Raw genomic sequence first — 47,066 nt, 5'->3', positions numbered from 1 at the left:
TCATCGGAAGCCTGGGCCACCACTTCGGTCTCTTCGATCTCTTCCGCCTCAGAGGCCTCCACGGTCACTGAGGCCTCAGCGGGCACTGTGATCTCCTCGGCGGACGGTATGGCCGGCGCCGTCACGGTCACGGCCTCGGTGGTGGCGGCGTCGGCCGCGACCACCGGCGGTCCTGCCGGACGCGACGCGGCACGGCGGCGGCGACGCGGCGGCAGAGTGTCGCTGGGCGTGTTGTTCTCGGAACCCTCGGTGGGTTCGATCGGTTCGAGCATGCGGGCGTATCTCCCGTCAGGCTCCCGGGCGCCGCGCCTGGCCCGGCATGGGTGCCGGTGACGTCCGCGGCTCGCGCGATGCGCGGTGCCGCCGTCCTGGGCGCGGGCGCCGCACGGGAGCTCTCTGTGTCCTGTCTCGCCGGTTCCGTACGCCATGTCGCGCACGGCCTGGCGAAAGTCTTCTGGTCGGTGCGCTGCCCGACCCAGGTGGCTCCCGAGTACGAGGGCGGCGCTACGACGTCCGTCCCTACGCGGAACCTTCCCTAGTCCGGCGCCGTCGCGGCGGCAGTCGCGGCGGCCGTGATCGGCTCGGTCGCTGCTGCCTCGCGGTCGGGCGCGAGCGGGTCGGTCACCGTGCCGGTCTCTTCATCGAACAGCCCCTGCGCCAGCCTGGTCACCGCTGCGGGGACCGGCGGCGCCAGGTCGGCCACGGCGCGGAGACCGGACAGGACGTCGTCGGGTCGTACGGCAGGCGTCACGTGCCGAACAACCAGCCGCAGTATCGCACAGGGCTGGTCGGTCGGCCCATTATGGTGCGCGGCGGAAGCCGCTCCGGTCGAGCCGATGCTCGAGTCGGGCTGCCTACGGCGCGTGTCGGTGCTCTGAAGGCTCGCGACGGCGGAACGGGCGTCGAAGGTGCGGATGCCGTTCTTGGTCATGCGCTGCACCTCGACGGTCTCGGCCGTGTTGAAGGCCTCGACCGCGCGCCGGGCGTCCGCCGGGTCCACTCCGTCCAGCCGCAGCTCCCACACGGAAGCCGTCAGCCGGTCGGCGAGACCCGACGTCCGAACCTCGACCGCGTCGACGATGTCGAGCCCGGTGGGCAACGACTCGTCGAGAAGTTCGCGCAGCTTGTCCGGGTCGCGCGCCTCGGTGAGCGCGATTTCCACGTACTCCGCCTCACTGCCCGTGCCGGTGGGTGCGGCATTGGCGTACGACACCTTCGGATGCGGCGTGAACCCCGCCGAGTACGCCATCGGCACCTCGGCACGGCGCAGCGCACGCTCGAAGGCGCGCTGGAAGTCACGGTGGCTGGTGAACCGGAGGCGGCCGCGCTTGGTGTAGCGCAGTCGAATGCGCTGCACCGCGGGTGCGGGCGGCGGGCCTTCGGGCTGTCGCTTGCCCAGTGTCGTTCAGTCCTTCGTGAGAGCGGTCGTACTGCTACCAAGAGTACGTGTCTCACGGGCCATGGGTTCCCGCCGGGAGACGGCCTGCGGCTCCCTCGCGTCCCCGAAGAGCATGCGCCGGAGGTCGGCGCGGGCCTGCCGTGCGGATGCGCGCGCGGCTGCCAGCGCCTGCCGCGTCTCCCGGCCCACGCTGCGGGCGGCCTCGGCGGCCGGGCGCAGAACCGTGTCGCGCAGGACGTGTCCGACCGGGGTCAGCACCGTCCGGTACACCCAGTGCACCGGTTCCACGAAGAACCACCGGAAGAGGGTGCCGAGGAATCGGCCGACGGCGAGCGAGAGATGTCCGGCGACGCGCCAGGCGTGGCCGATCGCGGCGCCGATCTCGCGGCCCACGACCGCGAGGACGCGACCGACCGGGGTGAGGACCCAGCGCCGGAGGGCGAGCCCGGGCAGCACGAACAGGACGCGCAGCACCCAGTACAGGGCGATTCCGACACCGTTGAAGATCACACGGACGAGCCGCGCGACACCGTCCGCGAGCCAGGCGATGCCGCGCCCCAGGGGCGTCAACACATACCGGTAGAACCACCCGGCCGGTACGACGACCAGATACCGTGCGAGCCAGGCCACCGCCGCGTACACACCGGCTCCGACGGCGGCGAGGGCGTGCCCGACGCCCTTGAGCAGCCACGCGAGGGCACGGCCCACCGGCGTCAGCACGCGCCCGTACACCCACGCGAACCCGGCGCCGATCCCACGCAGCACCCAGGCGGCACCGTGCCCGAGCGGCGTGAGGAGGTAGCGGTGCAACCACAGGGCGGGTGCGACGATCAGCGCACGGACCAGCCGGGCGATACCCCTGCCGAGCGGCACGAGGACGTACCGCCACAGCGTCACCCAGGGCCACACGAACACCGCCCACGCCACCCGTAGCAGGGCACGGCCCACCGGCCGCAGCACGGTGTCGCGCAGGAGCCGTCCGCCGACGACCAGTGCGTCCCACAGCATGCGCACCGGTACGACCAGCAAGAGCACAACGATCCGCACGGGCACACGGATCGCGACGGTGAGGCAGCCCTCGGCGGGCTGCTGCGGCGGGGGCTTCTCCAGGTCCATACCGGTGTAGACGCCTCGACCGCCCGGACGGATGCGGTCACGGAGTGCCGCGTCGCTCGTCCGGAATCCGCCGGGTGTCCACCGTGGTCGGACCGTCGGCGGCAGCAACTGCCTACGCGGGGAACCGATTCCGAACGCAGGATCGTCAACCGGTGGACCGGACCTGTGGAACACCGGAGGTTCCAGGCAGACTTGGCCTGTAGCAGCCCCGTCACCAAGAGGATGATCCACGCATGATTACGCTCACGAAGGAAGACGGCCCCGCTGATCTGAACGGAGTGACCCACCTCTCCATCGGAGTGTCCTGGGATCCCACCGCCGGTGCCAGCGGCGGGGTGATGGGCGTGCTCCGCCGCAAGTCCGGCACCGACCTCGACCTCATCGCCGTCGCCATGCAGGGCCAGGACCCGGTGCGCCTGGCGGGCCTCGACTCCCTCGACCCCATGGGCAACGGCTCCTTGGTGCACAGCGGCGACAACCAGACCGGGCGCGGGGACGGTGACGACGAGACCGTGACGGTCGAGTTCTCCCGCATTCCGTCCCAGATCACGTCGATCGTGTTCGTCGCCGCGGCCTTCAAGAAGGGCAGTTCCTTCCAGAAGGCGCGCAACATCAGCTTCAAGGTCTACGACGCGACCGGGGGCAGTTCCCAGCAGGTCGCCGACATCTGGCCGAGTCTGCTCACCCAGGACAACGGCTGCGCCGTGGCCAAAGCCGTGCGTGCCGGGGACGGTTGGAAGCTCGAGGTGATCAATGTGACGGGGAAGATCAAGCAGGGCGACGAGCACGCCCTGATGCGTTTCGCCGTCAGCAAGTAGTCCTCGTCGGCGGGTAGGACGAGATCCCCGCGGTCCGGCGCCCGCATCGGCCCGGGCCGCGGGTGTGTACCGCCCCGACGCACTTCGGATCTGCTCCCCGCGCCTCCCGGGGCCGCGTTCAGGAGGCCAGGATGCCGATGCCGTCGCCGAGCAGTTTGAGTCCGAGGACGAAGAAGAGGACGGCCATGACGGCGGCGTTGTGCTGTGCTGCCCAGTCCCGCCAGGTACCGAGGATGCTCTCGGCCCGCTCCCCCATGCGCTGGTAGACGGCCAGCGGTGCCAGGACGCCGAGCGATGCGATGAGGACGAAGACGACGAGCGCTCCGATCTGCTCCGGCACGGCGATGGCGGCGGAGCTGATCGAGGCGCCCGCGGCGAGAGTCAGGGAGCGTTCTTGGCGTTGACCGCCGACAACAGCAGCCCCAGACCGAGGACCTTGAGCGGTGTGAAGCGGTCGAGGGCGGTCATCCACGTGGGCAGGCGCGCCTGCAGCCATGGCGCACCCGCATCCGCCGACTCGGGGCCCCACGGCATGCGACCGCGGCCCGAGGCGGATCGGACAGCGCCGAAGCCCCCTCCCGGGCGAGGAGAGGGCTTCGGACGTGACCACGAGCCCGGTCGAGGATCAGGGAACCTTGCGAGCCGCCGCCCGCTGGTTCAGTAGCGCTGGGCCTTGGTGAGGCGAGGAGTCAGCTTCGGCTCGGCGGGTTGGCGGCTGAACGCGATCGGCTGCTCCTTGTGGCCGGGGGCGAGATCCTGTGCGCCGACGTATCGCGTCTCGACCACACGCCCCTCCGCGTCCTCGAAGTCGATCTGGACGGCGTAGGACGCCTTCTGATCCGTGTTGTTGGTGATGGTGACCAGGACGGCGAGCGCGGCCCGCATCGGCAGCACGCTCAATCCTCCGGCCAGTGCACGAGCCCGTCGACCGAGGGAGCGTAGAGCGTCGCGTCCTCCGGTGAGTCGTAGAACTCGTAGGCATCGTGGAGGCCGCTGATCTCGAAGACCTTGCGCGACCTGCCGGAGGGGCACGTGATACGGAGCGAGCCCCCCTGTTCACGCACGCGCTTGGTGCTCGCCACGACCGCCCCCAGACCCACGGAGTCCAGGAACGGCACGAAGCACAGGTCCAGGACGAGGTGGCGGTGCCCCTCATCGAGCAGCTTGATCACTGCCTCACGGATCCTGGGCGAGGTGTGGACGTCTATCTCGCCATCGACCTCGAGAACGGTCCAGCCGTTCACCACGTCGAAGCTGATGACCATGCGCTCGCTGCGGATGATGTTCGTTCGCATTGCCATCCCTCTTCACGTCTTGCGGACGGCACGAAGTCCCCGTTTGCAGATTGGCGTGCACATGCCCACGCCGTCTGACCGTCTGCACCTCTGTCGTTGATTCCACTACAAGTCCCTCGCGCCCAGGCCGCAAGCGGGACCGCAATCCGCGGCCGTCCGGAGAGGGGAGGCCATGGGAGTACAGGCATCTCCCTGGCCGTACCCGAGGGACGCTCGCCCGCCGCCAGAGCTCTGGCCGATGCCCTGGCCCGCCAGGCGGGTGAAGGCCAAGGTCGAACCCGCTCCACCGCTGAGTGAACGACGCAGGAGCCCGCCAGGTGCACGGTGCAGAGACAGGGCGTCGCCTCGCCTGCGACGACTCCCTCTTCGTCACGGGGCGGAGATCCTCAGGAGCGGTGGCCCCGGCAACCGGTCCACGGCAGCCCTCATCCGGACCGCCGCCTTCGACGCGTCCGGTCAGGCCGCCGACGTGAGCGGCTCCTCGGCCCAGATCGTCTTGCCCCGGTCTTCGTAACGGGTTCCCCAGCGCTGCGCGAACTGCGAGACCAGCAGCAGACCACGGCCGCCTTCGTCGGTCGTGCGGGCGTGCCGCAGGTGCGGGGCGGCGCTGCTGCCGTCGGAGACCTCGACGCTCAGCGTACGATCGCGGATCAGGCGCAACTGCACGGGCGGCTGGGCGTACCGGATGGCGTTGGTGACCAGCTCGCTGACGATGAGCTCGGTGGAGAACATCTCGTCGTCCATGGCCCAGATGCTCAATTGGCGGATGGTCAGGGAGCGGGCGGTGGCGACGGCCGCCGGGTCGGACGGCAACACCCACGTGGCGATGCGGCCCCGGTCGAGGGACTGAGTGCGGGCGACCAGGACCGCCGCGTCGTTCGGCGGATCGGGCGGAACCAGCGCCTCCGTGAGCCTCAGGCAGAGGTCCTGCGGGGACCGGTGAGCCTCGGACAGCAGGCACGCGAGCTCGCGGTGCCCGGCGTCGCCGGTGAAGGCCTGCAGCAGCCCCGGGGTGAACAGCACCAGCCGGCTTCCATCGGGCAGCCTCAAGGTGGTCTTGGCGAACGGCGGCCCGGGTCGGCCAAGGGGCGGACCGGCTGTGATGTCCGGGAAGGACACCGTGCCGTCCGCGTCCACCACCGCCAGCCCTCCGGGACCGGCCGCGGCTGCCGTGCCCTGGCAGGTGACGGGGTCGTAGACCAGGTAGAGGCAGGTGGCGCCGACGGGGCTGTGGGTCGTCGGGTCGGCGGTCTCGGCGTCCATCCGCCGGACCAGGTCCTCCAGGCGGGCCATGACCTCGTCGGCTGCCAGATCGAGGGCGGCCAGGGTGTGCACGGCGGTGCGCAGCCGCCCCATGGTGGCAGCGGTCCGTACACCGCGACCGGGAGTACTGCCCGCCACGAGGGCCACGCGAGCTCCGGGAAGGGCGATGACATCGGTCCAGTCGCCGCCCGCACCGGAGTGCACCCAGTGGTGTGCCACCTGTACCGCTTCGGCAGCCGGCAGGTTCTGGGGCAACAGGCCGCGCTGCAGCGAGAGCACGACGTTGCGTTCCCGCACATAGCGGCGCGCGTTGTCCAGGGCCACGGCGGCACGGGCGGCGAGATCCTGGGCCAGGGTGAGGTCGTCGTCCTGGAACGCGCCGCGGTCGGTCCACCGGTGCAGGGCGACGATTCCCAGCGCACGGTCTCGGACCAGCAGGGGGACGACCATCAGCGACTTCACCCGCTCCTCGTGCATCCGCCGGCCACGGACCACGTCGCCGCGCACCCACACACTGTCCTCGTCGACCACGGGCACCAGTCGCGGTCTGTGGTCGGCGAGGACCTGGGCGGCGGGCGCGGCGGCGGGACAGCTGCTGACCTCACCGACCCCGTACACGCCAGGGGTGGTGTCGGTACGGATCGATCGCGAGGCAGCGCGCCGCAGGTCCCAGTCGGCCTGGCACGGCCCCTCCGGCACCTCCTCTCCGGCCAGCACCGGCTCAAGAAGATCCACCGCCGCGCTGTCGGCCAGCCCGGGTACCACCACCTCGGTCAGTTCACCCGCGGTGTGCAAAACGTCCAGGGTGGTCCCGATCCGGGAACCGGCCTCGGCCACCAGAGCGAGGCGCTGCCGGGCACGGTGCCGATCGGTGACGTCGACCACCACGTCGACCACTCCGAGTACGCGGCCGTCGTCGTCCTCCAGCCGGAACGCCGACGCCGAATAGACGTGCTCATGATCAGGGTCACCGGGCGGACGCCCGCGCTTCTCGAAGGAAAGAACCGGTTGCCCGGTCTGCAGCACCTCGGTCATCACCCGCTCGGCCATCTCGGCACTGAAGTCGGGCCACGCCTCGGTGGGCCGAAGCCCGATCCCTTCGGTCACTCGGACGCCTTGCATGCCTTCTGCCGCGGCGTTGTACCGCATCAAGCGCAGATGAGGATCCAGGACGAACAGCCCGAGCGGGGAACGGCTGAACAACGCCTTCACAATCGCTCGGTCGACGGCGGCGGACTCCTCTTCCCTACCGGCCACCAGCTCGACCTTCCAGCGCAGCGCCGTCTCGGCATCGTGCTCGGCCTTCACGCGCACCCGGCAGTCGACATGGCGCCCGTCCCGGTGCCGGAGCACGACGTCGGCAGTCCCCCGATCCGCCGTGGCGTCCACGACCATCAGGTCTTTCACCGGTCGGCCGAGGATCTGGTGCGCGGGGTAGCCCAACAGGCATTCGGCCGCCGGGCTCCACGTCACGAGGATGCCCTCGTCGTCGACCACGAACGACGCCCTGCCCGCCTCGCCGGGTGAGGTGCCCGCCGCGCGGTGGCCGCTGCCTGTCGAACCAGTCATGATCGCCGACCGTTCTCCCGCTGGCCCAGGAACGCATTTCCAAGTCTGACCAAGGCGGCCTCGGTCGGCACCCCGTGCCGCCTGGTACCGGACGAGCTCTTTTCGGCAACCCCCCACCGACAACTCACATCTCAATGACAAATTTCTTTGTCGGCTGGGGAGCTGGGACCGTGCTGGACGTGGCTGTGATCGAAGACCCCGCCACCTCAGTTCACGTGATCCTGCCGCCTCGTCGGCCGGCGACCGATGAGTTCCGGAGCCCGGCGGAGTCCGCCTCTGCACAAGCGAAAGCTGCGCACGAGCTCTGTGAGGGAACCATGACCACTCACGCACTACCACCTGTCGTCGACGCCGCAACCTGGGAGCGCAGGCTCGAGGCACTGCGGGCCCGGGAAAAGGCCGCGACGCGTGAGCTTGACGCCATCGCCGCGGAGCGTCGTCGCCTGCCGATGGTCGAGATGCCCGACTGCACCCTCGAGGGCGAGGACGGCCTCGTGCGGCTGGCGGACGTCTTCGAAGGTAAGAGGCAACTGATCGTCTACAACCACATGTGGTTCGCCGGCAAGGAATGGCAGTGCCCGGGCTGCACGGAGTTCACCTCCCAGTACACCCGCCTGGAATTCCTGGACAACTACGATGCGCGATTCGTCATCGTCACCCAGGGCCCGATCAAGGAAGCACTCGTCTACAAGCAGCGGGTCGGCAACCGGATGACGTGGTACTCGACGGCCAACAGCTCGTTCGGGGCCGACGTCGGCGCACCGCCCGACGGGGGATTCGCGGTCAACGTGTTCCTGCGTGACGGCGACACCGTCTATCGCACCTGGCACACCGACGGTCGGGGCACCGAGCAGCTCAGTCACACCTTCGCGCTGATCGATGTCCTGCCGTACGGACGGCAGGAGGAGTGGCAGGACTCGCCCGAGGGCTGGCCTCGGTCGCCTACCTACAGCCGGTGGGCGACGCCCAAGGACATCGCCGCACTCTATGGCTCGGGCTCTGGCGACGGCTCGGCCGATCACGGCCGATGAGCGGGTGGACTCGGTGCTGCTGCCGAAGGTGCGCGACGTGGTGACCGTCGCCCCGCGTCTCCGACGTCAATCAATCCGTTCGCCTGAGGGGCGTAACCGGGACACGGCCAGGAACCGATCGGCTCCTGGAGCGCCGCAACTCAGCCGCGGTCGAGGGACGCCAAATGATCACTTCCGGTCACGGCACTGGCTAGGCTTGTTTCGTGGTCACAGCCTGGGAGCCCGCAGGCGCCGGCGTACTGCGCCTTCCCTCGGGTCGGCTCGTTCGCGGTCGAGGACTCAGCCGACCTCTTCCGGCAGGGCCGTTGCCCACCTTTGCGCTCTATCTACTGGGTCAGGAGCCGCCCTCCGTCGCCTGGGAGGCTCGCTGGCTTCGCTGGCCGGACTTCTGGCTGCCGTCCAACCGCACGGCTACCGCTGACGCGTTGCGCGAGGCATGGATGCGCGCCGAACACGAGCGTGTCGAGATCGCCTGTGCCGGTGGGCACGGACGCACCGGCACGGCCCTGGCCTGTATCGCCGTGCTGGATGGGGTGCCCAGCCACCAGGCGGTCGCCTACGTGCGCGAGCATTACGCGTCACGCGCCGTGGAGACACCCTGGCAACGCCGCTTCGTCTCCCACTTCGAGTAGCCGCCTCGTCAGCAACGGATACCAGCCGCCGCATCAACCCGGCGAACCTTCTCGGTCACAGCACCAGCCTCGGCGGCCCCGGAGAAGTGAGAAGCCTGGTACGCCTCCGGGGCCCGGCCGAGGAGGGAGTCGCACCGCGACCCACTCATCAGTCGCCCGTGAGCAGGTCTTTCTCCCGGTCGAGGCCAGTTGCCTCTCGTTGCCCTTGGGCCCGAGGCTCTGCCGCTGCTAACCACACCGCTCAGCCGCGCCCTGCGACGCCGTGCCGACGATGAGACGCCGAAGCTGGCATTGCCTTGGAGGGAAGGACTGTCGCGGAAGCTGAGCCGGGCGAGCTTCCCGATCACGAGGAAGTCCCCGTCGTCGGCCTCGATGGGGTCCGGACAGGACTGCCCCGTCGCACTGCCCCGCTCGACGGGCATCGATCCCATCCGGCGCGTGAGGGCTAATTGGTGACAGGATCGGTGCCATGGGCACCGAGAGGGTGTGGGCGTACCGAGTGGAGGAGCCACACGGCTCGCACGGCTGGCGCCCCCACGGCGGCCCCTCCCACCGGTGGCGGGGAAGGGTCACCACCGAGTCCCGGAACGAGGACGCCAAATACGTCGCCGCCCTCGTCGCCACCGACCTTGTGACCGAGTGGAAGGTGAACGGCGTCAGCGAGCAGCACGTGCGCGTGATCGTGTGGGCGGGCGAAGAAGGCACCGGCCCCGAGGACGCGGTCTTCACGCTGGAGATCCAGCCCCACGTCGACGGAAAGTGACCAATCGCGGCCGGATCCGCGCGCTGCCGGGATACCGGGTCGTCGAGTCGATCTCCTGGTGTCCGGCCAGTGCAGATCGACGCCCGACACCGCAGCGAGCTCAGACCCACCTCACCTCTGAACGGACGCGCGAGCAGCCTGCCGGCTCCGGCAGGGGCGTACGGAGGCTCCGCTTCGGGGCCGCCGGACGACGTCCAGAAACGCCGACAGCAGCCGGCGCAGCCGCCACCTCCTCCTCACTCGCCCCCCGCCAGGGCCTCCACCACCCGATCGAGCGCCTCGCTCACCTCAGTGCGCATGACCACTCGAAGCGGGTACCTCACCTGCGTTCTTGACCGTCAGCGGCAGCAACTTCTTGCCGGTCGGGCCGATTTGTATGGCCGTATCCATCTGCGGGCACACCCCGCAGTCGAAGCACGGCGTCCAGCGGCAGTCCTCGACCTCCGTCTCGTCGAGGGCGTCCTGCCAGTCCTCCCAGAGCCAGTCCTTGTCGAGGCCCGAGTCGAGATGGTCCCACGGGAGGACCTCCTCGTAGCCGCGCTCGCGGGTGGTGTACCAGTCGACGTCCACGCCGAAGTCCGCCAGGGCCTTGTCCGCGCAACTCATCCAACGGTCGTACGAGAAGTGCTCGCGCCAGCCGTCGAAGCGGCCGCCGTCGTCGTACACCGCGCGGATCACCGCCCCGATGCGGCGGTCGCCGCGGGAGAGGAGACCCTCGACGATGCCGGGCTTGCCGTCGTGGTAGCGGAAGCCGATCGAGCGGCCGTACTTCTTGTCGCCGCGGATCTTGTCGCGGAGCTTTTCGAGGCGCGCGTCGGTTTCCTCCGCCGACAGTTGCGGGGCCCATTGGAACGGCGTGTGCGGCTTGGGGACGAAGCCGCCGATCGAGACCGTGCAGCGGATGTCGTTCGAGCCGGAGACCTCGCGGCCCTTCTGGATCACATGCATGGCCATGTCGGCGATCTGGAGGACGTCGTCATCCGTCTCCGTCGGCAGGCCGCACATGAAGTACAGCTTCACCTGGCGCCAGCCGTTGCCGTAGGCGGTGGCGACGGTGCGGATCAGGTCCTCTTCCGAGACCATCTTGTTGATGATCTTGCGGATGCGCTCCGAGCCGCCCTCCGGGGCGAACGTCAGACCGGACCTGCGGCCGTTCCTCGTCAGCTCGTTCGCCAAGTCGATGTTGAAGGCGTCCACCCGGGTCGACGGGAGCGAGAGGCCGATCTTGTCGTCCTCGTAGCGGTCGGCCAGGCCCTTGGCGATGTCACCGATCTCGCTGTGGTCGGCCGAAGACAGGGACAGCAGTCCCACTTCCTCGAATCCGGTCGCCTTCAGGCCCTTGTCGACCATCTCGCCGATGCCGGTGATCGAGCGCTCCCGGACCGGGCGGGTGATCATGCCCGCCTGGCAGAAGCGGCAGCCACGTGTGCAGCCACGGAAGATCTCGACCGACATGCGCTCGTGGACCGTCTCCGCCAGGGGGACCAGGGGCTGCTTCGGGTAGGGCCACTCGTCCAGGTCCATCACCGTGTGCTTGGACACGCGCCAAGGGACGCCCGACTTGTTCGGGACGACGCGGGCGATACGGCCGTCCTGGAGGTACTCCACGTCATAGAACGCCGGGACGTACACCCCGCCCGTCTTCGCCAGGCGGAAGAGGAGTTCCTCGCGGCCGCCCGGGCGGCCCTCCGCCTTCCAGGCGCGGATGATCCCGGTGGCCTCGAGTACCGCCTGCTCGCCGTCGCCGATCACCGCGCAGTCGATGAAGTCGGCGATCGGCTCGGGATTGAAAGCCGCGTGGCCACCCGCCATCACGATGGGGTCGTCGAGCGTGCGGTCCTTGGATTCCAGGGGGATGCCGGCCAGGTCCAGGGCCGTCAGCATGTTCGTGTAGCCCAGCTCGGTGGAGAAGCTCAGGCCCAGGACGTCGAAGGCCTTCACAGGGCGGTGGCTGTCCACCGTGAACTGCGGGACGCCATGCTCCCGCATCAGGGCCTCCAGGTCCGGCCACACGCTGTAGGTGCGCTCGGCGAGGACGCCCTCCTGCTCGTTCAGGACCTCGTAGAGGATCATGACGCCCTGGTTGGGCAGGCCGACCTCGTAGGCGTCGGGGTACATGAGGGCCCAGCGGACGTCACAGGCGTCCCACGGCTTGATCGTGGAGTTGAGCTCTCCGCCGACGTACTGGATCGGCTTCTGCACATGCGGGAGCAGAGCTTCGAGCTGCGGGAAGACCGATTCGGCAGACATCTCGCGACTTTCGTGAGCTGGAGGTACTGACGGGGATGACCATCAAGCCTAACGCGGCCTCGGCCCCTCCTCGGACGCCCGAGCGTTTGCGGGCGACCCCGGGGGACGGCGCGCGGGCCCGGCACCGGCAGCCGGCCTCCCCGCGCCCGCTCAGACCCGCGCCGTCCCCTGCACCGACCGCCACAGCTCCGGCAGCTCGGCCTCCGCGGCCGCCGCGCGCTGTTCCTCGCGCCCGTACAGGACGCCGTAGGTGAAGGAGTTCTCCTTCGCCGCGTACGCCGTGGCCGACAGCTCCCGCAGTGCGTCCCGGGCCATCAGGCTGTCCTGGTGGTCGCCGAGCAGGGTCTGCAGCGACTTCATCGACTTGACCAGGGACTCGGCGGACTTGCCCAGGGCGGGCGCGGCGGCTTCCGCAGCGTACCGGGTGCGCTTGGCCTTCTTGCGGGCCTCGTGCATCGCCACGTCGCGATCGTGCCCAGGTGGCAGGTCCAGTGCCTGTCCGACCAGGTCGGCGACCTTGCCGAAGTCCTTCCGTACGGCCTTGGCGATCACCTCGGCCGGGTCCTTGGCGGCCGCCTTCAGCAGGGGCGGGGCGGTAACCACGGCGTCCAGGGCGTTCAGCAGCGTCAGGTAGCGGTCGCCGTCCAGGACGGTGATCAGCCGGTTGCGGGAGCCGCCGCGCCGTTCGTTCGACCAGGTCTTCAGGCGTCCCTGGACCGGGCCGGAGACCAGGGACCGCGGCAGTTCGGACAGGGCGGTCATCAGGTGCTCGGTGAGGACTTCCCGGTCGCGGTCGATGCCCAGCTCGCCGGCCAGCCATTTGAGATCGTCGGCGATCGGATCGGTGACGCCTCGGTCCAAGACCTTGGAGAACGAACGGAATGTGCTGCGCAGTCGGCGGGTGGCCACCCGCATGGAGTGCACGGAGTCGAAGACGTCCCGGCGTACCGCGGGGTCCAGTTCGACGATCGCGTCCCGCTGGGCGCGGACGTAGGCGAGGACGTGGTCGCCCGCGGTGACCGGCGACTCCTCTTCCCCGGCCGTGGCCTGCTCGGCCGCGCTGCCGGTCTCTTCCAGGGCCCTGGCCAGCTTGGACGGGGAGGAGGAGCGGCTCACGCCGGCCTTGCGGAGTGTCTTGTCGACCTTGTCGAGGAAGGCGGGGTCGCCGTCGTCGGCCAGTTCGACCTCGATCTCGGTCCACTCGACGGTGCCCGTGCCGCCGCTGAGCCGCTCGGCGCGGACCCGGTCCAGGCTGACTTCGGCGAGCAGGATGCCTTCGGCGTCGACGAGATGGCGGATGTCGCGGGCGGAGCGCAGGCGGACGAGCGGGACGAGTTCGGCGTCGCGGACGCGGGAGCGGGCGAGGCTCGACAGATACCCGGGGACGGTGTCGGAGAGCGGGGCGTGGACCTCGTCGCGCACGCCCTCGGAGACCGGCAGTTTGAGGTGCCAGCCGGCGTCTGCGCCGCCGGTGCGGCGGCGCAGGGTCAGGGAGGCGCCCGCGAGCCTCTGGTCGGCCGTGTCGTAGTAGGTGGCGTCGAGCTGGGCGAGGCCCTTGTCGACGACGGCCGAGACGCCGGCGACGCCGGTCAGGTCGGGCAGGTCGTCCCCGGCCGCGGCCTCGTACTTTCGCTCGATTTCGCGCTTCGTGTCCGCCATGCACCGAATCTAGTGCCAATCGGGCCGGGAAGGCAGGGTCGATCGGACTTCGTCCGGAACCCGTCACCCGCCCCGGCCCGGCCGCGGCCGCGCCCTACGCCGACAGCGGCCGCTGCACCCGGATCGACTGCAGCAGGCCCACCGCCATCCAGACGGCGAACATCGACGAGCCGCCGTACGAGACGAACGGCAGCGGAAGGCCGGCGACCGGCATGATGCCGAGGGTCATGCCGATGTTCTCGAAGGCCTGGAAGGCGAACCAGGCGATGATGCCGGCGGCGACGATCGTGCCGTAGAGCTCGGTCGTCTCCCGGGCGATCCGGCAGGCCCGCCACAGAACGATGCCGAGCAGCACGATGATCAGTCCCGCGCCGAGGAAGCCCAGCTCCTCCCCCGCGACCGTGAAGACGAAGTCGGTCTGCTGTTCGGGGACGAACTGACCCGTCGTCTGCGAGCCGTGGAAGAGTCCGGCGCCGGTCAGTCCGCCGGAACCGATCGCGATGCGCGCCTGGTTGGTGTTGTAGCCGACGCCCGCGGGGTCCAGGTCGGGGTTGGCGAAGGCGGCGAAGCGGTTGATCTGGTACTCGTCCAGGATGTGCAGCTGCCATATGGCGACCGCGCCCAGCGCGCCCGCACCGAGCAGGCCGAACACCCAGCGATTGGAGGCGCCGGAGGCGAGCAGCACACCGAGCACGATGATCACCATGACCATGACCGAACCCAGGTCGGGCATCAGCATGACGATCAGCATCGGGACGGCCGCAAGACCCAGGGCCTGAGCCACGGTCCAATGGTCGGGGTAGGGCTTGTCGCCCGCGTCGACCCGGGCGGCGAGCAGCATCGCCATGCCCAGAATGATTGTGATCTTGACGAATTCGGAGGGCTGGAGGGAGAAGCCGCCGCCGAACACGATCCACGCGTGCGCCCCGTTGACCGTCGCGCCGAGCGGGGTGAGCACCAGCAGGATCAGCAGCACCGAGATGCCGTACAGGATGGGCACGGCCATGCGCAGGGTGCGGTGGCCCAGCCAGATGATGCCGACCATCAGTGCCAACCCGATGCCGGTGTTCATCAAGTGCCGGATCAGGAAGTAGTACGGGTCGCCCTGATTGATCTCGGTGCGGTTGCGGGTCGCCGAGTAGACGAGGGCCGTACCGATCAGGGACAGGGCCAGAGCGGACAGCAGTATCGGCCAGTCCAGGCGGCGGGCCAGGCCGTCGCGGGCGAAGATCCGCGTCCAGGCGGACCGCTCGGGGCCGTATCCGGAGACGGAGAAGTTGTTCGCTCCGGTCACGTCAGGATCCTCCGCCTCTTCTTCGGGCGGGCCGTGCGCCTACGGGTGTCGCGGTTGCCTGTGGACGGCGTGGGGACGACGGCCGAGGGGTTGTCGGTGGGCATCCCCTGCTGGTCCTCGCCATCGGCCCGGTCCGCGTTCGGGTCGTACTTCTCGATCTTCGGGGCCACGATCGACCCGTCCGGCTGGATCTTGGGCAGGTCCTTCTGCGGGGTGTACAGCAGGGCCTTGTTCTTGTCGATCGAGCCGTCCTTCTGCACGCCGTACAGGGCGTCGTAGATGTGGCGCACGGCCTCACCGGAGGCTCCGGAACCCGTACCGGCCTGGGAGATGGTCATGATGACCGCGTAGTCCTTGGAGAAGGTGGCCAGCCACGACGTCGTCTGCTTGCCGTAGACCTCCGCGGTACCGGTCTTGGCGTGCAGCGGGATCTTGTCCTGCGGCCAGCCGCCGAACTTCCAGGCCGCGGTACCGCGGGTGACCACGCCCGCGAGGGCCTGCTCCATGACGTCCCGCGTCTTCTGGTCGATCGGCAGCCTGCCGTGCGACTTGGGCTTGATCTCGGTGACGTGCCTGCCGTCGGGGCTGACGATCGCCTTGCCGATGGTCGGGTTCCACATGGTGCCGCCGTTGGAGATCGCCGAGTAGATGACCGCTTCCTGGATCGGCGTCAGAAGCGTGTCGCCCTGGCCGATGGAGAAGTTGATCGAGTCACCCTCGCGCATCTTGTTGCCCTCGAGGCAGTTCTCGTACGCGATCTTCTCGACGTAGTCGCCGTCTTTCTTGCCGGTCCTGCACCAGGCGTCCTTGTTGGCCTCCCAGTACTTCTGCTTCCACTCGCGGTCCGGGACGCGGCCGGAGACCTCGTTGGGCAGGTCGATGCCGGTGGGCTTGCCGAGGCCGAACTGGTGGGCGGCCTTGTAGAAGTAGTCCTTGGGCCGGCCCTTCTTGGGGTTGATGCCGCCGTCCTTCTTCCACTCGTTGTCGGCGAGGTAGTAGAAGACGGTGTCGCAGGAAACCTCCAGGGCACGGCCGAGCGAGATCGGGCCGAAGCTCTCGCCCTCGAAGTTCTTGAAGACCTGGCCGCCGACCGAGTACGAGCTCACGCACGGGTAGTTGCCGTCGAAGGCGTAGCCGGCCTCGATGGCGGCGGCCGTGGAGACGACCTTGAAGGTCGAGCCGGGTGCCGACTGCCCCTGGATGGCACGGTTGAGCAGCGGGTAGTCGGAGTCCTTGCCGGTGAGCTGCTGGTAGTCCTTGGCGGAGATGCCGCCGACCCAGACGTTCGGGTCGTACGTCGGGGCGGACGCCATGGCGACGATGCGGCCGGTCTTGGCCTCCATCACGACGACGGCACCGGAGTCGGCCTTGTAGTTCTCGCCGGTGATGTCGTCGAACTGGGTGCGGGCGATCTTCATCGCGTTGTCCAGCTCGTACTCGGCGACCCGCTGCACCCGGGCGTCGATGCTGGTGATCAGGTTGGAACCGGGCTCTGCGGGATCGCTCTTGGCCTTGCCGATGACACGACCGAGGTTGTCCACCTCGTAGCGGGTGACGCCGGCCTTTCCGCGCAGCGCCTTGTCGTACTGACGTTCAAGTCCGGAGCGGCCCACCTGGTCCGAACGCAGATACGGCGAGTCGGTGTCCTTGGCCTGCTGGATCTCGTCGTCGGTGACCGGCGAGAGGTAGCCGAGGACCTGGGCGGTGTTGGCGTCGCCGGGGCTCGGGTAACGGCGCAGGGCCTCGGGCTCGGCGGTGATGCCGGGGAAGTCCTCGGAGCGCTCGCGGAGCTGCAGGGCCTGACGGGGCGTCGCTTCGTCGGTGATGGGGATCGGCTGGTAGGGCGAGCCGTTCCAGCAGGGCTGGGGCGTCTCGGCGTCGCACAGGCGGACCTTGTCCATGACGTCCTGCGGCTTCATGCCGAGGACGCCCGCCAGCTTGGTGAGGACCCCCTTGCCGTCGTCCTTCATCTTCAGCAGGTCGGTGCGCGAGGCGGACACCACGAGCCGGGTCTCGTTGTCGGCGATCGGGACACCACGCGCGTCCAGGATCTCGCCGCGGACGGCGGGCTGGACGACCTGCTGGACGTGGTTGCCGGAGGCCTCCTTGGCGTACTCGGAGCCGTTGCGGATCTGCAGGAACCACAGACGGCCGCCGAGGGTGCCGAGGAGCGAGAGGACAAGGATCTGGATGACGACGAGACGGATCTGGACGCGGGGGGTCCGGCCGGTCTCGGGGATATTGGTCACTGCTGCGGCCCCCTCTCAGTGCACATGCGCGTCATACGAGTACCCGACCAACCTGTGTGACCAGGCGGCCGGCTTGCGGGTTCTCACAGCTTCTTGACCCCCTTGATGCGGCCCGCACGGGCCACCCGGGCCTTGGCTGCCTTGACCCGCAGTCCGCCGCGCTGGCTGCCGATACGCAGTCCGGTACCGGAGGAGAGCCAGCCGGTGGAGACGGCGGCCGCCTTGGTGGAGTTGGAATCGGCGAGCGGGTCGTTCTCGGCACGGCGGGCCAGGGCCATGACCCCCGGGACCACGAAGGGCGCCAGCAGCAGGTCGTACAGGGCTGCGGTGAACAGCAGGCTGCCCAGGCCCACATGGCGGGCGGCGGTGTCGCCGACGAGGGCGCCGACGCTCGCGTAGAGCAGGGTCGAGCCGACCGCGGCGGCGACCACCACGGCCATCGGGCCGGTGGCGGACTTCAGACGGCCGCTCTCGGGCCGGGCGAGTCCGGCGAGATAGCCGATGACGCACAGCACGAGGGCGTAGCGTCCGGCGGCGTGGTCGGCGGGCGGGGCGAGGTCGGACAGCAGGCCCGCGCCGAAACCGACGAGACAGCCGCCGACGTGACCGTAGACCAGCGCGAGACCGACGACGGTCAGGAGCACCAGGTCCGGTACGGCGCCGGGGAGATGGAGGCGGGCGAGCACACTCACCTGGATCACCAGGGCGACGACCACCAGGGTGGTGGCGAGCAGCATCCGGTTGAAGCGCATCTGGTTCAGCTCCTAGGGCGTCTGCTGCTGGTCTTGGTATTCGTTGGAGGCCGAGGGCGTGACGGTGACGGTCACGGTCGGCGTGGGCGTCGGCTGGGGCTTCGGGGGCAGAACGGTGTCGCGCGGATCCTTCTTGGGCGCCTGGACGACGACACCGACGACGTCGAGCTTGGTGAAGGACGCGAACGGCGTGACGTAGATGGTGCGGGTCAGGTCGCCGCCGGAGGGGTCGACCCGGGAGACCACGCCGACCGGGACGCCGGGCACGAACGGCCTGTCGGCCTGCGACCCGAAGGTGACCAGCCGGTCGCCCTTCTTCACGCCGGCCTTGCCGTTGAGCAACTGGACCCGCAGCGGACGGTCGCCCTGCCCGGAGGCGAAGCCGAGTTCGTCGCTCCCTTCCATTCGGGTGCCGACCGTGAAATCGGGGTCGTTCGCCAGCAGCACGGTCGAGGTGTTCGGGCCGACGGTGGTGACGCGCCCCACCAGCCCGTCGCCGTTGAGGACGGTCATGTCGCGCTTGATGCCGTCGGCGGCGCCCACGTCGATGGTGACGGTCCAGGAGAAGCCCTGGGCCGCTCCTATCGCGATGACCTCGGCGCCCTTGATGCCGTACTGTCCCTCGCCCGCCACCCGGAGCATGTTGTCGAGCTGCTTGAGGCGGCTGCGGTCGCGGTCGTCGCTGCCCAGCTTCGCCTTCAAGGCGGCGTTCGAACGCTCCAGTTGGGCGATGCGGTCGTGCCGGCTGCCGGAGTCGCGTACGGCCTCGATCGCGTTGCCCACGGGGTCGACGGCGGTCGACACACCGTTCTCGATCGGGCCGAAGACCGTGGCAGCGGCCTGACGGGCACCTTCGACCGGTGAGTCCTGGCCGCCGCGGATGTCCACCGTGATCAGAGCGAACGCGATGGCGATCAGCAGCACCAGGAGCAGCCGGCTCTCTCGTGTGTCCCTCACGTGCGGCGGCCGTGCCTTCCTCGTCGGAATGTGTCGGGCGGGCCCCCCGGGTGCGCGGTGCCCGGTGGACGAACCCGACGAGCAATACCTGGCAGGCACAACCCGGCGGGCAGAACCCAGAGGTGGTATAGGGGAGTTTAAGCCTCTATATCAGCGATCCGCCGCACGAGAGGAAGATCGTCTCGTACGGCGGAACCGACCCGTTGCGTCATCTGCGGGGCTGGGCGTCCAGTACCTGCTGGAGCGCCTCGAACTCCTCGACGCACTTGCCGGAGCCGAGCGCCACGCTGTCCAGCGGGTCCTCGGCGATGTGGATCGGCATGCCGGTCTCCCGGCGCAGCCGCTCGTCGAGGCCGCGCAGCAGGGCGCCGCCACCGGTGAGGACGATCCCCCGGTCCATGACGTCGCCGGACAGTTCCGGCGGGCACTTGTCGAGGGTCGTCTTGACCGCGTCCACGATGGCGTTGACCGGTTCCTCGATGGCCTTGCGGACCTCGGCCGCCGAGATGACCACGGTCTTGGGCAATCCGGAGACCAGGTCCCGGCCGCGGATCTCGGTGTGCTCGTCGGAGTCCAGCTCGTACGCCGAACCGATCGTGATCTTGATCTGCTCCGCCGTCCGCTCACCAAGGAGGAGCGAGTACTCCTTCTTGATGTGCTGGATGATCGCGTTGTCCAGTTCGTCACCCGCGACGCGGATGGACTGGGCGGTGACGATGCCACCGAGCGAGATGACCGCGACCTCTGTGGTGCCACCGCCGATGTCCACCACCATGTTGCCCGTGGCCTCGTGGACCGGCAGGCCGGAACCGATGGCGGCGGCCATGGGCTCCTCGATGATGTGCACCTGGCGTGCACCGGCCTGGGAGGACGCCTCGATGACAGCACGACGCTCGACGCCCGTGATGCCCGACGGCACACAGACGACGACCCGCGGACGAGCCAGATACCGCCGCTTATGGATCTTCAGGATGAAGTAACGGAGCATCCGTTCGGTGATCTCGAAGTCGGCGATCACACCGTCCTTCAGAGGGCGCACCGCGACGATGTTGCCCGGGGTCCGGCCGATCATCTTCTTCGCCTCCGCACCGACCGCCAGGATTCCACCGGTGTTGGTGTTGATCGCGACGACGGACGGCTCGTTGAGTACGATCCCGCGACCCCTGACGTACACCAGCGTGTTGGCGGTCCCGAGGTCGACAGCCATGTCACGGCCGATGAACGACATTGAGTTCCCCATGAGGATTCGTCTGGCCTTCCCAAGTTGAGCGTTTGATGGCTTTTGTTGGGGCGGCGAAGTGGGTGCTGTGACGTGAAGGCTTACATCGTAGTCTCGCCCGCACGAAACATTGCGCGAGGGTCTTCGCCATTGTCAGCAGATGACGCGTCGCCTCGCTTGTGGAGACGGACGTTCAGGGGTTGCCGTTCCCCCGAACGACACGCATATGCCGCGGGACGGCCGGGTTTTACGAGGCCGGAATTTTCAGCCACCCCCGTTACGGCATCCGGGTGACGTGACAAACCCTCAGGAATTGTTCACAAGACGCGTTCAGAAGTTCATCGGCCGGACGCTCAGAAGCGCCCGGGGAAGAAGATCTTCAGCTCGCGCTCGGCGGACTCCTCGGAGTCGGAGGCGTGGATCAGATTCTCGCGAACGATGACACCGTAGTCGCCGCGGATGGAACCGGGCGCGGCGGCGATCGGGTCGGTGGGTCCCGCGAGCGCCCGCAGGCCCTCGATGACCCGCTCGCCCTCGACGACGAGCGCGACGACCGGGCCGGAGGCCATGAACTCCACCAGCGGCTCGTAGAAGGGCTTGCCCTGGTGCTCGCCGTAGTGCTGCTCGAGCGTGTCCTGGTCCAGCGTGCGCAGCTCCAGCGCACTGATGGTCCAGCCTGCCTTGCGCTCGATACGGCTGATGATCTCGCCGATCAGCCCACGACGGACGGCGTCGGGCTTGAGGAGGACGAGGGTGCGCGCGGTCACGAAAGAGCTCCTTAATCGGTGGTGCGGGAGGATGAGGCTACAGGGCGCAGCCGGGTGGTTGTCACTCAGCGTCAGGTTGCGCGGTTACCGTCCCGGGACCGCGTCCCGTGCAGGTGTGGGCGACTGCGCGACCGGACGCACGCGACCCCGACCCGGGACGACGGCCGAAGGGCTGCGGCACCGTCGTACAGGGGGCGGGGCGCGGCGCTGCGACGGTCCCGGGCACCGCGCTAGGCCGGACTGCTTTCGTCGCTCTCGGCCGCCGCAAAGCGGGCCTTCGCCTCGTCGATCTTCCTCCCGTAGTGGACCGACGCCCACCACAGCGCCGCGAAGACGGCGCCCAGGAAGAACATCGAGGGGACCACGAACCCGGCGGCGATCAGCGCGATCTGCAGGGCCCAGCCCAGCTGGACGCCGCCGGGGCGGGTGATCAGGCCGCAGAGCAGGATGCTCAGCGCCATGGCGACGCCGCTGACCGTCCAGACCGTGCCGGTGGACAGATCCGGGTCCTTCATCGCGACCAGACCGGCAAAGCCGATGACGAAGAACTCGCCGATCAGAGTCGAAGCACAGAGCGTACGCATGACGGATCAGCCCTTCCCCAGAAGCAGTCGGGCCTCGCCGACGGTGATGACGGAACCGGTGACGAGGACGCCTGCGCCGGCGTACTCCCCCTCCTCCTCGGCGAGCGTGATCGCGGCCTCCAGAGCGTCGGGCAGCCGGGGCTCGACCTGGACGCGTTCCTCGCCGAAGACCTCCACCGCGACGGCGGCCAGTTCGTCGGCGTCCATCGCACGGTGACTGGAGTTCTGAGTGATCACGACCTCGGTGAAGATCGGCTCGAAGGCCTCCAGAAGACTCCGGACGTTCTTGTCGCCGCTCACACCGACGACGCCGATCAGGCGGCTGAAGTCGAAGGCCTCACTCACGGCGTCGGCGGTGGCGCGGGCGCCCGCCGGGTTGTGAGCGGCGTCCAGAACCACGGTCGGGGAGCGCCGTACGACCTCGAGACGGCCCGGGGACGACACCGACGCGAATGCCTTGCGGACCGTGTCCGCGTCCAGCGGCCCGGGCCGCTGGGAGCCCACCCCGAAGAACGCCTCGACCGCGGCGAGCGCAACGGCGGCGTTGTGGGCCTGGTAGGCGCCGTGCAGCGGCAGGTACATCTCGCCGTACTCGCCGCCGAGGCCGCGCAGGGTGAGGAGCTGGCCGCCGACCGCCACCTGCCGCGAGACGACACCGAACTCCAGGCCCTCGCGGGCGACGGTCGCGTCCACCTCCACGGCCTTCTTCAGCAGCACCTGGGCCGCGTCGACCGGCTGCTGGGCCATGATGACAGTGGCGCCCCGCTTGATGATGCCGGCCTTCTCCTGGGCGATATCGCCGGGCGTGCCGCCGAGCCGGTCGGTGTGGTCCAGGTCGATGGGGGTGATGACGGCGACGTCCCCGTCGATCAGGTTCGTCGCGTCCCAGCTGCCGCCCATGCCGACCTCGACGACCGCGACGTCGACGGGGGCGTCCGCGAAGGCCGCGTACGCCATGCCGGTGAGGACCTCGAAGAAGGAGAGACGGTACTCCTGCTGTCCGTCGACCATCTCGACGTACGGCTTGATGTCGTCGTAGGTCTCGATGAAGCGCTCGGCGGAGACGGGGGCACCGTCGAGGCTGATGCGCTCGGTCACCGACTGGACATGCGGGCTCGTGTACCGGCCCGTGCGCAGCTCGAAGGCGCCGAGCAGAGCCTCGATCATGCGCGCGGTGGACGTCTTGCCGTTGGTCCCCGTGATGTGGATGGACGGATACGACCGCTGCGGCTCCCCCAGCACGTCCATCAGCGCCGAGATGCGGCTGACGGACGGCTCCAGCTTGGTCTCCCCCCAGCGCGTGGCCAGTTCTGCCTCGACCGCCCGCAGCGCCCTGTCGACCTCGGGGTCGGCGGGGCGGCCGGGCACGTCTGCCTGCGGCGGGGCCCCCTGCGTGCGCAGGGTGCGGCTGCCGGCCTCGATCACCGCGAGATCCGGATCGCGGTCGGTCTCGGCCACGACGATGTCTTCGAAGGGATCGCTCTCATTGGGGTCAAGCGGAGGCAGGTCACTCACGATGCCAGTCTACGGAGCACGGGTGACAGGCGCGGCCGCGGGCAGCCGTGCCGCACAGTAACGCCGGGAGCCCGGGAAGAGACCCCTGCGGGCGCGTGCGGGCACGCCCCGCTCGTCGCGGCGGTGAATCCCTGCGCCACCGCCGCGCTCGGCAGCCGCACGCGCGGAACGCCCGGCCGGGAGATCCCGGCCGGGCGTTCCGCGTGAACTGTGCGCGGCCTGCTCGCGTCACCGCGCCGGGCCCCTACTCCTGCGGCAGGCGCTCCAGCTGGGCCTGGATCCGCGCGATGTCCTCGTCGGCCTTGGCGAGCCGTGTGCGGATCTTCTCCACGACGTGGTCCGGCGCCTTCGCCAGGAACGCCTCGTTGCCGAGCTTCGCCGTGGCCTGGGACTTCTCCTTCTCGGCCGCGGCGAGGTCCTTCGCCAGACGCTTGCGCTCAGCCGCCACGTCGATCGTGCCGGACAGGTCCAGGGCCACCGTGGCGCCCGCGACCGGCAGGGTCGCCGTCGCCGTGAATCCCTCGCCCTCGGGCTGCAGACGCAGCAGCTGGCGGATGGCCGCCTCGTGCACCGCGAGCGCCGTGCCGTCCAGCGTCAGCCTGGCAGGGACGCGCTGGCCGGGCTGCAGGCCCTGGTCGGCGCGGAAACGCCGGACCTCGGTGATGACCGACTGGAGGGTCGCGATCTCCCTCTCGGCGGCCGCATCGCGGAAGCCGCTGTCGCGCGGCCAGTCCGCGATGACGACGGACTCACCGCCCGTGAGGGTGGTCCACAGCGTCTCGGTGACGAACGGGACGATCGGGTGGAGCAGCCGCAGGGTCACGTCCAGGACCTCGCCCAGGACACGCTTGCCGATCTCGGCCGCCTCGCCACCGGCCTGGAACGTCGTCTTGGACAGCTCGACGTACCAGTCGAAGACCTCGTCCCATGCGAAGTGGTAGAGGCCCTCGCTGAGCTTGGCGAACTGGAAGTCCTCGTAGTACGCGTCGACCTGCGCGACCGTCTCGTTCAGGCGGGAGAGGATCCAGCGGTCGGTCGCGGACAGCTTCGACGCCTCCGGCAGCGGCCCTTCGACCGTGGCGCCGTTCATGAGCGCGAAGCGCGTCGCGTTCCAGATCTTGTTGGCGAAGTTCCGGGACGCCTGGACCCAGTCCTCACCGATCGGGACGTCCGTGCCGGGGTTGGCGCCACGAGCGAGCGTGAAGCGCAGCGCGTCGGAGCCGTACTTGTCCATCCAGTCGAGCGGGTCGACCACGTTGCCGAACGACTTCGACATCTTCTTGCCGCGCTCGTCACGGACCAGGCCGGTCAGGGCGATGGTCGTGAAGGGGACCTCGCCGTCCATCGCGTACAGACCGAACATCATCATCCGGGCGACCCAGAAGAAGATGATGTCGTGGCCGGTCAGCAGGACGTCGGTCGAATAGAACTTCCGCAGGTCCTCGGTCTGTTCGGGCCAGCCGAGCGTGGAGAACGGCCACAGGCCGGAGGAGAACCAGGTGTCCAGGACATCGGTGTCCTGGTGCCAGCCCTCACCCGTCGGCGGCTCCTCGTCGGGGCCGACGCAGACGACCTCGCCGTCGGGGCCGTACCAGATCGGGATCCGGTGGCCCCACCACAGCTGGCGCGAGATGCACCAGTCGTTCATGTTGTCGACCCAGTCGAAGTAGCGCTTCGACATGTCCTCGGGATGGATCTTGACCCGGCCGTCGCGGACCGCGTCACCCGCGGCCTTCGCGAGCGGGCCGACCTTGACCCACCACTGCATGGACAGGCGCGGCTCGATGGTGGTCTTGCAGCGCGAGCAGTGGCCGACGGAGTGGACGTACGGGCGCTTCTCGGCGACGATCCGGCCCTGCGAACGCAGTGCGGCGACGATGGCGCTGCGCGCCTCGAAGCGGTCGAGGCCCTGGAAGGGGCCGTGGGCGGTGATGATCGCCCGCTCGTCCATGATCGTGATCGACTCGAGGCCGTGGCGCTGGCCGATCGCGAAGTCGTTCGGGTCGTGCGCCGGGGTGACCTTGACGGCACCGGTGCCGAACTCGGGGTCGACGTGGGGGTCCGCGACGACGGGAATGCTGCGGTCGGTGAGGGGCAGCTTGATCCGCCTGCCGACCAGATGCCAGTACCGCTCGTCGTCGGGGTGAACGGCGACAGCCGTGTCACCGAGCATGGTCTCGGCGCGGGTGGTGGCGACGACGACGGTGTCGTCCCCTTGCCCGTACTTGATGGAGACGAGCTCGCCGTCGTCCTCCTGGTACTCGACCTCGATGTCCGAAATGGCCGTCAGACAACGGGGGCACCAGTTGATGATGCGCTCGGCGCGGTAGATCAGCTCGTCTTCGTAGAGCTTCTTGAAGATGGTGAGGACAGCCTTGGACAGGCCCTCGTCCATGGTGAACCGCTCGCGGTTCCAGTCCACTCCGTCGCCGAGCCGGCGCATCTGGCCGAGGATCTTGCCGCCGTACTCCTCCTTCCACTGCCAGACGCGCTCGACGAACGCCTCACGGCCGAGGTCCTGGCGGGACTTGCCTTCCTCGGCGAGCTGCTGCTCGACCTTGTTCTGGGTAGCGATACCGGCGTGGTCCATGCCGGGCAGCCACAGCGACTCGAAGCCCTGCATCCGCTTGCGGCGGGTGAGGGCGTCCATGAGCGTGTGCTGGAAGGCGTGGCCCAGGTGCAGGCTGCCGGTGACGTTCGGCGGCGGAATGACGATGGTGTACGGAGGCTTCTCGCTCTTGGCGTCGGCCTCGAAGTAACCGCGCTCCACCCAGCGCTCGTACAGCGGCCCCTCTACGTCGGCCGGCGCGTACTGGGTCGGCAGTTCGGTGTCGGGCGCTGTTGGCTGCTGATGAGCGTTCTCGGTCACGGGGTCAGTTTAGGGGTGTCATGGGCCCGTCCCGAAACGCGATTCTTTCGTAACGGTGAGGCCACCCGGTGGCACGGCGTTCGTCCGCTTGCGCCAGGATGTCGGGAGTACATAAGAGTCTCTGGAGGGGAACCCAGAAGATGAGCTACAACCAGCCGGGCCCGTACGGCGGGCAGCCCCAGCAGCCCGGGCCGTACGGCCAGCCGGGTCCCTACGGCCAGCCGCCGCAGGCACCCCAGCCCGGCTACGGCTACCCCCAGCAGGCTCCGCCGTCCCCCGGCTACGGCTACCCGCAGCAGGCCCCCCAGGGTGTGCCGCCGCAGTCCAACCCCTACGGGCAGCAGCCCACGCAGCCCTACGGTCAGGCCCCCTACGGCCAGCAGCCCTACGGCGTCCCGCAGCCGCCGGCGCCGGACGGCAGCAAGAAGCGGACCGGTCTGATCATCGGCGCGGTGGCGGTCGTGGCGGCGATCGCGGTGGGCGCGTACTTCGTGATCGGCGGGGGCGGCGGCGCCGGCTCGGTGCCGGACGACGGCCCGCACAAGCTGTCGGCGCCGGCTACGGTCATCGACGGTACGTACAAGAAGGCCGGCAGCAGCACTTCCCCGGACTCGATGAGCGACGACGACCTGGCGGACTTCGAGAAGTGGGGGGTGAAGAACCCCAAGGACGTCAGCGCCGGGTACCAGAACGGCACGGGAGTGTCCGCCAAGAACCTCACCTTCGGCGGCGTCTACGGCACCATCGACGACCCCGAGGCCGTGGTGGACGCCATGTTCGCCAAGATCAAGTCGGAGTCCGAGAAGGACAAGACCAGCAAGGGCCAGCTTCTCGGCAGCCCGGAGACGGTTCACCCGGCCGGCTTCGCGAACGGCATCATGAAGTGCCAGGTGGCCCAGTTCGAGAACGACGACGCGTCGAGCAAGAGCGCCGGTGCCGCGAAGAGCGTGAAGATGCCCATCTGCATCTGGGGCGACCACAGCACCGTCGCGGACGTCACGGCGTTCAGCTTCGCCTCCATGGCCACCGGCAACGCAGGATCGATCGACGAGACGGCCGACCTCGCCGCCAAGCTCCGCAACGACGTGCGCGTCAAGGCCTGACGTCTTACGCCCCAACGGTGAAGGGGCCCCGGTCGATTGACCGGGGCCCCTCACTCGTTCGGGTGACCGCGTTACGCCGACTTCTGCTCTCCGGGCCCACGACCGCGCGCGTCCCGGGGGATCAGCGTCGGGTTCACGTTCGACAGGACGACGTCCGCCGTGATGACGACGCGAGCGACGTCCTTCCGGGACGGGACCTCGTACATCACCGCCTGGAGGACCTCCTCCATGATGGCGCGCAGTCCTCGGGCGCCCGTCTGGCGCAGGATCGCCTGGTCCGCGATGGCCTCCAGGGCCTCGCGCTCGAAGTCCAGTTCCACGCCGTCGAGTTCGAAGAGGCGCTGGTACTGCTTGACCAGGGCGTTGCGGGGCTCCACCAGGATCTGCAGGAGGGCCTTGCGGTCGAGGTTGTGGACCGAGGTGATGACCGGGAGACGGCCGATGAACTCGGGAATCATGCCGAACTTCACCAGGTCCTCGGGCATCACGTCCTCGAACTGGTCCTTCGACTCCAGTTCGCGCTTCGAGCGGATCGTCGCGCCGAAGCCGATGCCCTTCGCGCCCGCCCGCGCCTCGATGATCTTCTCCAGTCCCGCGAACGCGCCGCCCACGATGAACAGCACGTTCGTCGTGTCGATCTGGATGAACTCCTGATGCGGGTGCTTGCGGCCGCCCTGGGGAGGCACCGACGCCGTCGTGCCCTCCAGAATCTTCAGCAGCGCCTGCTGGACGCCCTCACCCGACACGTCACGCGTGATGGAGGGGTTCTCGCTCTTGCGGGCCACCTTGTCGATCTCATCGATGTAGATGATGCCCGTCTCGGCCTTCTTGACGTCGTAGTCCGCGGCCTGGATCAGCTTCAGGAGGATGTTCTCGACGTCCTCGCCCACATAGCCGGCCTCCGTCAGCGCCGTCGCGTCGGCGATGGCGAAGGGGACGTTCAGCATGCGGGCCAGCGTCTGGGCGAGGAGTGTCTTGCCCGAGCCCGTCGGGCCCAGCAGCAGGATGTTCGACTTCGCCAACTCGATGGCGTCGTCGCGGCCTTGGGCGCCGCCGTTCTCACCGGCCTGGACCCGCTTGTAGTGGTTGTACACCGCGACGGACAGGGCCTTCTTGGCCGCCTCCTGGCCGACCACATACCCCTCGAGGAACTCGTAGATCTCGCGGGGCTTGGGAAGTTCCTCCCAGCGCACCTCACTCGTCTCCGCGAGCTCTTCCTCGATGATCTCGTTGCAGAGATCGATGCACTCGTCGCAGATGTACACACCGGGGCCTGCGATGAGCTTCTTGACCTGCTTCTGGCTCTTGCCGCAGAACGAGCACTTGAGCAGATCGCCGCCGTCACCGATGCGTGCCACGGTGTGCTTCCCCTTCGCCTGGGAGACGCCTTGGATCCAGCGGCTCCTGGTGCTGCCTTATGTCCGACGGTACCTTGCCGGGCCCCCCGTTCGGGCCCCCCTTGGCACGGTTCACTTTGACGTGTAACGTGTCAAACCGGGCCAAGGGGCGGCAGACGATACAGGTCCGATGACGAATCGAGCCGATTCGCGCTAGCGGACCGAGGTGTTGTTCATCTTCCGGGTCGAGATGATCTGGTCGATCAGGCCGTACGCCAGGGCGTCCTCGGCCGTGAGGATCTTGTCACGCTCGATGTCCTCACGGATCTTCTCGATCGGTGTGTTCGAGTGCTTGGCCAGCATCTCCTCCAGCTGCGAGCGCATCCGGAGGATTTCGTTGGCGGCGATCTCCAGGTCGGAGACCTGACCGCGGCCCGTCTCGCTGTACGGCTGGTGGATCAGCACACGGGCGTTCGGGAGCGCCATGCGCTTGCCCGGGGTGCCCGCGGCCAGCAGCACCGCGGCGGCGGAGGCGGCCTGGCCCATGCAGACCGTCTGGATGTCCGGCTTCACGAACTGCATCGTGTCGTAGATGGCCGTGAGCGCGGTGAAGGAGCCGCCGGGGCTGTTGATGTAGACCGAGATGTCACGGTCGGGGTCCATCGACTCCAGGCACAGCAGCTGCGCCATGACGTCGTTGGCGGAGGCGTCGTCGATCTGGACGCCGAGGAAGATCACGCGCTCCTCGAAGAGCTTCGCGTAGGGGTCGTACTCGCGGATGCCCTGCGAGGTGCGCTCCACGAAGCGCGGGATGACGTAGCGGGACTCGGCCACGGGGGCGGTGTACTCGGCGCGCACACGGTCGTAGAGGCCGCTGCCGGGGAAGTCGTTCACGGTGTCTCCTGGAAAGGGGCTGTGGCGGTGGCTTGGGGGCTGGAGGGGCGCTGGGGGCCTGGAGGGGCCCGGTGAAGCCCATACGGGGCAGACCGGACCGTACGGCGGGCCGGGTGGCACCTCTCGAGTGTCCACCGGCCGTACGTGGCCCGGTGAGCCCTTACGAGCCCGCCCCGGTGCCTCCGCCGCCCGGCATGCCGGCAGCGGTGGTGATGACCTCGTCGATCAGGCCGTAGCCCTTCGCCTCCTCGGCGTCGAACCAGCGGTCGCGGTCCGAGTCACGGGTGATCTGCTCGACCGACTGGCCGGTGTGGAAAGAGGTCAGCTCCGCCATGCGCTTCTTGGTGTGCAGCAGCCGCTCGGCGTGGATCTTGATGTCGGACGCGGAGCCGGCGAGGCCGGCCGAGGGCTGGTGAATCAGGATCTCGGCGTTGGGCAGGGCGAACCGCTTGCCCGGGGTACCCGCGCTGAGCAGGAACTGCCCCATCGACGCCGCCATGCCCATGGCGATCGTCACCACGTCGTTCTTGATGTACTGCATGGTGTCGTAGATCGCCATGCCGGCGGTGATGGAGCCACCGGGGCTGTTGATGTAGAGGTAGATGTCCTTGTCCGGGTCGGCGGCAAGGAGCAGCAGCTGTGCGGTGATCCGGTTGGCGATGTCGTCGTCCACCGGCTGGCCGAGGAAGATGATCCGCTCGTTGAGCAGCCGGCTGTAGACCTGGTCGCCGAGGCCGCCACCGATGGAAGGCTCGCCGGCGGCGGAGGGCATCAGATTCGTCACGTATCCACCTGCTCGTCTTACGACGGCGCGGAGCCGTCTCACGTGTTCTGCCGGGGCGTGGGACCCCGTGCGCCCCTCGCCGGGGCGGCTTCGGGGACTCCCCTGCCCTCGTATTCATGGACCCTAACGCGCAGGCAGGCGGGTGCCATCCCGGTTCAGCGGGTGTTCGCTGTCAGCGCATGGGCGTTGGCCGTGCGGAACCCGGCGTCCGGGGCGCCTACTGCAGACTCCGTTCCGGGCCCCGGATCCATTGTCGCCGCGGGTGCTCCGGCGGTCGCGTCGATGCGGGCTGTTGGTGGTGACTCGCGCCCCTCACGGTGGCCGTGCGACGCTCCCGGCGCCGCGCCCCTTCCCGGGCGCGGCCGGCCCCAAGCCGTCGTCGCCCGGACACATAGGGCGACGGGCCCCGCAGCGCACACGCGCGTCGCGGGACCCGTCGGCACGGCTGTCCGCCGCAGGAGGTCAGGCCTCCGGCTTCTCCTCGGCGGCGGCCTCGGCGGAGCCCTCCGCGGCCTCGTCCTCGTCCTCGTCGTCCAAGTTGATCAACTCGCCGTTGGTGTCCTTGACCGTGGCGGCCTCGACCACCACCGCCAGGGCCTTGCCGCGGGCGACCTCGCCGACCAGCATCGGGACCTGGCCGCCCTCGACGACCGCCTGGGCGAACTGGTCGGGGGACATGCCGGAGGAGGCGGCGCGCCGCATGAGGTGCTCGGTGAGCTCCTCCTGGCCGACGTTCAGCTTCTCCTTGTTGACCAGCTCGTCGAGGACGAACTGGGTCTTGATGCCCTTGATCGCGGCCTCGCGCGTCTCGGTCTCGAACTCCTCGGCGGTCGTGCCCTGGATCTCCAGGTACTTGTCGAGGGTCAGACCCATCTGGGGGAGCTGGTGGTGCTCGAGGTTGTGCTTGCGGGTGTTGATCTCGTCCTCGAGCAGCTTCTCGGGGATCGGGACCTCGACCAGCTCGAGCAGCTTGTCCAGGACGCGCTCCTGGGCCTGCGTGGCCTGGTCGTACTGCTTCATGTTCTCGAGGCGCTTGCGGCTGTCGGCCTTGAGCTCGTCCAGCGTGTCGAACTCGGACGCCAGCTGCGCGAACTCGTCGTCCAGCTCCGGCAGTTCACGGGAGGCGACCTGGGTGACCTTGACCGTCACCTCGGCCTCCTTGCCCGCCGCCGAGCCGCCCTTGAGCTCGGAGGCGAAGGTGGCCTCCTCGCCGGCCGACAGACCCTTCACGGCGTCGTCGACGCCGTCCAGCAGCTCGCCGGAGCCGATGGTGTACGACACGCCGTCGGCGACGCCGTCCTCGAGGACCTCGCCGTCGACCTTGGCCTCCAGATCGATCGTGACGACGTCGCCGTCCTCGGCGGCGCGCTCGACCGGGGTCGTCGAGGCGAAGCGGTCACGCAGTTGCTCGACCGACTTCTCGATGTCCTCGTCCGTCACCTCGATGGCGTCGACCTCGACCTCGATGCCGGAGTAGTCCGGGACCTCGATGGTCGGGCGGACGTCGACCTCGGCGGTGAAGGACAGCACCACGTTGTCCTTCAGCTCCTTGATGTCGACCTCCGGCTGGCCCAGCGGGTTCAGCTCGGCCTCGTTGACCGCCTCGGTGTAGAACTTCGGAAGCGCGTCGTTGACGGCCTCCTCGAGCACGGCGCCACGACCGAACCGCTGGTCGATGACCCGGGCCGGGATCTTGCCCTTGCGGAAGCCCTTCACCGTGACCTGCTGGTTGATCTTCTTGTACGCCGCGTCGAGGCTGTCCTTGAGCTCCTCGAAGGGCACCTCGACAGTGAGCCGAACCCGGGTCGGGTTCAGGGTCTCCACGGCGCTCTTCACGGTTCGGTCTCCTTGTGGCTGACTTCTGGGGGTTCTGCCGAGCTGCCCCGCCCCGGACGGGCGGGCCTACGGCGGATGGAGCGGGCCCCTGCCTGAGAGACGTGGCAGTGCAGACACACGGGCGCGCAGCTTGCATAGTAACCGCAGCCGGTCAGCGCCCCAAAAGGGGATCAAGCAATCCTGCGCCGAGCGGCGCCGGACGGTGGTCGGGGTGGCGGGATTTGAACCCACGGCCTTCCGCTCCCAAAGCGGACGCGCTACCAAGCTGCGCCACACCCCGTGCTGGTGCGACACGTAGGGTACATGCCCTGGCCGGATGCGTCGGCCCGTTTGTTCACGGGCTCGCGCGTGGACGAACGCGTTGGCCTACGGGGCGGACGACCCGCTACGATGCCTCCAGTGTCGCGGTCACTGACCTGCGGCGCTCCTGTTGCGGGCGTAGCTCAATGGTAGAGCCCTAGTCTTCCAAACTAGCTACGCGGGTTCGATTCCCGTCGCCCGCTCTTACGGCTCAGGGCCAGGTCGGAGGAGCAATCCTCCGCCTGGCCCTGATGCATTTCCGATCTTCGCTCGGGCCTAGGTGCCCCTTGCGTGCCCGTTCGGATCCGATCCGGTCTGTCAGGAGCTACGGGAGCCGCTCTGTGGCCTGGGCCGGGGTGTCGTAGTAGCCGGGCCGCGCCAGAAGGACTGAGCTGAAGTAATAGCCCTGCTCCTCCTCCGACCCGTCGTCGGCCGCAAACGGGCGCCAGAAGCTCAGCAGCAGGTTCGGGGCAATGAGTGAGGCAGGGTCGTCGGGGTCCGCCTCGATCGAGGTGCGCTCGCCCATGCGCCGCACCAGCTCGGTGGCCGGGAGAGCGAACACGTCCAGGTCGCGGAACATCACTCGGTCCGTCCGCGTCGACGGCCTCCCCAGCTCGATCGCTTCGAGCGTGTCTCGCATGCAGTGGATGCTGATCATCAGTCCGCTGGGACGAAAGACATGCTGCCCCGGCCTATCGGACTCCGAGATCGCAGAGGGATCGCGGAATGCGTCCAGTGCAGTGCCGGCCGCCTGCCGAGGCATCCCGATCCGCAAGGGGCCGACGCCGGCGGGCGGGGCAAGGTCGAAGTCCACACGGGCATGATGCCGAACACTGTGATGCATTTCCGATCTTCGCTCGGCCTTGTGTGCCCGTTGCGTGCCCGTTCGGATTCCGATCGTGTTCCCCGTGTGTCGAAGATCATGAACTGTCCCTGATCCCGGCCTGATCGCAGGCCCGCAGGTCAGCGCAAGGGGCTGTGATCACTCACGCCGAAACAACTGCCAGCCGACGTCGTTCCACCGACCGGGTGGCCCCGTGCCGGTCAGGACAGCAGGACGGCCGTGAACCTCTCTAGTGCGGCGACCGGAAAGGTTCACCGGCAAACCTTTCCGGCCACAGCACTAGATGGGCCACCAGCCAGGCCTGAGCAGCACGGCGGGCTGGAAAGGGTGCGGCGCGCACTGTCCCGACGGCACGGCGAGAGGCTGCTCGCCGAGATGACGGCGGGCGGGACCCTGCGCGCGCGGCGCGACGCCTCTTCGCTCCTCGCCTGCGCGATCGCTCCCGCCGTGCACGGGGGTGACGGTGGTGCTCGTGGTCGCCGGCATCTGGTGCGTGGTGAGTGGAGGGGGCAGCGCCCAGGTGGTGCTCGGTCGGCTCCTCCCGGCGGTGGCGGTCGCCCTGGTTCCGTGGGGGCTGCGCCTGCCACGGGAATGGCCGGTTCTGTACCGCGCCGACACCCCCGCGTTGTACGCGCTGGTCGACCATGTCCTGCGGGCGGTCGGCACCCGCGGCGTGAACGTGATCGTCGTGGATGCGGCGGTCAACGCGAGTGTCGTGCGGTACCGCATTCGCGGGCGCGCCGCCTGCTGACGCTGCGGGCCGAGCAGCGGGCCGAGTACCTCGCCGGCCGCGAGGCCGCCGATGTCGGGTCCACCGAGAGCGCCGTGGGCGTCATGGAACGGCTCCTGGTCAGGGGCTCCGGCGCCACCACCCTGCAGCGCGACGCCACCGAGGCCACGCTGACCGGACTGCGCGCCAACCGCGAAGCCGCGGCGCGGGCGGACGAGTTGCGGGAAGGGTTCACCGCACCCATGGGGCGTCGATCCCCGAGTTCGAGTACCAGCACCGACGGCGCACCGGCGCCCGGCACGGACACAGCGTGGACCCGACCCACCCGCCGAACCACCTGCGGCGGCAGTGCCTGCTCGTCAGCACGCCGGCGCCTGCGGCCGTGTCGGCGGACGGCGACCGGGAGCGCCGGATCGCCGCCGAACTCGCCGGGGCGCGCAGCGAGGTGACCCGGCGGATCGTCCGGGACGGCTTCCCGAGCCAGGACGTTTCCGGCGGCCGGTGGGGAGACGCACTGGCCACCGTCCACGGCGTACGTTCCCCTCTCACCCGGTCAGAAGCTGATCGAGTTGATGGTGTCCGCTATGGAGTTGAGGAACCGGTTTATGGACGGGGCCATACCGGTCGAGGCGAGGAAGAAGCCGAAGAGGATGGCCACGATCGCCGGGCCCGCCTTGATCGAGCCCCCTCGGATCAACACCACCAGGATGATCGCCAACAGCAGCACCACTGACAGCGAAATGGCCACAACTGATCACACCCTCGGTCCGTCCGCTCTCCCGGCCCGGGGGCGCCTACCCCTGCACGCCCCCGTCGGAACCATCGTGCCACCAACAAGCCCCCCATATGCGGCCCGTGAGGCATCGTCGGCCACCCCAGCCGCGCCCGCCGCCGGGACCGCACGGACGGGCGAGAGCGAACACGGCTCTCCCGCACGGCATTTCAGAGGCGACCGACAGGCATTCAACAGTGATCATTTCAGTGTGCACACATCGCGTCCGCAGGTATTCGAAAATTACCGGCAGCCCAGTCTGGCCGGACATTTCGCCAGAGTCGCTCGCGGGCGTTATGCACCTTTTAGTCGTGATGAATGCGGACACAACGGCCGCATGTGGTAGGTAAATCGACACCGCGTCCGATGTGCGCAAGAACACGCCCCGACCACGCCGACTTTCGTAAATCGGGGGTACACGCAGGCAAAAGAGGGATTTACATCGAGGGTTTTACGAAAACCCACGGACAACGCTAGGGTGCCTCAGATGTTCCACGCTGCCTCGTCCTCCGCAAGAGCAACAGGCCCGTCCTCGGCACCGCCGTCGCGTGCGCCACTCCCCACGCAGTCGTCGGGACAGGGCGTACCGAGTCCGCGCGCTCCCCAGCCCGACAAGCCGCCGGCAAAGCAGCGTGACGCCTTCTTCGACAACGCCAAGTACCTGGCGATCGTGCTGGTGGCGATGGGCCACTCCTGGGAGCCCCTCAAGGGCGGCCACCGCACCCTCGAAGCGGCGTACATGTTCGTATACGCCTTCCACATGCCGGCATTCATCCTGATCTCCGGCTACTTCTCACGCAATTTCGACATGCGCCCGGATCGGCTGAAGCGTCTGGTGACCGGCGTCGTGGTGCCGTACGTCGTGTTCGAGACGGTGTATGTCCTCTTCAAGCGCGCGATAGGCGGCGATTCGGGCCTGCCGATCAGCCTGCTCGACCCGTGGTACCTGACGTGGTTCCTTGCCGCGCTCTTCATCTGGCGGCTGACGACCCCGATCTGGAAGCTGGTCCGGTGGCCGGTCCCGCTGGCGATCGTGATCGCCATGCTGGCCTCCGTGTCGTCCGACATCGGCGACGACCTGGACCTCCAGCGAGTGCTGCAGTTCCTGCCGTTCTTCGTCATCGGTCTGTCGATGAGGCCGGAGCACTTCCAGATGCTGCGGCGCCGCGAGGTGCGCGTCCTGTCGGTGCCGGTGCTCGTCGGCGGGTTCGCCGTGGCGTGGTGGGCCGTGCCGCGGATGAACGCCTCCTGGTTCTTCCACCGTGACAGCGCGCAGGAACTGGGGGTGCCCTGGTGGTGCGGTCCCGTGATGGTCCTCGCCCTGCTGGGCTGTTCGCTGCTGCTCACGGCCGGTTTCTTCGCCTGGGTCCCACGCCGGACGATGTGGTTCACCACGCTGGGCGCGGGCACGCTGTACGGCTATCTGCTGCACGGATTCTTCGTGAAGGCCGCGGACTACCGGGGCTGGTACGACCAGACGTGGTTGCACCGGCCGTTCGGTGAGGTGTTCGTAACGCTCGCCGCGGGTGTCCTGGTGACGGCGCTGTGTTCGCCGCCGGTGCGGAAGGTCTTCCGCTTCGTGATGGAGCCCGAGATGGCCTGGGCGTTCAAGAGGGACGCGGCGGCCCTCGCACGCGAACGGGCGAGGGCCTAGCGCGTGGGCCGAGGGCGCCCCCCGGTCGCCGTGGGGAACCGCGGGCCGGCTGTCGCCCGACCCGCCCAGGCGACGGAACCGCACGACGTCACAGCCGGGCGTCCCTCACGGGGCGCCCCTCGTCGTCACGCACCCTTGAGGTGCCGCATCAGGCGCTCGAAGTCCGTCCAGCCCGACAGGTCTCCCGGATCCCCCGGCAACGGGTAGTAGAGCGCCGGGCGGGTCCTCGGCCCCATCGGGACCGGGGCCTCGGCGAGGGGCGTGCGGCGGGCGCGGTCGCCCGGCATCGTCCTCACCTCCTCCGCGCCGAGGACGAAGGCAAACGGGACGCCCGGTCCCTCGAAGCGCGGCGGCACGGACAGATCGCGGCGGGCCTTGCGGATCTGGACCAGCATCGACTGGAGGTCGTGCCGGGTGGCGAGCACCTCGGCCGTCCCGCGCACCGCGTCCGTCGGCACCTCCTCCCCCGGCCCGTAGCCGAACGCCAGTGTGACGTCCTCCTCGACCCCGGCCTTCGTGCGGGTGATCCGCACCGTCGCGAGGCCGGGGCGTTCCGGGGTACCGACCACGACCAGCCACGTGGGTGCCGGCGACCGCTCGTGGGCCACGTCCGTCAACTGCCGCAGTGACCACGGGAGGTTGGCCGGCTCCTCGGTGCCCCAGCCGGCTGGCGGCTCGCCGGTGATCTCGCGCCATACGGTCTCGAGCGCACCGCCGAGCACCAGGCGGTCGTCGGCGGGGTGGATCGCCCGGAAGGAGATCGCCAACTGGCGCTCCCCGGTGTCCTCGACGTCCCTCCTGTACGCGTCCGCGATCGGCGTGCGCGGGTCCTGCGGGGTGGCGTCCGGGGACTCCACCGTCACGAACAGGCCGTTGTTCCACTCCAGCACGGCTCCGGACAGCCCGTCGTAGTAGCCGTCCGTCTCGTCCTGCACGACCCAGCGGGAGGGCCAGCCCGGCAGGCTGTTGCGCACGGCGGCCGAGAGACGGGCCCCCGCGGGTGTGACGATCTGCAGGCCCAGTTCGGCGTCGGCGGCGGCGCGCAGAGCGTCCGAGAGCCAGGCCGTCATCGCGACGACCGGGCGGTCCTGGATCAGGACGGCGACCTTGTCGGTGAGCACGTCCACCGCAGGCTGCGCGGCGGCGGGCGTCGGTACCGCGCTCAGTCCCTCGGTCTTCACCACGGCGAGGGACGTCGCGGCCTGCGGCGGCCAGGCGGTGCCCCCGACCAGCGTCGCCAGGCGGGCCGCGAAGGTGCCCGCCAGCCGCTCGGCATCCTCGACCCCGGTGGTCGCGCGAGCCTCGGTCCACCAGTACGGCACCTCCGGCTCGCTCGCACCGAGCAGGCGTTGCGCCTCACCCCTGACCTGGACGAGCAGCGGCGCCTCCACGGAGACCAGCGGGCGCCCCTGCTCGTCGCACAGTTGCACGACGGCGCCGTCGCCCTCCACCCCCACCAGCTTGTCCGGGCCGCCGGAGAGCAGACCCGCGATCACGCTCAGCGGGTCGGGCATCTTCCGGGTCAGGGCGATGACGTCCTTGGTCATGGGTCGGCCGTTCCTTCACGCTGGTCGGTTCGGGTGGCGTACGGGTTCGGAGGCGTGGACGCCCCACGGGACTCCTCCGGTTCACCGGTCCCCCGCGTGCACGGTCTGGATCAGCCGGTTCGGCTCCCCCCGGCGCACCAGCACCCCGCGCCCCGACGGCTGCTGGGTGGCGTAGACGCCGGGGAAGAGCTGGCCCTCGCTGCGGTCGCCCGCCATCACCAGCGCCGAGGCACCGGACTCGCGCAGGCCCTGCAGCAGGGGCTCGTACAGACCGCGCGAGGCTCCCGCGACACGGCGGGTCAGGACGAAGTGAAGGCCGATGTCCATCGCGGAGGGGATGTAGGGCAGGAACGGGGCGAGCGGCTGCTGGCCCGCGGTGGTGAGGACGTCGTAGTCGTCGAAGTCGAGCATGACGGGCGCGAGCCGGTTCTGGTCCAGGCCGATCGGCACCCGGCGGGGCTCGGCCGCGGGGCTCGGCAGCAGCCTGGGCTCCAGCACATGCGGCAGCATGCGGACAGGCTGGGCCACGTCGCCCGTCCAGGTGGCGCGAACCGTACGGGCCGTGCGCTCCAGGACCGCACCGAGGTCGGCCGTGTCGGCGACGCCGTCCGTGCGCGGCAGCGCGACCTGGGCGAAGAGTTTGCCGTCGGTGAGGACGCGGCCCTTCTCCTCCGGTGCGAGGGTCTCGGCGAGCTTGCGGTCGATGCTGGACTCACTGGTGTCGTTCAGGCGCAGCTCCACCCGGGTGCCGAACTGGGACTGGGTGGCGATGCGCACATCGTTCCAGCGCAGCATGCCCGCCACGACGTGGATGCCGTAACCGCCGCCCCGTTTGAGGATGTCGACGACCGCGTCGTCCAGCTCCTCGAAGTCGTCCCGCAGGGCGCCGAAGCCGTCGACGAGCAGCACGATCTCGGTGGAGGCAAGCTCCGGCAGACGGCCCGCCGCGCGCAGGTCGCGCAGCTGCTCCAGCGAGTCGATGCTGTGGATGCGGAACAGTTCCTCGCGCTGGTCGAGCATGCCGCGCACGGAGTCGATGGTGCGTGCGGCGCGCTCGCGGTCGGCACGGCCCGCGACCCCGCCGACGTGAGGGAGCCCGGCGAGGGCCTGGAGTCCTCCGCCGACCAGGTCGAGGCCGTAGATGCCGACCTCCTGCGGGGTGTGGGTCAGCGCCAGGGACAGGGCGAGGGTGCGCATGAGCGTCGTCTTGCCGGACTGCGGTCCGCCGATGACCGCCGCGTGCCCGCCCGCGACCGTGAGGTCGAGGTACCACTGGCCCTGCCACCGCTTGGTCGGGTCGTCGAGGATGCCCATCGGCACCCGGAGCGGCCCCCGCCCGCCCGTCGCCCGACCACCATCCCTCAACGAGCGCTCCGCGCGCCCCCATTGATTGGCGAGCTGCATGCCCCGCGCCCCGACCTCGACGGGCCCGGCGACCTTGTCGAGGGCCACGGCGTCGGGCAGCGGAGGCAGCCAGATCTGGCGTACGGGCCTGGCGCCGGCGTTCTCGATCTGCTGGACCATGACGCCCATCTCGGTCGGGCCGGTCTCGCGGCGCCGCAGCTGCGGCTCCTCCGGGCCCGAACTCTCCTGACCGCCCAGCGTGTTGTAGGCCTCGTACGCCAGGGCGAGCGGCCCCGTGTCCTCCTCCTCGCGCTGCACGGGCCCGCGGTAGGCGCCGGAGACATAGCTCGCCTTGAACCGCTCGTAGTGACTGGTGTCGACCTTGAGGTAGCCGAAGCCGGGCAGCGGCGGCAGGTGGAAGGCGTCCGCGGTGTCCAGGACGGTGCGTGACTCGTCCGCGGAGAAGGTGCGCAGACCCAGCCGGTACGACAGATAGGTGTCCAGACCCTTGAGCTTGCCGCCCTCGATGCGCTGGCTGGACAGCAGCAGGTGGACTCCGATGGAGCGGCCGATACGGCCGACGGACAGGAACAGATCGATGAAGTCCGGCTTGACGGTGAGGAGTTCGCCGAACTCGTCGATCACCACGAACAGGTGCGGCAGCGGCTCCAGATCGGGGCGCTTCTCGGCGCGCAGGGCGGCGTAGTGGCCGATGTCCGCGACGTTGCCCGCATCCTTGAGGACCTGCTGGCGGCGCTTGACCTCACCCGCGAGCGACGCGTGCACACGCTCCACCAGGCCCGCCTGGTTCTCCAGGTTGGTGATCACGCCGGCCACGTGCGGGAGGTCCGCGAAGGGGGCGAAGGTGGCGCCGCCCTTGTAGTCGACGAGAACCAGGGAGAGGTCCTCCGGCGGGTGCGTGGCGACCAGGGCGAGCACGAGGGTCCGCAGCAGCTCGGACTTGCCGGAGCCGGTGGCGCCGACGCACAGGCCGTGCGGGCCCATGCCCAGTTCGGAGGACTCCTTCAGGTCGAGCAGGACCGGCTCACGGCTGTCGCTGATGCCGACGGGGACGCGCAGGAAGGCGCGTTCCCCACGCGGTGACCACAGCCGGTCGAGGTCCAGACGGGCCACGTCGTCGATGCCGAGCAGCTCGGCGAAGTCGACCGGCCCGGTGAGCGGGACGCCGACCATGGACTCGGCGGACAGCCGCAAGGGAGCGAGCATCCGGGCCAGACCTTCCGCGAACGGGATGCCGACCCGGTCGACCGTGCCGTGCGCACTGATCGGCTCCGCCTCGCGCAGGTCCTCGATGTCGATCCGGGCACCGTCCACGGTGATCCTGACCCCGACCTGGCCGGGCTCCTGGATCCGCTGATCGAGCAGGTGCAGCACGGTGACGCCCATGTCGCGCAGGCCCACCGCGTCGTCGGGGCGCGGCAGGTCGACGGCGTCCTCGCCGTGCCCGTCGGTGACGACCAGCAGCCGCGAGTTCATGGCGAGCGCGTCCCTGCCGGACAGACCGCGGCGCACCTCGGCGGCGAAGGAGGCGCGGCGGCGCAGCTCGGGCCCGATCTGGCGGGCCAGCTGGGGCAGCGAGGGGGCGATGCGGCGGGCGGCGACCGGGCCGTCGAACTGCTCGGGGTCGAGCAGATGCGGGAGCCACTTCGCCCACTCCCACTCCGCCAGCCGGTCGCCGGGCACGGCGAGCGCCATGGCGACATCGTCGGGGGCGTGCGTGGCGGCCGCCTGGACCATCAGGGCGCGGGCCACGCGCAGGGTGTCCTCACGGGGGCCGATGACGCTGATGTTGCCGACGCGGTCCAGCGGGACGGTGAGCGGAAGTTCGGTGCCGGTGCCGAACCTGGCCGTCAGCGCGGACGCCTCGTTCAGCATGAACTGGTCGGGCGGGGTGAGCACGGAGGAACTCTGCTGACCCACCTTCAGATCCTGTACCGGCATCTCCCCGGTGCCGACGCGCACGCGCAGGAAGTCGCCGTCCGTCCGCCGCCGCTCCCACAGCCGGGCCGGGTCGCGGACTATGTCGTACAGCGCGTCCGGCGGCGGGTTGAGCACCTGGGCCGTCTCGCGCCGCTGCCGCTCCTCCTTGGACAGCTCCTCACGCAGATCCTCCAAGTACGCGAGATACGCCTCGCGTTGGATACGGCGGGTGCGCTGTGCCTTACCGCGCTGGGAGAAGACCAGGGCCATGGAGCCGACGATGGTCACCACGAGGATGATCGCGCCGAGCCCCGCGAACTGACTGTTGCGCACGACGGTCATCATCACGACGGACGACATCACACCGGCCACGGGAAGCAGCGAGGTGGCGATCGAACCCGCCTTCCCCTCGGGCAGGTTGGGCGGCGCCTCGATGGTGCGTGGGTCCGGGGCCGCCGGCGGCCGGGTGGTGCGGGCCGGGCGGTGGATCAGTCGGATACTCATCTGCCTGTTCCTCCCCCTTGTTTCAGCGGCGCTTCCAGGAGAGCCGGAAGACCTCCGCGGCCAGGCGCGTGGCGGCCTGGCGGGTGCCGTGCGCAAGGAGTTCCGTGCGGATCGTGCCGCCGGCCGCCAGGTGCCGGTCGTAGGGCAGTACGTGGACCCGGGCTCCGGTGGCCTTCAGCGTATCGGCGGCCTTGTCGACGTCGAGCCCGGTGTGCGGGACCATCTCGTTCAGCGTGACGACGGTCCCCTCGATGACGTGCCGGGGCAGCCCGCGCATCCACGCCAGTACGGCGTATGTGCTCGAGATGCCCTCCAGCGTGGCGGGTGCCGTGAGCACCCGGGCCTGGGAGGCCGACAGCGCGACGCGGGCGACCTCCGCCGGCAGGGTCTCGCAGTCGACGACGGTGACACCGAAGTAGCGGCGCAGGGACACCATGACCCGCTCGTACGCCTTGGTGTCGAGCATGGCCCCGATCTGGCTCTGGCTTCCGGGCAACAGCCAGGCGTTGTCCGGGAGTTGGACGAGATAGCCGGTGACGTCGAGCAGCGACATCTGCGGCTCGACGATGCCCGCCACGTCGCCGGTGGTCCAGCGCAGCGTCTCGGCGCCGAGCCGCAGCGGCAGCGAGCCGAGGGCGGGGTCGGCCTCCACGATGAGGGTCGGATCGTGCCGGTAGTGCGCGTACGTGGTGCCGAGCAGCGCGGCGACGGTCGTCTTCCCCGCTCCGCCGCGGATGGAGGTGACGGCGATCTGACGGCCCGTGGTCACGGCCTGCTGGAGCACCTCGGCGGTGGCGGTCGCCCCGGCGACCTCACGGGCGGCGGACGAGGAGACGGTGCGGCGCGCCGCGCGCAGGGCACGGGCGGCGAGGGGCTCTCCGTGGCGGGGCTTGAGACCGGCGCCGGCGAGCTGCTTGTCCACCACCGGGCGGGAGTCCGGGGTACGGACCTGCGGAGGGGGTCCTGCGGGCCGCTGAGCGGGGACCGGCTGGGGCTGCGCGGGGGCGCCCTGGTGGGCGGCGTGCGCCCGCGGGGGCACGGGCTGCCGGCCCTGCGCGGATGCGCCCTGCGGTTGCGGCTGGGACTCCTGCTGCCCGGAGGCGCCCCTCAGGTCGCGCAGCACATCGCTCTGCCAGTTCTCACCGTTCGGCATGTCGCCCTTCTCTCCTGTCCGCTCCGCCCCGGAGCGGCCGCACCATGTGTCAGAACTTGTCGAGCAGCTGCCCGTAGATGCCGAAGACACCGACGGCGAGCGGGAACAGTCCGATCACGCCGATCGACTCGATCAGATCGGCGATGCGCCGCAGCCGTACCTGCATGTGCTCCGGCGGCTGCACGGCGAGGACGAGCAGCGGCAGCACCGCCGCCGCGCACAGCACCGCGAGCGGCCCGGCGCCCGCGGCGTGGTCCATCCACAGCACCACCAGGCGCACGACGAGCAGTGCAGCCGCGGCGAACAGCGCGACCACCTCGGCGACCAGCGGGAAGGCCCGGGCACGGGACAGCAGCACGACGGCGACCAGCGACGCGAGGGTCACGGTCCATGCGGTCGGCTCAGGCGCGGTGGTCAGCAGCCAGCCTCCGGCGGCGGCCGACGCGGCGGTGACGACGGTCGCGAGAGCCAGTCCCCGGTGCGTGGCCGCGAGCGCGTTGCCGACCTGGTGCCGGCTGACCGAGACCCCTCCCGACCGGCGGTCGTCGAGCCCGGTCAGCCCGGAGACCATGAGCGCGAACCGGGGCAGCAGCCCGAGCAGCACGACCGAGAACACGGCCATCACGGCGCCGAGCTCGGCCGGCTGGTCCTGCACGGCGGCGACGGCTTCCCAGACGAGGGCGACGACGGTCGTCGCCCCTGCCCCGACGAGCCCCCCACGGCCGAGCGGCGAGAAGAGCGCGAGCAGCACGAGGGTCAGCACCAGCGCAGCCACGACACCGGCCAGCCGGGCCGTGCCGGGCCAGCCGTAGGCGTCGGCGGCGGTCCAGGCGGTGAGCAGCCCAAGTCCGCCGGAAGCAAGCAACAGGGCGGTGGCAAGGCTCTGGTTGCCGTCCCCGACCTTGGCGACGACGGCCCCGGCGGCGAGAAGGACGAGGGTGGCGGCCACGAGTCCCGCGGTGAGGGAGTGGAGGTCGAACTCGCGCCGGGCGAGCACGGCCGCGGCCACCGCGAAGACGAACGTGGCCACACCGGCGCTGACCCTGCGGGCTGCCGGGCGCCAGCGCCAAGCGCGCAGGTCGAGGTCGTCGGCCACCTGGTCCGTCACGTCGTGCACCACGGGCGCGGGCGGCGCGGCGTGCGCGCGGACGAGCTGGAGCACGGCGCCGTCGGCGACCTGGGCCGAGGACAGCGTCGCGTCGTGCGGCAGCACCGAGCCGTCGGAGGTGACGAGTTGCCGCGCCATGGGGCGTGCGGCGGCCCGGTCGTCGAGCAACTTTAGGATGTCCGGGAGCAGTTGGCCGATCGGGGTGTCCGACGGCAGGACGATGTCGGCTCGCCGTCGCTCACCGACCAGGGTGACCCGGCTCAGCTGGGCCCGGGAAGCCGCTGCTGTGCTCACCACTTGCGGGAACCTACCATCGTGATGTTGTCCGAAACGGGGCTTCTGGGAGGGGGATCCGCGACGTCCGGCTTCTCTGACGTGGTCGTGTCCACGCGGGGTGCCCCCTTCACCTGTTGTCCGTGGCCTGCCTCGTGCCGCCGGCGGCGGGCGTCGGACTCCCGCTGTCCCCGGACGGGTTGTACATCTGCTCCTGCTGCTGTTCCTGCTTCTTCTGCTCGGCCTTCTGCTTGGCCAGGTTGGACTGGAGGAAGGACCAGCCGACGCATCCGGCGCACAGCACGGCGGTGATCGCGATGCCCGCGAAGAGCTTGCCGAGCCGCTCGTCCACCGTGCGCCGGCCGCGCTGGGCGCCGAACAGCAGCGCGTCGCGCATCCGGCGGCGGCGTACCGCCACCGACTCCAGCAACTGGCTGTCGTAGTCCCGTGCCATCAGTTGTCCCGAGCCGTTCCGTGCCGTCCTGCGTGGTGTGTGGTCACTGAGGGGCCGTCAGTCGTCGGGACCGAGACCGAGGTACGTCCGCATGGCGGCGTACTTGCGGGTGAGTCGCTCGGCAGTGGGGGCATCGAGGGCGGCGAGCCGCCGCGGGTCGGCGTTGTGCGCGAGGTCGGCCGCCTTGACGAGCCGGGCGCCCGGAGTGGCGAGGATGCGCCGCGCGTACGCCTTCGGCTCTTCACCGGGGCGCTTGGTCACGGCCCGCACCACGTCCTTGGTCACCTGCGGCAACGCGGCCGCCTCCAGCCACCCCTCGTCGAGGACGCCGTCCTCCACGGAGTCGTGCAGCCAGGCGGCGGCGACGAGTTCGTCACCGCCCCCGCGGGCCCGTACGCCCTCGGCGACCGCCCGCAGATGCTCCGTGTACGGCCGCCCCGCCTTGTCCTTCTGCGCGGCGTGCGCGGCGCACGCGATGGCCTCGACCTCGGCCAGGCTCATGTGTGCCTCTGATGACCGCGGTTCGTGCGGCATGAGCGGCATGGCAAGCTCCCCCTCACTTTGCCCTGCAACATAAGGCACGGACGAGCGGGGAGTACACCCCGGGCGCGGTCGTGCACGCACGGTACGGACGCGGGTTGGTTACGGCGGGGCACCGGGGCCTGCTGAAGCCTCTTCGCCTTGCCACGTACGGGAAGCTGGGCAGGTTGTCGCGTCTGCCTTTAGTCCTGGTCCGCGAGAGCTGCGACGGTCGCGGGGGTGGGGGCCTCTGCCGAAAACCCGGGAACGACGTGCCCGATCCCCCCCGCGCTCGAGTCCCGGACCATCTCGGCCAGGGCGGCCGTGGGCGGGATGCCGCGCTCCTTCGCTTCGTGGAGCCACGTGGCCCACAGGACACCCTCATTGAACGCAGGGGGTCCACCGGCCTTTCGGGTGACCCAGCCTGCAGCGTCGTCCTCGTCATTCGCCCATACGTAGCCGATTACCTGGCCTTCGGTGTCAGCCACCTTGAGGTACTGGACCGGCTTGTCGGTGGTGGAGTTGTAGCGCGGAGGACCACCCGGCTCGACGTCGAACCGCAGGTCTTCGTTCAGACGCGGATTGACGGGTCGATCACTTGTCATGAGGTGCACGTTCCTTTGCGTCTTACGGCCTGGGCAGGACTTCTCCATACACCTGCCACTGTCCCTTGCTGTCCATGAAGACGCGAGTGACCTTGAACTTGGTCCCACGCGCGAGGAGCAACTCCCGCTCCTCCACATCGAAGTGGCTCACCTTCTCCAGCCAGAGGGCAGGCGTGCCCCTGGGAACACGCAGACGCAGGATCGCTTCCTTTCCTTCAAATGTACGCACCGGGTGATTGCCGAGCGACGTGGAGGTGTACCCCTTGTCGGGGAAGGTTTGCCCCAGCATTTCAGCTGGTGATCCAAGCTTCAGGTATCCAAGATTGGTGCCTCGCGCCACCATGATGGTGTCCGGCACGGGTCGAGTGGACATCACCTTGTCCATCTGGTCAATGTCGTGCAGCACCTGCGGGTGGGGTCCGTACCCGTGGACCCCCCTGAGATAGCCATTCATGTCGTGATACGAGGGGAATGTCTCACCCGTGTAATTCCTGAGCGACTGCTGCGCGGTCGGATTCAAGTTTTCCACGAAGTCATTCCAGTGGTCGCGGCCGTACGCAATGGCAGCGTCGGCATCCGCGATGGGTCGGGTTCCGTCAGACAACTCAGCTGCCGCGACCGCGTGCTTCTGCTCATCCGTGAGCTTGTTGAAATCCGCGTGAGACACGAGCGGCTTGTATTCGAACGGCTCCCCGGCCCCGCCGTGCCCCGGTGTGTCCGCGCCCGGGGGACCAGAGGCGACCGGTGCGTCGGCGTCGGCGTGCGCAGTGGTGTCCACGCCGTCGTGCCCGAGCTCCGTGTGGTCACCGGCATGCGCGGCATCGCGCTCGGCACCGTCGTGCGCCGGGCCCTCATGGTGGTCGTGACCGGCGCCATGGGACCCGTCGTGCGGGTGGCCGCCCGGGGTGTCGTGGCCGGAGCCGTGGGGCAGGTCGGGGCCCGGGTGGGGCGTAGCCACGGGAACATCGTGCCCAGTGTGCGTCGGAGCGTGCTCGAACGACGTCGGCGCCGGTGCGTGGCCGTGCGGCGTCGCGGCAGGCGCGTGGTCGTACATCGCCGGCGGCCCGTCGAAGGAGCCGCCCGGCGTATGGCCATGGATGCCGGCGGGCGCGGGGGCGCGGTGGTCACCTGGCGTGATGTCAAGGTAACCATCGGTGGCCAATGTGTCGCTCGTGTGGGTCACCCCGCCAGGGACGCCGTCCCCCGCCCGCACTCCGGACAGCGCCGGCTCCTGGATCGTCCAGTGGGCCGGGAGACCCGGCGCCACCTCGTAAGGCACCGGCGTCGTGTCGATCGTTCCGTCGTGCCCGATGAGGTTGCCGTCGGTGTCCAGCAGGCGGCCGTCCGGCAGATGCACGGATCC

At 69.5% G+C, this 47,066-nt stretch carries 40 protein-coding genes, 2 tRNA genes and 1 pseudogene; 9 read left to right on the top strand and 34 right to left on the bottom strand.

Annotated features, from left to right (window positions below; translation table 11 throughout):
• Positions 1-272 (bottom strand): hypothetical protein (locus tag VXC91_RS16060; RefSeq protein ID WP_329507943.1); only part of this gene is annotated, 272 nt, incomplete at its 3' end.
• Positions 273-329: 57 nt separating this feature from the next.
• Between VXC91_RS16060 and VXC91_RS16055 the strand changes: the two genes are divergently transcribed.
• Positions 330-539: a hypothetical protein gene (locus VXC91_RS16055; RefSeq protein ID WP_329507942.1), complete on the top strand. Its 210-nt coding sequence runs from the start codon at positions 330-332 to the stop codon at positions 537-539.
• Here the strand turns inward: VXC91_RS16055 and VXC91_RS16050 are convergent.
• Positions 536-1,357, bottom strand: a complete 822-nt coding sequence (locus VXC91_RS16050) for a TIGR03936 family radical SAM-associated protein (RefSeq protein WP_329507941.1) — start codon at positions 1,355-1,357, stop codon at positions 536-538. The two genes, VXC91_RS16055 and VXC91_RS16050, sit on opposite strands and share 4 nt — an antisense overlap.
• Positions 1,358-1,405: 48 nt before the next feature.
• On the bottom strand, positions 1,406-2,515 hold the full coding sequence (locus VXC91_RS16045; RefSeq protein ID WP_329507940.1) for a DUF2339 domain-containing protein: 1,110 nt from the start codon (positions 2,513-2,515) through the stop codon (positions 1,406-1,408).
• Positions 2,516-2,748: 233 nt separating this feature from the next.
• On the opposite strand from VXC91_RS16045, the gene VXC91_RS16040 reads away from it, so the two are divergent.
• The gene (locus tag VXC91_RS16040) at positions 2,749-3,333 is read left to right on the top strand and encodes a TerD family protein (protein ID WP_329507939.1); all 585 of its coding nucleotides are present in this window, start codon (positions 2,749-2,751) and stop codon (positions 3,331-3,333) included.
• Between the two features lie 118 nt (positions 3,334-3,451).
• Here the strand turns inward: VXC91_RS16040 and VXC91_RS16035 are convergent, their stop codons facing one another.
• From VXC91_RS16035 to VXC91_RS16015, 5 genes and pseudogenes are all read right to left on the bottom strand, one after another.
• On the bottom strand, positions 3,452-3,694 hold the full coding sequence (locus VXC91_RS16035) for a GAP family protein (RefSeq protein WP_329507945.1): 243 nt from the start codon (positions 3,692-3,694) through the stop codon (positions 3,452-3,454).
• A 20-nt stretch (positions 3,695-3,714) separates the two neighbouring features.
• Positions 3,715-3,867 (bottom strand): hypothetical protein, encoded by a 153-nt coding sequence (locus VXC91_RS16030; RefSeq protein WP_329507946.1) that lies wholly within the window; start codon positions 3,865-3,867, stop codon positions 3,715-3,717.
• A 123-nt stretch (positions 3,868-3,990) separates the two neighbouring features.
• Positions 3,991-4,257: pseudogene (locus VXC91_RS16025) on the bottom strand (FxLYD domain-containing protein); the annotation flags it as partial.
• Positions 4,230-4,628, bottom strand: coding sequence for an STAS domain-containing protein (locus VXC91_RS16020; protein WP_329507938.1), 399 nt, complete (start codon positions 4,626-4,628; stop codon positions 4,230-4,232). The pseudogene VXC91_RS16025 and the gene VXC91_RS16020, both read right to left, overlap by 28 nt.
• 456 nt (positions 4,629-5,084) lie before the next feature.
• Positions 5,085-7,460, bottom strand: a complete 2,376-nt coding sequence (locus VXC91_RS16015; protein WP_329507937.1) for a SpoIIE family protein phosphatase — start codon at positions 7,458-7,460, stop codon at positions 5,085-5,087.
• 317 nt (positions 7,461-7,777) lie between these two features.
• On the opposite strand from VXC91_RS16015, the gene VXC91_RS16010 reads away from it, so the two are divergent.
• From VXC91_RS16010 to VXC91_RS16000, 3 genes are all read left to right on the top strand, one after another.
• Entirely contained in the window at positions 7,778-8,491 is a 714-nt protein-coding gene (locus VXC91_RS16010; RefSeq protein ID WP_329507936.1) for a DUF899 domain-containing protein, read from the top strand.
• Positions 8,492-8,694: 203 nt separating this feature from the next.
• Entirely contained in the window at positions 8,695-9,123 is a 429-nt protein-coding gene (locus tag VXC91_RS16005; protein ID WP_329507935.1) for a protein-tyrosine phosphatase family protein, read from the top strand.
• 469 nt (positions 9,124-9,592) lie between these two features.
• Positions 9,593-9,886: a hypothetical protein gene (locus tag VXC91_RS16000; protein WP_329507934.1), complete on the top strand. Its 294-nt coding sequence runs from the start codon at positions 9,593-9,595 to the stop codon at positions 9,884-9,886.
• 288 nt (positions 9,887-10,174) lie between these two features.
• Here the strand turns inward: VXC91_RS16000 and VXC91_RS15995 are convergent, their stop codons facing one another.
• From VXC91_RS15995 to VXC91_RS15945, 11 genes are all read right to left on the bottom strand, one after another.
• On the bottom strand, positions 10,175-12,136 hold the full coding sequence (locus tag VXC91_RS15995) for a TIGR03960 family B12-binding radical SAM protein (RefSeq protein ID WP_329507933.1): 1,962 nt from the start codon (positions 12,134-12,136) through the stop codon (positions 10,175-10,177).
• A 150-nt stretch (positions 12,137-12,286) separates the two neighbouring features.
• Positions 12,287-13,795 carry a CYTH and CHAD domain-containing protein gene (locus VXC91_RS15990; RefSeq protein WP_329507932.1) on the bottom strand — a complete coding sequence of 503 codons (1,509 nt, stop codon included), beginning with the start codon at positions 13,793-13,795 and terminating at the stop codon, positions 12,287-12,289.
• A 94-nt stretch (positions 13,796-13,889) separates the two neighbouring features.
• Positions 13,890-15,089 (bottom strand): rod shape-determining protein RodA, encoded by a 1,200-nt coding sequence (rodA, locus tag VXC91_RS15985; protein ID WP_329507931.1) that lies wholly within the window; start codon positions 15,087-15,089, stop codon positions 13,890-13,892.
• On the bottom strand, positions 15,086-17,338 hold the full coding sequence (gene mrdA / locus VXC91_RS15980) for a penicillin-binding protein 2 (RefSeq protein ID WP_329507930.1): 2,253 nt from the start codon (positions 17,336-17,338) through the stop codon (positions 15,086-15,088). Before mrdA ends, rodA begins: the two co-directional genes overlap by 4 nt.
• A gap of 83 nt (positions 17,339-17,421) precedes the next feature.
• Positions 17,422-18,090, bottom strand: coding sequence for a rod shape-determining protein MreD (gene mreD, locus VXC91_RS15975; RefSeq protein WP_329507929.1), 669 nt, complete (start codon positions 18,088-18,090; stop codon positions 17,422-17,424).
• Between the two features lie 12 nt (positions 18,091-18,102).
• A complete protein-coding gene (mreC, locus tag VXC91_RS15970) occupies positions 18,103-19,047 on the bottom strand; it encodes a rod shape-determining protein MreC (protein WP_329507928.1) in 945 nt (314 codons plus the stop codon).
• Between the two features lie 208 nt (positions 19,048-19,255).
• On the bottom strand, positions 19,256-20,275 hold the full coding sequence (locus tag VXC91_RS15965) for a rod shape-determining protein (protein WP_329507927.1): 1,020 nt from the start codon (positions 20,273-20,275) through the stop codon (positions 19,256-19,258).
• A gap of 344 nt (positions 20,276-20,619) precedes the next feature.
• Positions 20,620-21,033, bottom strand: coding sequence for a nucleoside-diphosphate kinase (gene ndk / locus VXC91_RS15960; protein ID WP_329507926.1), 414 nt, complete (start codon positions 21,031-21,033; stop codon positions 20,620-20,622).
• A 230-nt stretch (positions 21,034-21,263) separates the two neighbouring features.
• Positions 21,264-21,617 carry a DUF4233 domain-containing protein gene (locus VXC91_RS15955; RefSeq protein WP_329507925.1) on the bottom strand — a complete coding sequence of 118 codons (354 nt, stop codon included), beginning with the start codon at positions 21,615-21,617 and terminating at the stop codon, positions 21,264-21,266.
• Between the two features lie 6 nt (positions 21,618-21,623).
• Positions 21,624-23,132: a bifunctional tetrahydrofolate synthase/dihydrofolate synthase gene (gene folC / locus VXC91_RS15950; protein ID WP_329507924.1), complete on the bottom strand. Its 1,509-nt coding sequence runs from the start codon at positions 23,130-23,132 to the stop codon at positions 21,624-21,626.
• A 244-nt stretch (positions 23,133-23,376) separates the two neighbouring features.
• Positions 23,377-26,001, bottom strand: coding sequence for a valine--tRNA ligase (locus tag VXC91_RS15945; RefSeq protein ID WP_329507923.1), 2,625 nt, complete (start codon positions 25,999-26,001; stop codon positions 23,377-23,379).
• Positions 26,002-26,141: 140 nt separating this feature from the next.
• Between VXC91_RS15945 and VXC91_RS15940 the strand changes: the two genes are divergently transcribed.
• Complete coding sequence (locus VXC91_RS15940) at positions 26,142-27,104, top strand: hypothetical protein (protein WP_329507922.1); 963 nt, start codon at positions 26,142-26,144, stop codon at positions 27,102-27,104.
• A gap of 71 nt (positions 27,105-27,175) precedes the next feature.
• Here the strand turns inward: VXC91_RS15940 and clpX are convergent, their stop codons facing one another.
• The 5 genes from clpX to VXC91_RS15915 form a co-directional block, all read right to left on the bottom strand.
• Positions 27,176-28,462 (bottom strand): ATP-dependent Clp protease ATP-binding subunit ClpX, encoded by a 1,287-nt coding sequence (gene clpX, locus VXC91_RS15935; RefSeq protein ID WP_329507921.1) that lies wholly within the window; start codon positions 28,460-28,462, stop codon positions 27,176-27,178.
• Between the two features lie 192 nt (positions 28,463-28,654).
• On the bottom strand, positions 28,655-29,335 hold the full coding sequence (locus tag VXC91_RS15930; RefSeq protein WP_329507920.1) for an ATP-dependent Clp protease proteolytic subunit: 681 nt from the start codon (positions 29,333-29,335) through the stop codon (positions 28,655-28,657).
• Positions 29,336-29,495: 160 nt separating this feature from the next.
• Complete coding sequence (locus VXC91_RS15925) at positions 29,496-30,107, bottom strand: ATP-dependent Clp protease proteolytic subunit (protein WP_329507944.1); 612 nt, start codon at positions 30,105-30,107, stop codon at positions 29,496-29,498.
• A 474-nt stretch (positions 30,108-30,581) separates the two neighbouring features.
• A complete protein-coding gene (gene tig / locus VXC91_RS15920) occupies positions 30,582-31,955 on the bottom strand; it encodes a trigger factor (protein ID WP_329507919.1) in 1,374 nt (457 codons plus the stop codon).
• Between the two features lie 203 nt (positions 31,956-32,158).
• A tRNA-Pro gene (locus VXC91_RS15915) sits at positions 32,159-32,235 on the bottom strand.
• 152 nt (positions 32,236-32,387) lie between these two features.
• On the opposite strand from VXC91_RS15915, the gene VXC91_RS15910 reads away from it, so the two are divergent.
• Positions 32,388-32,458 (top strand) — tRNA-Gly (locus VXC91_RS15910).
• Between the two features lie 122 nt (positions 32,459-32,580).
• On the opposite strand, the gene VXC91_RS15905 is transcribed toward VXC91_RS15910, so the two are convergent.
• Positions 32,581-32,895, bottom strand: coding sequence for a hypothetical protein (locus tag VXC91_RS15905; RefSeq protein WP_329507918.1), 315 nt, complete (start codon positions 32,893-32,895; stop codon positions 32,581-32,583).
• A gap of 670 nt (positions 32,896-33,565) precedes the next feature.
• Between VXC91_RS15905 and VXC91_RS15900 the strand changes: the two genes are divergently transcribed.
• A complete protein-coding gene (locus tag VXC91_RS15900) occupies positions 33,566-33,850 on the top strand; it encodes a M48 family metalloprotease (RefSeq protein WP_329507917.1) in 285 nt (94 codons plus the stop codon).
• A gap of 532 nt (positions 33,851-34,382) precedes the next feature.
• On the opposite strand, the gene VXC91_RS15895 is transcribed toward VXC91_RS15900, so the two are convergent.
• Positions 34,383-34,577, bottom strand: coding sequence for a hypothetical protein (locus VXC91_RS15895; protein WP_031130848.1), 195 nt, complete (start codon positions 34,575-34,577; stop codon positions 34,383-34,385).
• Positions 34,578-35,088: 511 nt separating this feature from the next.
• On the opposite strand from VXC91_RS15895, the gene VXC91_RS15890 reads away from it, so the two are divergent.
• Positions 35,089-36,255: an acyltransferase family protein gene (locus VXC91_RS15890; protein WP_329507916.1), complete on the top strand. Its 1,167-nt coding sequence runs from the start codon at positions 35,089-35,091 to the stop codon at positions 36,253-36,255.
• Between the two features lie 125 nt (positions 36,256-36,380).
• Here the strand turns inward: VXC91_RS15890 and VXC91_RS15885 are convergent, their stop codons facing one another.
• The 8 genes from VXC91_RS15885 to VXC91_RS15850 all read right to left on the bottom strand — a co-directional run bounded on the left by VXC91_RS15885 (position 36,381) and on the right by VXC91_RS15850 (position 47,060).
• Positions 36,381-37,802, bottom strand: coding sequence for a DUF6177 family protein (locus VXC91_RS15885; RefSeq protein ID WP_329507915.1), 1,422 nt, complete (start codon positions 37,800-37,802; stop codon positions 36,381-36,383).
• An 81-nt stretch (positions 37,803-37,883) separates the two neighbouring features.
• Entirely contained in the window at positions 37,884-41,591 is a 3,708-nt protein-coding gene (eccCa, locus tag VXC91_RS15880; protein ID WP_329507914.1) for a type VII secretion protein EccCa, read from the bottom strand.
• A gap of 22 nt (positions 41,592-41,613) precedes the next feature.
• A complete protein-coding gene (locus tag VXC91_RS15875) occupies positions 41,614-42,744 on the bottom strand; it encodes a MinD/ParA family ATP-binding protein (protein ID WP_329507913.1) in 1,131 nt (376 codons plus the stop codon).
• Positions 42,745-42,793: 49 nt separating this feature from the next.
• On the bottom strand, positions 42,794-44,149 hold the full coding sequence (gene eccD / locus VXC91_RS15870) for a type VII secretion integral membrane protein EccD (RefSeq protein ID WP_329507912.1): 1,356 nt from the start codon (positions 44,147-44,149) through the stop codon (positions 42,794-42,796).
• 106 nt (positions 44,150-44,255) lie between these two features.
• Entirely contained in the window at positions 44,256-44,579 is a 324-nt protein-coding gene (locus VXC91_RS15865; RefSeq protein ID WP_329507911.1) for a hypothetical protein, read from the bottom strand.
• Between the two features lie 57 nt (positions 44,580-44,636).
• The gene (locus VXC91_RS15860) at positions 44,637-45,113 is read right to left on the bottom strand and encodes an HD domain-containing protein (RefSeq protein WP_329507910.1); all 477 of its coding nucleotides are present in this window, start codon (positions 45,111-45,113) and stop codon (positions 44,637-44,639) included.
• A 188-nt stretch (positions 45,114-45,301) separates the two neighbouring features.
• A complete protein-coding gene (locus VXC91_RS15855; protein ID WP_329507909.1) occupies positions 45,302-45,703 on the bottom strand; it encodes a hypothetical protein in 402 nt (133 codons plus the stop codon).
• A gap of 22 nt (positions 45,704-45,725) precedes the next feature.
• The gene (locus VXC91_RS15850) at positions 45,726-47,060 is read right to left on the bottom strand and encodes an ADP-ribosyltransferase (protein WP_329507908.1); all 1,335 of its coding nucleotides are present in this window, start codon (positions 47,058-47,060) and stop codon (positions 45,726-45,728) included.
• Positions 47,061-47,066: the final 6 nt, after the last annotated feature.

This window comes from Streptomyces chiangmaiensis (genome assembly GCF_036281785.1).
GTDB lineage: Bacteria > Actinomycetota > Actinomycetes > Streptomycetales > Streptomycetaceae > Streptomyces > Streptomyces chiangmaiensis.
The sequence above is the reverse complement of the archived record's forward strand: the minus strand, read 5'-3'. Positions and strand labels throughout refer to the sequence as shown.

What these genes read in the sequence shown, in the direction of transcription:
- VXC91_RS16045 (WP_329507940.1), bottom strand. Translation starts at nt 2,515, where the DNA reads ATGGACCTGGAGAAGCCCCCGCCGCAGCAGCCCGCCGAGGGCTGCCTC.
- VXC91_RS16040 (WP_329507939.1), top strand. Translation starts at nt 2,749, where the DNA reads ATGATTACGCTCACGAAGGAAGACGGCCCCGCTGATCTGAACGGAGTG.
- VXC91_RS16030 (WP_329507946.1), bottom strand. Translation starts at nt 3,867, where the DNA reads ATGCCGTGGGGCCCCGAGTCGGCGGATGCGGGTGCGCCATGGCTGCAG.
- VXC91_RS16020 (WP_329507938.1), bottom strand. Translation starts at nt 4,628, where the DNA reads ATGCGAACGAACATCATCCGCAGCGAGCGCATGGTCATCAGCTTCGAC.
- VXC91_RS16015 (WP_329507937.1), bottom strand. Translation starts at nt 7,460, where the DNA reads ATGACTGGTTCGACAGGCAGCGGCCACCGCGCGGCGGGCACCTCACCC.
- VXC91_RS16010 (WP_329507936.1), top strand. Translation starts at nt 7,778, where the DNA reads ATGACCACTCACGCACTACCACCTGTCGTCGACGCCGCAACCTGGGAG.
- VXC91_RS16000 (WP_329507934.1), top strand. Translation starts at nt 9,593, where the DNA reads ATGGGCACCGAGAGGGTGTGGGCGTACCGAGTGGAGGAGCCACACGGC.
- VXC91_RS15995 (WP_329507933.1), bottom strand. Translation starts at nt 12,136, where the DNA reads ATGTCTGCCGAATCGGTCTTCCCGCAGCTCGAAGCTCTGCTCCCGCAT.
- VXC91_RS15990 (WP_329507932.1), bottom strand. Translation starts at nt 13,795, where the DNA reads ATGGCGGACACGAAGCGCGAAATCGAGCGAAAGTACGAGGCCGCGGCC.
- mreD (WP_329507929.1), bottom strand. Translation starts at nt 18,090, where the DNA reads ATGCGCTTCAACCGGATGCTGCTCGCCACCACCCTGGTGGTCGTCGCC.
- VXC91_RS15965 (WP_329507927.1), bottom strand. Translation starts at nt 20,275, where the DNA reads ATGTCGTTCATCGGCCGTGACATGGCTGTCGACCTCGGGACCGCCAAC.
- VXC91_RS15955 (WP_329507925.1), bottom strand. Translation starts at nt 21,617, where the DNA reads ATGCGTACGCTCTGTGCTTCGACTCTGATCGGCGAGTTCTTCGTCATC.
- VXC91_RS15940 (WP_329507922.1), top strand. Translation starts at nt 26,142, where the DNA reads ATGAGCTACAACCAGCCGGGCCCGTACGGCGGGCAGCCCCAGCAGCCC.
- VXC91_RS15925 (WP_329507944.1), bottom strand. Translation starts at nt 30,107, where the DNA reads ATGCCCTCCGCCGCCGGCGAGCCTTCCATCGGTGGCGGCCTCGGCGAC.
- VXC91_RS15905 (WP_329507918.1), bottom strand. Translation starts at nt 32,895, where the DNA reads ATGCGAGACACGCTCGAAGCGATCGAGCTGGGGAGGCCGTCGACGCGG.
- VXC91_RS15890 (WP_329507916.1), top strand. Translation starts at nt 35,089, where the DNA reads ATGTTCCACGCTGCCTCGTCCTCCGCAAGAGCAACAGGCCCGTCCTCG.
- VXC91_RS15885 (WP_329507915.1), bottom strand. Translation starts at nt 37,802, where the DNA reads ATGACCAAGGACGTCATCGCCCTGACCCGGAAGATGCCCGACCCGCTG.
- eccCa (WP_329507914.1), bottom strand. Translation starts at nt 41,591, where the DNA reads ATGAGTATCCGACTGATCCACCGCCCGGCCCGCACCACCCGGCCGCCG.
- VXC91_RS15875 (WP_329507913.1), bottom strand. Translation starts at nt 42,744, where the DNA reads ATGCCGAACGGTGAGAACTGGCAGAGCGATGTGCTGCGCGACCTGAGG.
- VXC91_RS15865 (WP_329507911.1), bottom strand. Translation starts at nt 44,579, where the DNA reads ATGGCACGGGACTACGACAGCCAGTTGCTGGAGTCGGTGGCGGTACGC.
- VXC91_RS15860 (WP_329507910.1), bottom strand. Translation starts at nt 45,113, where the DNA reads ATGCCGCACGAACCGCGGTCATCAGAGGCACACATGAGCCTGGCCGAG.
- VXC91_RS15855 (WP_329507909.1), bottom strand. Translation starts at nt 45,703, where the DNA reads ATGACAAGTGATCGACCCGTCAATCCGCGTCTGAACGAAGACCTGCGG.